Origin of the sequence: Specibacter sp. AOP5-B1-6 (assembly GCF_052376555.1) — a bacterium.
GTDB lineage: Bacteria > Actinomycetota > Actinomycetes > Actinomycetales > Micrococcaceae > Specibacter.
On sequence record NZ_JBQSVT010000001.1, the window covers coordinates 169,322 to 226,992 of the forward strand.

The following is a 57,671-nucleotide window of genomic DNA, read 5'->3' on the forward strand; positions in this document are numbered from 1 at the left end:
TCCGTCACCTTCGAGACGGCCGGCGGCCCCGTCACGATCTAGCTTTTTCGGCTGGGCCCACGAGCGCAGGGTTCCCTGGCCGAGGTACGAGGTTAGGGCGCGGCTGGGGAACGACGTCGGCACCCTCCCCCTGTGGGCGGGTGCCGTTTTCGTTGGCACCGTCCGGCAAGTCCGGGCATCGCACCGAGGTCCGTGAGATCCGGCTGCCACGTCCTTCAGCCTTCGCAGGGTTTGTCGTGCTGCCCAAGGACAAGGCCGCCACATAGGCTGCACGGCGACACTTCACAAAAGGGGCCCTCGAACAGGTGCCAGTTCTGGGAACATGGCGGTATGGAAGAGTTCATGCGGTCACTGGCAACCAGCATTCTCCGTGGCCTTGGTCCCGGGCGCCGGTTCGTGGCAGTCGACGGCATCGACGGCAGTGGAAAGACCACCTTTGCCACCAACCTGGCAGCCGGGATCCAGAGCCGGCCCGTGATCGTCATCCACGCCGACGACTATCTGAACCCCTCGCCCATCAGGCACTCCCGGGGGCGCAACTCAGCGGAAGGCTTCTGGCAGGACACCTATAATTATGCTGCCCTGCAGGACCTGGTGTTCGCACCACTGGCTCCGAACGGGGACGGCTGGTACTCACCGGCATCCTATGACCAGAAACTCGACGAAACGGTAAAAGCGGAATTCCTGCACGCCCCCTCAGATGCCCTTGTCCTTGTGGAAGGCATGTTCCTGCACCGTGATGAGCTCACCCCTTGCTGGGACGCCTCGCTGTTCCTGGACGTTCCCTTCGCCGAAACCGCGGCACGCATGGCTGTCCGCAACGGCAGCAATCCCGACCCGGAGCACCCCACGATGCGCCGCTACGTCGGAGGGCAGCGCCTCTACTTCGCGGCAGCCCGGCCCTGGGAACGTGCCACCATCGTCGTGGACAACACCGACTTCACTTCCCCACAGGTCATCCATCCCCACATGGCTGCAGCAGGCAGACAAGGGTTTGCCAAACGGACTCTGACAGCCACATGACTCTCCAGTCGAGACCGCCACTCACGTGAATTTCAGGTAGGAAATGCACGCTTTATTTATGTCCACCGTCAGCGTCGCGGCCAGCGCACAGCAGTTGTTGTCAGTCCCGAGCATTACGAACGGATGCTCGAAGCGCTGGAAGACGCCGAAGATGCCGCCGCGTTCGACGAGGCAATGGCAGATGAGGGACCCAACATCCCCTGGGCTCAAGTGAAGGTCGAACTGGGCTGGACATGAGCTGCCAGGTCGGGCTTCGTCCCGCAGCAGTGTCCACGACCGCTGAATACACATGCAGGGTCCCCTGACCGGGGCGCGAGGTGAAGGGGCACATTGGCAGCGTGGGATCAGCCGCCGAACCCCAGCGCCGGGCCGAGCGTGAACGCGGCGATGTCAACCAGTGCGTGCGCCACCACCAGCGGAGCCACCCGCCCGTATTTCTTGTACACCCAGCCAAACAGCAGCCCCATGGCGAAGTTGCCGAGGAACGGCCCGAAACCTTGGTACAGGTGGTAGCTGGCGCGCAGCAGGGCGCTGAGCAGGATGGCCGCCCACACGCCCAGCCCGATCTTTTCCAAGCGCCCCAGCAGGTAGCCGTTCAGGATGACTTCCTCCAGGACGCCGGCACGGATGGCCGACAGCACCAGCACGGGAACAGTCCACCAATACTGGTCCAGGGCGCTGGGAATGATCTCCGTGGTGACGCCCATCGCCCGCCCGGCGGCGTACAGGCCCAGCGACGGCACACCAATGACAACCAGCAGTCCCAGCGCCCCCAGTCCGTCGCGGAAGGGGTGCCGCCAGTCCAGGCCAATGCGCCGAAAGACGGATTTTCCGGGTTCGGCCAGCAGGTAAAACACCAGCATGACCGGGACCAGCGCGAAGAAGATGTCCAGAATTTGGTAGGTGAAGTCAAAGATTTCCCTGTTGTTGCGCACCGCGTTGAGCGTCGAGGTGCCCTCCGCAATCGGCGCCCGGCTCATCTTGTCCAGCAGCGACACCACCGAGTACACGGCCGACTGCCCCAGCGACACCCCCAGCACCAGGAGCACCTCAATGATGAGCCGCCGCCTGGATTTGGCGCCCCAGCCTTGATGTTCGACGCCGGACCCGGCACCCTTCGCCGCCGCCCACCCCTCGGCTTTCGCCGCCGGCGACCCGGCACCGTGGGCGGGCGGGGCCGGGACTTGGCTGCCGTCGTCGTGCGTGGAAGCGGCAGGCACTGATTCAGTCATATCGCAATCATGCCTGCCCCGGGCCCAAATGGCACAGAACGGCCGTCTGGGGGCCACTGCCCCGCGAGTGCCCGCGCCCGGCTTCCGAGCTGAGGGGAACGGGTGGGGATAGGCTCGGTAGCATGAGCGCCCCACGCCAGATCATCATGATCCGTCACGGACAGTCAGCCGCCAACGTTGACCAGACCATTTACAACCGGATTCCCGACTACCGGATCCCGCTGACCGAATTGGGCATCGCCCAGGCCAGGGAAGCCGGGGAGAAGGTCCGCCGGCAGCTGGACGGGCAGAAGGTGCGTGTTTACGTGTCGCCGTATTTGCGCGCGTACCAGACCCTTGAAGCCATGGATCTGGGCGATCTCGTGGAGACCACCATGGAGGAGCCGCGCCTGCGCGAGCAGGACTGGGCGAACTTCCAAAACCCTGCGGAGATCGCCGACCAAAAGGAACTCCGCAACGCTTACGGGCATTTCTTTTACAGGTTTCGTGAGGGCGAATCCGGTTCGGATGTGTATGACAGGGTGTCGTCCTTCATGGAAACCTTGTTCAGGCATTGGTCGGGGGACGATTCCGTGCCGAACATCCTGCTCGTCACGCACGGGCTGACGATGCGCTTGTTTTGCATGCGCTGGTTCCACTGGTCGGTGGAGTACTTTGAATCGCTGAACAACCCCGGAAACGCCGAAACCCGCACGCTTCTGCAGGACGGCAAAAAGTATTTCCTTGACACCGAGTTTGCGCAGTGGACCGAGGCGGAGCCAACCAAGACCGTGTTGGACTCCCCCGACCATGTTTGGTGAGCCTCAAATTTGGTGAGCCGGCGCCACGCATTTGCTCGCGCCCAGGAACTCGCGCCCAGAAACTCGTGCCCTCGATGAGGGACCCGCGCAGCTAGAACAGTCCGGCCCCGATGACCCTGAGGATCTTCCTGTCTGGCCATTCGTCCCGGATCGCTTGGGCCTCCAGCGGGCTCAGACTCTCATACAGACCTACTGAGCGTAGAAAAGCTTCGCGGTCTTCGTCCGAGACCGTCCCTGCCATGAGATCGGTGATTACTTCCGCCATCGCCCTGCTTCCTCTCCCGCTTACCGGAGGGTGCCGCCGCCGGCGGCAATCCTGCCCGGGATCCTGCCATGGACCATTGCCGTCATCCTACCGACACCACCAGCGTCGCAATAGGCAACACCGGTCTGGCCTAATTATTATTTTTGCCCCCGCAAAGGGTAACCTTTCCTAAGTACAGGGGCAGACCCCAGTTGAAACGTCAACGGAACACCGGAGTATTTGGGTGCTTGCAACATTGGTCATCGGCCTGCGGGAAGGCCTTGAGGCTGCCCTCATCGTGGGCATGATTGCGGCGTTCCTGCGCCGCAACGGCATCCCGCTCAAGCCCATGTGGCTCGGGGTTGCTGCGGCCGTCTTCCTGAGCGCGATCGTCGGCATCACCCTTGAAATCGTGTCTGCCGCGCTCCCCCAGCAACAGCAGGAAGCCATGGAAACCGTCATCGGTGCCGTGGCCGTGGTCATCGTGACGTTCATGATCCTGTGGATGAGCAAAAACTCCCGCTCCATGAAATCGACCCTGGAGGCCCACGCCGGATCCGCGCTCAAGGGCGGCTCAGTGTTTGCCTTGGCCGGAATGGCGTTCCTCGCCGTGTTGCGCGAGGGCGTTGAAACAGCCGTCTTCATGGTCGCCGCCTTCCAGTCCTCCCTCAGCCCGGTGTCCGCCGGAGCCGGGGCAGTGCTGGGCCTGGCCATCGCCTCCGGAGTTGGCGTCCTGCTCTTCCGCGGCGCCATCAAGCTCAATCTCGCCAAGTTCTTCAAGGCAACAGGCGTGTTCCTGGTGTTCGTCGCCGCGGGGCTCGTGATGAAATCGCTGCGCACAGCCCACGAAGCCGGCTGGCTCAACGTCGGCCAAGCGGCCACCGTCAACCTCAGCTGGCTGGCCCCCAACGGCAGCGCCCGCGCGGCCATCCTCACCGGCGTCCTCGGCATCCCCAACGACCCCCGCGTCGTCGAACTCCTCGGCTGGGCGCTCTACCTGGTCCCCATGCTCGCCTTCATCCTGTGGCCGCGCACCTGGCAGCCCTCGGCCGCTGCCCTTCCACGGGTGCAGTTCGCCGCCGCCGGAACCCTGGCCGCAGCCGCCCTTGCCCTGGTCCTGGCCGCACCGCTGGCCATACCGGCAGCCCCACTGGGTGAAAGTTCGACGCCGACCATCACCTCCTCCGGCACGGCGGGGGTCTCGCTGCGGGTCACCACCAGCGGCGCGGCCGGCGACAGCGGCGCCGGCACCGCCAACCCTCCAGCCGCAGCCAATGCCGCAGCAGCAGTCAACTCGGGGGCGGCCACATCAAAAACACTTGTGGCAACCACCGGCGACGGCACGGTGAGCAGCTACCCGCTGACCTCCCAGGGCACCGAGTCCCACGCGGGCCGCACAGCCGCCGTCTACACCGCCGCGGCAACACCGGATGCCCGCCAGGAACCGGCCACCATCACCGCCGCCGCCCTGACCGAGCTCAACGGCGGCCGGATGCCGGTGGGCATCAGCACCTCCAGCAACCCCGGCCCCTTCGCTGCGGCATGGAACCACAAGGGCGGGGTCACGGTGTGGCTTGTCAACGGTTCCATCATTGACGCCGAAAGCACCCAGTCCGCCACCTTGACACTCAGCGGCGGCGGCCTGGCCAGCCCCCGCACCATTGCCGTGGCCGGCGACGACGGCTGGCGGGTGCCCGAAGCGCACGTCACCGCCGCCGTCACCGAGCTGAGCAGCTTTGCCTCGGCCACCACCGAAAATGTGCTGTGGTCCCGCTACCTGCCAACCGTTTTCATCATCGCTGCGCTGGTGCTGTTTGTCGCCGGCCGCCGCAACCGGCGCCAGCTCCTCGTGACCGCACCCTCACCCTGATTCCCCGTACGGGCTTTCCGCTTCCGGCGGAGGCTGTTTTGCGCTCCCCTTTTCACGTGTTCACCCCTTTGTGCACACCCCAACCAAGGACACCCATGACTTCCCTTTCGCCCCGAACTTTCCGCTCCACAGCCCCGGCCCTGCTGGCCGGCGCCGCCGTGCTGTCCCTTTCGCTGGCTGCCTGCGGCGGTGCCGCACCACAGGAGAACGCGGCCGGAGCCCCGAAGGGCGATGCGGCTCCCGTCAGCAACGGTGCCGCCCAGATCGCCGTCAGCGTTGAAAAGGTCGACGGCGAAGACCAATGCGTGCCGGACTTCGCAGCAGCTCCGGCCGGCCCCGTCACGTTCACCATTTCCAACAAGGACGCCTCCGGTGTCAGCGAAGTTGAACTGCTCAGCGACAAGCGGATCCTGGGTGAGCGTGAAAACGTCATCCCCGGCTTGAAGTCCGTCAGCTTCACCGTCACCCTGGCCGGCGGCGAATACCAGCTGTACTGCCCCGGTGCAGGCACCGAAAACGTTCCGTTCGCCGTCACCGGCGCCGCTGCGTCGGCAGGCGCCAACGGTGTGGGTGCACTGTTGAAGGAAGGCACCGACGGCTATGCCAAATACGTTTCGGGCCAGGTGGACAGCCTCGTGCTGGCGGCGGCCGCCCTGCAGTCGGCCGTTGATGCCGGCGACCTGGCTGCCAGCCAGAAGGCCTACGCCGAGGCCCGCCCCTTCTTTGAGCGCATCGAACCCGTGGCGGAAAGCTTCCCCGACCTTGACCCCGCTCTTGACCTGCGCGTGGCCGACGTCGAACCCGGAACCGAGTGGACGGGTTTCCACCCGTTGGAGAAGGACCTGTTTGAGGCCAAGGCCATCACCGGTTCCTCCAAGGCCCTGGCCGCGGGCATCGTGAAGAACGTGGCCACCTTGAAGACGCTGACCGCCGAGCTGGAGACCAGCGCCGCCTACAAGCCCGAGGAATTGGCCAACGGTGCCAGCGGCCTGCTGGAAGAAGTCCAGTCCTCCAAGATCACCGGCGAGGAAGAGGCCTACTCCAAGCTTGACCTGGTGGACTTTGCCGCCAACATTGAGGGCTCCCAGCAGGCCTTTGAATACCTCAAACCAGCTCTGGAACAAATCGATGAGGCCCTGACCAAGCAAATTTCCACCCAGTTTGAAACAGTCAACACCGCGTTGGAGGACTACAAGGATCCCGCGTCGCTCGGTGGCTGGAAGTCCTACACGGAGGACTTGAAGAAGTCCGACGCCGCCAAGCTCACCGCCTTGATCCAGTCGCTGCAGGCGCCGCTGGCCAAGATTTCCGAGAAAGTCGCCACCGTTTAAATGTCCAAAGCAACCCCTGCTCCGGACAGCGTTTCGCGCCGCACGTTCTTCAACGGTTCGGCCGCCCTGGCCGGTGCCGGCGGCTTGGCCCTCGGCGCCGGCGGCGGCATGGCGCTCACCGCCGCCACCACGCCCGGGCCGGTGTCCGACGTCGAACTTGTCGCGGCACGGGAGGCCCTGACGTACCCGTTTTATGGGGAACACCAGGGCGGAATCGACACGCCCCCGCAGGACCATCTGGTGTTTACTGCTTTCGATGTGACGGCCGCAACTGCCGTCGAGCTGCAGCTGGTGCTGGCCAAATGGTCCGCGGCCATGGCCGAGATGACGGCGGGATCTCCGGTGGGCAAGGTGGAGCCCGCGCGTGAGCAGGCGGTGCCCGGTGACACCGGCGAAGCCACCGGCACGGGGCCGCAGGGCCTGACACTGACGTTGGGCTTTGGGCCGTCGTTGTTTGACGACAGGTTCGGGCTGGAAAAATTCAAGCCGGCCGACTTTGCCCAGCTGCCGGCCATGGCGGGCGAGTCGCTGGATCCGGCCATGACCGGCGGGGACTTGTGCATCCAGGCCTGCGCCAATGACCCCCAGGTCGCGTACCACGCGGTGCGGAACCTGGCGCGCATGGCCCGCACGGCAGTGAAAACGAAGTGGACGGTGCTGGGTTTTGGGCGGGCCTCCGCGGGACCAAACCAGCCAACACCGCGGAACCTGATGGGGTTCAAGGACGGCACCCGCAATGTCAGCGGCGCCGGAGATTTCGCTGACCATGTCTGGGTGGGCGGGGAAGCCAAGCAGCCGTGGATGGTTGGCGGCAGCTACCTGGTGGCCCGCAAAATCCACATGCTCATCGAGACCTGGGACGAAGACCCCATCGGTGACCAGCAAAGCATTTTTGGGCGGAGCAAGAACGAGGGCGCCCCCTTGTCCGGCACGAAGGAACACGACGTCCCCGACTTCCACGCCGTGCTTGCCGGCGCCCCAAGCGGGCAGCCGGCCATCGCACCCAATTCCCACATTGCCCTGGCCGCCCATGAAAACAACAACGGCACCAAGATCCTGCGCCGGGGCTACAACTTCACCGATGGGCTGGACGCCGTGGGCCGACTGGATGCAGGGTTGATGTTCCTGAGCTTCCAGAAGAACCCGGAACAGTTTGTGGAGCTGCAGCGGAAACTGGGCAGCTCGGACCGGCTCAACGAGTACATCCGCCATGTCGGCTCGGCAGTTTTTGCCGTCCCCGGCGGACTGCCCGCGGCGGGCAGCTACTACGGCAAGGAATTCTTCGCTTAAAGCTGCGGGGCCACAATCACCGTGGTGCCTGCTTCCTTGAATGCCTCCAGCTGTGCCGCGGTGATGCGTGAGTCGGTGATCAGGTTTTGGAAATCGTGTTCCTCCATGGTGGCGAAGGCACGCTTGCCGATCTTGGAGGCATCGGCCAGGATGTAGGCCTCCGAGGCCCGGCGTGCCATCTTGGAGTTCACTGACGCCTCGCCTTCGTCATTGGTGGTGGGCCCGGCACCCGGTTCAATCCCGTTGACACCAATGAAGGCGAAGTCGAGGGCCACGCGCTGCAAGATGGAGTCGGCGTAGGGGCCCACCAGTTCGTAGGAACGCGGGTTCACAATGCCGCCGGTGACCATGATCTTAAAATTGGGGCGGATGGCCAGCTGCGCGGCAATGTTGATGGCATTGGTGACAACTGTCAGCGTCGGCCGGTTGGACTGGACCATCAGGTCCTCGCGCGTGGACAGCACCTGGGCCAGTGCCGTGCTCGTCGTGCCTCCGCACAGGCCAATGACGGCACCCTTGGGGATCAAGGCGCTGGCGGCATGGGCAATCTGTTGCTTTTCCTCCGCATGGTCGTCCCGGTTGTAGCGCCCGGGCAGGTCATAGGAAACAGATCCGCTGGTGGCACCGCCGCGGGTGCGCGTCAGCAGCCGCTCATTGGCCAGGGAGTCGAGGTCGCGGCGTGCAGTTGCCGGGGAAACCCCCAGCTTGGCCACGACCTCGTCGACTTCAACCTGGCCGTCGGCAGCCAGAATGTCCAAAATCGCTGTGAGTCGTTCAGTTCTGTTCATGTGCCACTCCTGGGCGGTCAACCGCCGCGTTTAGTCGTCTGTGGGGGCGCCACCGGCGAACAACGCCAGCAACCGTGAAACTTCAGGAACCAGGGCCGCACGGCCGGCGCCCAGGTACTTGCGTGAATCCACGACGGCAGGGTTGGCATCCAGATACCCGCGCACCGCCCTGGTGAAGAAGCCGTTCAGGTGGGTGGAGACGTTGATCTTGGTCATGCCTGCTGCAATCGCTGCCACAATGTTCTCATCTGACACCCCCGATGAGCCGTGCAACACCAGCGGAACGCCCAAAACTGCCTTAAGCTCGGCGATCCGGGCCAGGTTCAAGGCGGCGCTGCGCTCGGTCATGGCGTGTGAGGAACCGACGGCGACTGCCAGTGCGTCGACACCCGTGGCCGCCACAAAGGCGGCGGCTTCGCCCGGATCCGTCAGCACACCGGGGGCGTGCGCCCCGTCCTTGCCGCCGACCTTGCCCAGTTCGGCCTCGACGTAGACTCCGCGTTCGTGCGCGTAGGCGGCAACCCGGGCCGTGACCTCAACGTTTTGTGCGTACTCAAAGTGGGCACCGTCGTACATGATGGAGCCAAAGCCCAGGTCGACCGCTTCCCGGGCCAGCGCCTCGTCCTCGGCATGGTCAAGGTGCACGGCCACCGGTACGGAGGCCTTGCGGGCTGCGGCCAGGGTGGCCAGGGCCACGGGTTCGAGTCCGCCGTGGAACTTCGCGCAGTTTTCCGAGATTTGCAGGATGACCGGGCGACCGGCTGCCTCGGCGCCGCCGATGAGCCCCTCCAGGGTCTCCAGGTGGATCACGTTGAACGCGCCCTGGCCGGTGCCGGCCGCGGCGGCCAGGTCCATGATGTCGCGGGTGTTTGTCAATGCCATGAAATATGCGTCCTCAGTGGTCTGTAATGATCAGTTGCTTGGCCAGCTCGGTGTGTTGCGGGGAAATCTCCCCGGCACCCGGCATGAGCACGGCGGCGGCGCTCCAGGCGGTGGCTTGGCGCAGGATCTCGCGCAGCTCCGTCTCGCCGTTGGCAAGTGCGACGGCGGCGGCACTCACCGCCGCGTCCCCCGCCCCGGTGGGGTTGCCGCTGAGCGGGGCCGGCAGCTTCGCTTGGAGGCATGTCCCGGGGGCATCGGCGCTGAACGCCAGCATGCCCTCCTCCCCCACGCTCACGAGCACGCGCCGGGCGCCCAGGTCCATCAGCTTGCGTGCCGCGCTGACAAGGTCGCGCTCGCCCACAGCCTCCATCAGCTCGTGGTTGTTCGGCTTGAGCAGGTCGGCCCCGGCCCGGGCCGCCGCCAAGATGCCGCTGCCCGAGGTGTCGATGATGGCAGGCACTCCTGCCGCGTGGGCCAGGGCGACAAGTGCGGGATAGAAATCGGCCGGCGCCTGGTCCGGGAGAGAGCCCGAGCCCACCAGCACGCCCGGCCTGCGCACGCCGTCGGGCGTCTGCACCCCGCCAAGATTGTCGACGACGGCGGCGGCCAGCGCCTGCCATTCAGCGGCCCCGAGCGCGGGGCCGGCCTCGTTGAAAATGCTGGTCGTGTTGTCGGCTGCCGTGTCAACGAGGGCGATGGTGCGCCTCGTCGCCGCGGCAACCGGCACCAGGTGATGCAAAATTCCGGAGGACTCCAAGTCCTGGCGGAACTGCTCGCCGGAGGGTCCGCCCACTGTTGCAATGGCGAGGGTCGGGTGGCCCAGCTGGTGCGCCACCCGCGACACGTTCAGTCCCTTGCCGCCGGCCCGGTACAGCGGGGTCGGCACGCGGTGCGAGGAACCCAGGCTGATGCCGGCGACTGTATAGGTGACGTCGACTGCCGGGTTCGGTGTGACGGTAAGAACCACGTTGCCGGCGCTCATGCCGGCGCCCCCTGTTCTGCGCCGTTCCGGCCTGCGCCCTGTTCTGCGCCGTTCCGGTCGACGAGGCTGCGTGCCTTCAACGCAGAGCCGATGAGGCCCGCGTTTTCGCCGAGGGCGGCGTGCACGTAGTCAGGGCGGCGGTGGAAGGTGAGCAGCTCGTCGACGCGTGCGGCCAGGGGTTCAAAGAGTGCCGGACCGGCCATGGACAGGCCGCCTCCGAGCACCACGGTTTCGGTGCCAAGGATGGACACGCACTGGGCGACGCTGAATGCCAGGGCATCAATGGCTTCGGACCAGACCGTCTTGGCGGCCGCATCATCGGAGGCAGTCAGTTCCAGCACCGCGCGGGCTCCGGCCACGGAGGATCCGGTGGCTTCGGTGTAGCGGCGCGCAATGGCCCCGGCCGAGCCCAGCGATTCCATGATCGCCATGCCGCCACCCGGTGCAGGAACCATGGCGTGGCCGATCTCGCCTGCGTAGCCGCCGCCGGCCACGCGTCGTCCGTCGCACAGCACGGCGCCGGCAATGCCCGTGCCAATGACCAGGATGAGCACGTCGGTCTTGCCCACGGCGGCGCCGAGCTGGAATTCCGCCTCACCGGCCATGCTGACGTCATGCCCAAATCCAACAGGAACCCCCAGCGCCTTGGTCAGCGTTGCCGTGAACGGGAAATCCTTCCAGCCCAGGTTGGCCGAGTAAATGCCGATGCCTGCATCCTCATCCACGATGCCCGGAACGGTGACGCCAACGGCGGAAATGTTTAGTTGCGGGTGGGCGCTGCGGTACCCGGCCGTCAGTTCCACGATCCGGTCGCAGACACTTTCACCGGTCCGGCCGGCCTCCAGGGGTGTGGGGTGGCGTTGCACGTCGACAACCTCCACGGCTTTGCCGGCCGGAGCGCCGCGCACGATGCCGACCTTCATGTCGGTGCCGCCGATGTCAAAGGCAAGGACGACGTCGTTGCCCCCTGGGGCGGCAGCGGCAGGCTGGGTGCCGGAATCACCGGCATGGTTCGTCACAGTGTTCATGAAGTTCGGGTTCTTTCGCAGGAAAAACGCACAGGCAGGACGGATGGGGAACAAACGCAAAAAGCAGCAGGCACCCCACCTTGAAAGAACAGTGGGGTGCCTGACACTTTAGCCGGTACCCGGTGGTGTCAGTCTGCCAGGATGACCGAGCGCGAGAGGTTGCGCGGCAGGTCCGGGTTCATGCCGCGGGCGCGGGCTCGTTCCAGCGTGACGCGGTGGACGCGGGCCAGTTCTGCCAGCGGGTGGGTCGTGGTGTTGATGTAGAGCGCACCGGTCTTCGCCACGTCGCGGTCCAGGCCCTCGGGCTGCTCACCAAACATCCAGGTGACGCGGTTGGGGGCGGCGATGGAGATGGGGCCGTGGCGGTATTCCTTGGCCGGGTAGGACTCGGTCCAGCCCTGCACCGCTTCACGCATCTTCAGGCCGGCCTCGTGGGCCAGGCCGACCGTCCATCCGGTGCCCAGGAAGGTGAACTGTTCGGCGTCGATCAGTTCCTGCTCGACAGGAGCGCTCACGGCGGCCTTGGCGTCTTCGACAGCGTCGCTGAGGTCCATGCCAACGCTTGTCAGCAGGTAGGTCAGGGCGGTGGTGGCGAAGCGGGTCTGCACCACGGACTGCTCGTCGGCGTAGGGAAGCTCGACGACGGCGTCGGCCAGCGCCATGATCGGCGAGCTGGTGTCGCCCACCAGGGCAACGGTGTGCACGGTGCCCTTGATCCGGGTCAGGATTTCCAGGACCTCGGTGGTGGTGCCCGAGCGGGTGATGGCAATGACGGCGTCGTAGCCGCGGTCGGCGCCAAGGAACGCTTCGGAGGCGGCAAATGCGTCGGTGACACCCTTGCCGGCGGCTTCACGGGCGGTGGCGTAGCTCTGGGCCATGAACCACGAGGTGCCGCAGCCAATCACTGCCACGCGCTGGCCGTCGGCGGGCAGCAGCTGCTCGCTCTTGGCCTGGGCAATTGCCTGCGCCCACACGTCCGGCTGGCTTGTGAGCTCGGCGTCCATGAAGGGGCCAAGTTGGGTGTTTTCGCTCATGCTGCACATTCTCCTTGTTTGAGGACCTGTCTTCCGCGTCACGACCACCAATTCCCGGCCGGATGGCGCGATTTCCTTAACCCCATGGTAACACGTTGTTGATTATAAGTTCACTGAAAACGTCAGCTTCAATCATCGGCCGACACGGCATCCGTCCGTCGAATGTCCGGCAATCGCAATCCGTAAAGATGACGAAAGGCTCGTCACATAGCCCGGGCCCTGCTACGGTGTTATGGATAACAGGTGACTTGCATCACGCGCAGGGGGTGTGTTTGCTGCAAGTGCCGCGAGCCCCTCAAGTGCGCAATATGCCGCTTGCCCCGCAACAAAGTTGTTCAAGGAGATCTTTGATGTCACTCACTCGACACCACCGCAAGTGGCTGGGGATGGGGATCGCCGGCGCCGTCATGGCCGGCACCATCATCCCGGTCGCCGCGGCCATGCCGGCCCTGGCCGCAGAGGGAACGGAGGTGATCGCCTCCGGAGAGTTGTCCGTTGAGGTCGCCACCGCATTCCCCCAGGCGTTGAAATACACGCTTGGTGACAAAACCATGACGGGCGCCACCGCTGTCGCCACCACGATGCGCATCAACGGCGAGGACCAGGCAGTTGACGTGGTCTCCGAGGTCAACGCCGACGGTGCCTCAATCAACTACGACATCACCGTTCCCGGCATGGACGGTGTAAGCATGAAGGCCACGCTCTCCGTGGAAAAGAACATCCTCAGCTTCAACATCACGGAAATCACGGAAACCGGCGAGGCCCGCGTCAACCGCATCCAGATCATGGACCAGGACCTGGTGACAGTGTCCTCAGCGGAGGCCGGCGCGAGCCTGGCCACCGCCGTGGTGTCCACCGACCGCGCCATCTCCGGCGACACCATCACCCCTGTCACGGCGGACACGGCCCTCGACGACGCGGCGAAGACCTCCATGGTGGCCATCGCCAACACCGACGAGCTGGCCGCGGGTTTTGAAAGCAACTCGCTTTACGACGGCGCCTACGGTGCCCCGGACAACGGGCTGGCCGCCAGCGAGCGCGGCCGGTTCTGGCGTCAGGTCAAGGACGACGGCGCCAACAAGAAAGTGGGCATTTCCTCCGGTGCCTGGCTGTACCGTGCCAAGGACTCCGACCAAACGGAGCCGCTCCCCGAGGCCAAGGTCATCATCACGGCGGACGCCAATGCCGATGGCACCGTGAACTGGCAGGACGGCGCCATCGCCTCCCGCGAGGTGCAGTACAAGCCCAAGGGCTGGGAAGACGTGAAGAACCGTGTGGTCCAGGACATCCCGTTCAACTTCGCCAGCCAGGCCACCAACCCGTTTCTGCGCACCCTGGACGACGTCAAGCACATCGCCCAGGCCACCGACGGGCTGGGCCAGTTCTCCCTCTTGAAGGGCTTCACTTCCGAGGGCCACGACTCGGCCAACACCGATTTCAGCGGCAACTGGAACGAACGCGCCGGCGGCATCAAGGACATGAACTCACTGTTGTCCCAGGCCAAGGATTACGGCGCCACCTTCAGCGTCCATATGAACAACACCGAGGCTTATCCGGAGTCCAAGGCATTCAGCGAGGAGTTCATCAAGCAGCCGCCCGGCAAGGGGTGGAACTGGCTGGAACAGTCCTACTACATCGACCAGCGCCGCGATGTGCTCTCCGGTGATCAAAACACCCGCATCAAGGGACTCGACGAGGCCGCTGACGACAATCTGACCACCAACTACATCGATGTGTATTACGAGTCCGGCTGGGTCGGCCAGCGCCTGCAGCGCAACATCATGGACAACGGATTCTCAGTTTCCTCAGAGTTCGCCAACTCCATGGTCCGCAACAACACCTGGTCCCACTGGGCCGTTGATGAGAATTACGGCGGCAGCACCCTCAAGGGCTGGAACTCGGAGATCCTGCGCTTCGCCCAGAACTCCCAGCGTGACATCTGGAATCCGGACCCCCGCCTCGGCACCGAACACATCATTGAATGGCAGGGCTGGACAGGCCAGAACGACTACAACAAGTTCCTGCAGAACGTGTGGGACAACAATGTTGCCGTGAAGTTCCTGCAGCAGCAGGAAATCCAGACCTGGACGCCCGAGGCCATCACGCTGGAAAACAACCTGCGCGTCACGGGCACCTCCCTGGAAGACCGCATCATCACCCAGGACGGCGTCAAGGTCCTGGAAGGCCACAACTACCTCCTGCCGTGGTCCAGCGCACCCGTTGAGTTTGGTGAAACGGCAGCAGACAACACGGACAAGCAAAGCAAGCTGTACAACTACAGCCTCACGGGCGGAGCCCAGACCTGGGCCCTCACCCCTGACTTCGCCAACCAGACGGCGTTGACGCTGTACGAGCTCACGGCCCAGGGCCGAAGCCTCGTCGGCGACGTGGCCGTCACGGACGGGCAGATCAACCTGGACCCCAAGGAAAACACAGCGTACGTGCTGGTGCCGACGGCACCGCTGGCCACCGACCCGCCGCTGTCGGCCGTTGACACTGTCATCGCCAACGCCGACACCGACTGGGGCGCCGGCACCGGCATCACGGATCCGGGCTTCAACTCCGGGAACCTTGACGCCTGGGCCCCGCAGGGCGACGTGACCCTGGCAACCTCCGCCAAGGGCCTCACCTCGGCCCGCCTGGGCGACGGCGCGTCCAGCATCTCCCAGACCTTGGGCGCCTTGACGAAGGGCACCTACTCCGTCAGCGCCTGGCTTGAAATCGATCCCGCCCTTGACAGCAAGGAGACCTATCCGCGCGGCAAGCGTGAAACCACCCTCAGCGCAACCGTGACCGGCTCCCCTGCCGCAAGCAACACGGTGGACTCCTCCGCGTTGTTCAACACCGTCGCCGCGGACCAGAAAAACCGCACCTTCACCCAGCGCGTCCGTGTCCTGGTCGACGTGCAGAACGACGGCGACGCACCCGTCCTGACCATCTCAACGGGAGACGGCACCACTGCCGTGCTCGTGGATGACATCCGGGTCGTCAAGACCGCAAAGGTGACAGCGGCCGACGTCGTCCCCGGCACCGAGCCGGACGGGGCGGTCCTGGCCGAGGACTTTGAAAACGTTGACCAGGGCTGGGGCCCGTTCGCCAAGGGCGACGCCGGCGGCAACACCGACCCGCGCACCCACCTGGCCCCGATCCACGCCCCGTTCACCCAAAAGGGCTGGAACGGCAAGGTCATGGACGATGTCCTGGACGGTGAATTCTCCTTGCACGCCCATGAGGAAAATGCCGGCCTGGTTTATCGGACCACCCCGGCAACCATGCCGTTCACGCAGGGCCATGACTACGAGGTCTCCTTCGACTACCAGTCGACCAAGGCCAATGAATACTCCTGGGTTGGCGGCTACGACGGCTCAAACGGTGCCGTGCAGACGCAGGCCACGCCGTTCCCGACAACACATGAAACCACCCGCTGGGTGCAGAACTTCACTGCCTCGGCCTGTGGCGACAGCTACGTGGGCTTGTTGCGCACAGGGTCCACGGCGGCAGATTTGTCCCTGGACAACCTGTTGATCCGTGACCTGGGCGCTTCCGAAAGCACCCCCGCCTGCGCGCAGCTGTCCCTGGCCCAAACCGGGCCCATCATTGAGCAGGATGCTGCCAATGAGTTCACCACCACGCTGGTCTCCAACGAACCGGCCGACGTCGTGGACGCGGAGGTCGCCCTGGAACTGCCCGAGGGCTGGACAGCCACCCCCACAACAGCTGCCACCGCCGCCACCATCGCGCCCGGCGGCAAGCTCACCACCACCTGGGAAGTGCACGCCCCCGCCTCGGCCGACGGCAGCTACAACGTCACAGCCAAGTCCACCTACAACACCACGGCTGAGCCCATCGGTGTCCGCACCGCGGAAACCTCCCTGGGTGTTTACACCATGCCCAACCCGCCCACGGTGGACACCTTCGCCTCGGACATGCAGTGGATCGGCACCCCCACCAACGGGTGGGGGCCAGCCGAAAAGGACCTGTCCAACGGTGAGCAGGGCGAGAAGGACGGCCCCGCCATCATGCTTGACGGCAAGGCCTATGCCAAGGGCCTTGGCGTGCACGCGGCGTCCAGCATCAAGTACTTTGTTGGGTCGCAATGCAGCGCCTTCACCTCCGTGATCGGCGTCGACGACAAGCAGGCCGCCAAGGGTTCGGTGATCTTCAAGATCCTCGGCGACGGGAAGGAAATCTACAACTCCGGCGTATTGACGGGAGCGTCACCGGCGCTGCCCATTGACGTTGATTTGCAGGGTGCCCGCTACGTCGAACTGGTGGTTGACACCACCGACGACGGCAACGGCAACGACTGGGCGGACTGGGCCGATGCCAAGTTCAGTTGCTCCGACGATGCCCCCGCCATTGTGTTGGCCCCCGTGGTCAATCCTGCCGGCCCGCTGGAGCAGGGCAAGACCTACAGTGTCACCGTTGGTGAGCTGGAGGCCGGTTCTGAAGCCACCTTCCTGCTAAACGATGCGGAGCTGGGCAAGGCTACGGCAGACGACGCAGGCGTTGCGAGCTTCAGCTACCCGGTTGCCGCCGACGCAGCCGTGGGCGATGCCACCATCAACGTCACCGGTACTGACAAGTTCGGCAAGGAAGCCTCCGGTTCGACGGCCGTCAGCATTGTTGGCGTCCCGCCGGCCGCCCCCACCGGGGACGTCTTCGCCAGCGACATGGAGTTCGTGGGCACGCCCGCCAATGAGTGGGGTCCCGTGGAACGTGACCAGAACAACGGTGAAAGCGCCGAAGGCGATGGTGCCCCGATCACGATCGACGGCACCGTGTACGACAAGGGTCTTGGCGTCCATGCCGACTCCAGCATCCGCCTCCACCTGGGTCAACAGTGCACCAACTTCAGCGCCATTGTGGGCATTGACGACGCGAAGCTGCCCAAGGCACACCGCGGAACCGTTGTCTTCACCGTTGAGGGAGACGGCAAGACCCTTGCCACCTCCCCGCAGCTGACTGTGGACGACGACGGCTTTGCATTCAATGTTGATGTCACGGGGGTCCGCTTCATCGACCTGAACGCAGCAAAGATCAAGGTTGCCGGACTGAACGGTGACGAATGGGCCGACTGGGCCGATGCCAAGTTCAGCTGCTCCGACGAGGCCCCGGCCTTGACGCTGGCTCCCGTGGTTGAGGGCGGCAACGCCGTCGAACAGGGTTCCACACACGAAGTCACTGTCGCCGACTTGAAGGCCGGCTCCACAGCGACCTTGAGGCTGGCTGCCGGCGTCGCTGCCCTGGCTGCCGACGATGCGGGCGACGGGCTCGCTGAGGGTGACGACCTCACCGCCGTAGCCAACGACGACGGCGTTGCCACCTTCAGCTGGGTGGTTCCGGCAGACGCGGCGGTGGGTGCCGCGGCGCTGACTGTGACGGGAACGGACAAGAACGGCAAGGCTGCCACCGGCACCACAAATGTCACGGTCACTGCCTTGGTGGTCGATCCGACGGATCCGCCCACCACCGAGCCCACAGCTGAGCCGACAGGGGAACCCACCACGGAGCCGACTGCGGAACCGACGGCTGAGCCGACAGTGGCGCCCACCACGGATCCCACGGCACAACCGACAGCTGAGCCATCAGCCGAACCCACTGCGGATCCGGTGCCATCAACGATTCCGACCACGCCGGGCACGTCGCTTGCTCCCACAACACCGGGTGCAACAACACCGGTTGGCACCGCTCCGGACGTAACAACACCGGCCGCCACCACACCCGGTGCCGCGGCTGGCAGCGACACCGGCAGCAGCACAGGCAGCAATGAACTGTCCAACACAGGAGCCGCCGGGGTCCTGCCGATCCTGGGGATCGCCCTCCTGGCCCTGTTGGGCGGTGCGGCCATCATGTTGGTCCGCCGACGCCGCCGCCACGGCTAGGCAGCCACCTCCCGCAAGGTAGTTGCATGAAGGCAGGGGCGTTGGGCTTGAAGAAATTCAAGCCCAACGCCCCTGCTTTTGTCGCCTGCCTGCTGCCCCTGCCTTCTGTGCGGCCCAGCTTTTCAGTGCGGCCCACCGCCGGGGCGTGCTACACCTCGCGCACGCCCGCCCGCCACACTGCCGCCGTCAGCGGGATGCCGGGCCGGTACGCCAGATGCGTGGCCGACGGCGCTTTGAGCATGTGCAGATCGGCCCGGTGCCCCACGGCGATGGTGCCAACAGCCCGCTTGCCGTCTTCATCCAATCCGGACTCGCGGCCCAGCGCCAGCGCTCCGCCAAACGTCGCGGCCCGCACCGCCTGGTCAACGCTGAGCCCCATCTGCAGCACAGCCGTCGTCACACAAAACGCCATCGAGGACGTGTACGACGTACCTGGATTGCAGTTGGAGGCAATCGCGATCTGCACCCCTGCCTCGAGAAGCTGCTTCGCCGGCGCCAACTGCACACGGGTCGACAGGTCACAGGCGGGAAGCACCGTGGCGACCGTCCCGCGCACGCCGGTCCCACGCCCCGCATTGGCAGCCCCATCCCAAGCCGACCATGACTGCGCCAGCCGGGACACGTCGTCGTCCGTCAGGAAATTCACGTGGTCAACACTGGCCGCGGCAAACTCAACTGCCAGCTTCACGCCGCCGCCCGTCCCCAGCTGGTTCCCGTGGACGCGCAGGCCCAGCCCGGCGTCGCGGCAGGCGGTGAGCACCTTGCGGGACTGCTCCGCGGTGAAGGCGCCGCGCTCGCAAAAGACGTCGGCCCACTTCACGTAGGGGCGGACGGCGTCGAGCATCTCCGTGCAGACCAGCTCGGTGTATTCGTCGGCGTCCATGCCGGCCGGGACCAGATGTGCCCCCAGATACGTGACCTCATCCGCGACCGTGGAGGCGATGCGGGCGCTGCGGGCCTCGTTGTCCACGTCGAGGCCGTACCCGGTCTTGGTCTCCAGGTAGGTGGTCCCCTGCGACACGGCCTCCGCCACGCGCCCCAGGCCCAGGCGCGTGAGCTCGTAGTCGCCGGCCGAACGGGTTGCCTCAACCGACACGGCAATGCCGCCCGCACTGTAGCTTTCCCCCGCCATGCGCGCCTCAAACTCGGCGGTGCGGTCCCCGGCAAAGATCAGGTGCGTGTGCGAATCCACCCAGCCCGGCAGCACCGCCCGGCCCTGCGCGTCGGTGCGGGTGTCGGCGGCCGGGGCATCGGCGCTGGGGCCAATCCATGCGATCCGCTCCCCCTCGAGCACCACGGCCGCATCACGCAAGGTGCCGTGGTCGCCGTCCTGGGTCATCAATTCGCCAATGTTGCTGATCAGTTCACTCATGCCTTTAGCGTACGACGCCGGACCGCCGGCTTGGGTGCCGCAGCACCGGCCCGCGTCTGGCATGGCAGACACGGGACGGTTCGCGCCGGCCGCAGCGGCTGGCCTGAATGGTGCCACCGTGAGTTGTGCAGGTGCCCCACAATGCGTGGAGTCTGGCATGACGGACATCATGTGGTCTCCCGTGTTGCACAGGCACTTCCCAGACCGGACAATTGAGCCCATGACCTTTGTTTCCCTTGTGGGCTTTGCCGGGCTGTGCCTGATGCTGGCACTGATCCCCGGCCCCGACACGTTCCTGGTTCTGCGGATCTCCATGAACAAGGTGACGGCAGGCATCGCCGCTGCCGCCGGCAGCGCCACCGGCGCAGTGATGTGGGGTGCCCTGGTGGGCTTTGGGCTGGCAGCCGTTTTGGAGCAGTCGGCCGAAGTGTTCAGGTGGCTGAAAATTGCCGGCGGCCTGTACCTGATGTATCTGGGTGTCTCAGCACTGCTCAAGGCCCGGAAAGCCCGCAAGGCCGGGGTCGTTGCAGGCGCCGCCAAGCAAACGCCCATCACCCACAGCCACCGCGCCGCCTATGGTGCCGGGACTGTCTCGACCCTGCTCAACCCCAAGGTCGGCTTGTTTTACCTGGCCGTGGTGCCGCAGTTCATCCCGCATGGCGGAAACACCCTCGGCACGGCGCTGATCCTCGGGCTGACGCTGGCCATCATCGGCTTCCTGTACCTGTTCACGATTGCGCTGGTTGCCTACAAGACCATGAAATGGCTCAAGAAGCCCAAGGTCAACACCATCATCGAACGCATCAGCAGCTCCATCTTGGCAGTCCTGGGTGCCGGCGTCATCGCCTCAGGCGCCACAAGCTGAGCTAGCCGGCAACCTGTCCGGCCGGCACTTCGCCCGCCTGCTGGAGCCCGGCCCGCTGCGGGCTGAGTTCCGCGGCCAGTCCGGCGTCCTCCGCCGGCAACTCCCCCACAATCATCCCGGCGGCAAGAGTTCCGAGTGCAGCCGACGTTTGGATTCCATAGCCGCCCTGTCCGGCCAGCCAAAAGAAGTTCGGCACCTCCTCGTCAAAGCCCACCACGGGCAGCCCGTCCGCCGTCTGTGTGCGCAGGCCCGTCCAGGACCGTTCGACGCCGGACACCCCCAGTGTTGTCACCGCATCAATGCGGCGGATGACGGTGGCGATTTCAGCGTCCACCACCTGCGCATCGCCCGCTTCGGCAGGAACCGATTCGCATGCGGATACGAGGAGGTGCCCGCCGTCGGGCCGGTAATAAAACGACTCGTCAACCGGTTCCACCATGGGCCCGGCGGGGTCGGTCGGAATCTTGGTGGACACGATCGCGACGCTGCGCCGGTGCGGCACCAGCCCCCGGCAGCGCACACCAAAGATGCCCGCGACGCCGTCGGCCCAAGCGCCGGCGGCATTCACAACGGTGCCCGCCGTGATCCGGTGCTCCCCCACCACGACTTCATACCCGCCGTCGGGGTGGGCTGTGGCCGAATCCACCGCCGAGCCGGTCAGCACCACGGCACCGGCAGCGACAGCTTGGCTGCGGTAGTACTCCACCAGGGCAGGGACATTGACCTCCATGGCCGTGTCATCAAGGGCGGCAGCCTCGAACACCCCGGGCCACAGGTCAGGGCTGCGGCGCATCGTTTCGGCGTGGTCCAGCGGCACAAGGTTTGCGTTTGCCGCCACCAACTGCGCCACCTCGGCTTTTGTCCCCAGGGTGAGCATGGGGCGCGGCTGCAGAATCGGGGCGCCCAGGGCCGACGCTATCCCAGCCACGGCGGAGATGCTGCGCCGCGTCAATTCCTGAATCGGCCCGGGACCGTAGTTGGGCTGCATCTGCCGGGCCGACCGCGAGGAGGAATGGTAGGCCAACGACTCCTCTGCCTCGACAACCACCACCGGCAGGGACGGTGCCAGCCGCCAGGCCAACGAGAGTCCTGCGATCCCGCCACCAATGATCAATACGCGCTCTTCCATTGCGCCATGGTGACACAAAAACAGCTTCCCGCGCCAACGCCGTGCTAAATCCAAGACACCGGAGCGGCCATTCGGCTGCGTGGAACCGCAGTGAGTGGAACTGCGTGGTGTGGAACTGCATAGACTGGTGGGAATCCGCCGTCCCCGTTTCAAAGTGAGCCCATGTCCAGTTGTTGCAGTCCCAGCGGCCGATCCGACCACGGCGCACATGCCCACGCAGCCCCGCAGGCTTTCACGCTGAGCGTCCCTCCCCGCGCTGCCGCTTTCCCGGACACCGCCGGGCACGGGCAGCAGGCGCTGATCCCGGCCGGGGCTTTTTCCATGGGCGACCCCTTTGACGAAGGCTACCCGGGCGACGGCGAAACTCCCGTCCACCAGGTGGCCCTGTCGGCGTTCAGCATCGACACAACGGCCGTGGGCAACGCCGCCTTTGCCGCGTTCATCGACGCCACCGGCTACCGCACCGAATCGGAGGTGTATGGCACCTCGGCCGTGTTTCACCTGGCCGTGCAGGCAGATGCGCCGGATATTCTGGGCACGGCCGCCGGCACGCCGTGGTGGTTGAACGTGCGCGGCGCCGACTGGGCCCACCCTGCCGGGCCGCTCTCCCACTGGCAGGACATCCCCGACCATCCCGTGACCCAGGTTTCCCACAGCGATGCCCTGGCGTATTGTGCGTGGGCCGGCCGCGCACTGCCCACCGAAGCCCAGTGGGAGTACGCCGCCCGCGGAGGCCTGCACCAATCCCGTTATCCGTGGGGCAACGAACTTCACGGCGTCGGGGAAACTGGCGACCCCGTGCACCGCTGCAACATTTGGCAAGGCACCTTCCCCACGGACAACACTGTCGACGACGGCTTCCTCACCACCGCACCCGTCGACAGCTTCGAACCCAACGGCTACGGCCTGCACCAAACCAGCGGCAACGTCTGGGAATGGTGTGCCGACTGGTTCCTGCCCAAGTACTACAAAAGCTGCCTCGCCCAGGGAACGGTTGCCGATCCGCCCGGCCCCACCATCGGCCGCGGCAGGGTCATGCGCGGCGGCTCGTACCTGTGCCACGATTCCTATTGCAACCGCTACCGGCTGGCCGCCCGCAGCTCCAACTCACCCGAGTCGGCCAGCGGCAACCTCGGCTTCAGGACCGTCGCCTTGTCTGCCTGACCATAAAGTCTGTCTCCCGGCGGAAAACGAGGGAACAAGAGGTTCAGTTGGCCAGCCGCTCCTGCAACCACGAGATCAGGACGTCGGCCTGCTTCCGTTGGAATGCGCGCAGCGTGGGGATGCCGGGCGGTGCCGGGCGCCGGGACATGTCCAGGAAGTACCCGGCCCAGCCGGCCAGAACCGCCGACACCGCCTCCGGTGCGGCCCCGGCAAACACGGGGTGCCCGGCCAGCCACTGGTCCACATTGGCTGCCGGGTCCAGCGTTTTCACGTTCAACAGCACGCTGAGGGCATCAACCCAAGGCGCACCCCTCGCCGCCCACGGCCAGTCAAGAAAAACCGTCCCGTCCGCCGTCAGCAGGATGTTGTCGGTGCGCAGGTCTCCGTGCACCAGCGCGTCTCCGGCCAACGCAGCAACCCCTGCCCTGGCCAGCGTCGCCAGTTCCCCGAGGTGTTCACCCGCCCACGCGGGCATGTCCGCAAGCGGCCGGGCCGCCAGTTTTTCCCACCCAAGGAACGCGCCCGTGAGCGACTCCTCATAGGGCGGCACGTCCAGATCTGCGGGCAGCAGCACCTGTCCCACATCCACCAGCGCATCCAGGACCTGCGTCAGCTCGGCATCTACCCACGGTTCCTGCGGATGCCGGCCGTCCACATCGGCGAGGACCAGCGCAACCCAGGTGCCGTCGTCGTACTTCCCCAGAAATTCGGGCGCGGAAACACCGGCTGGCAGGGCTGCCGCAACAGCAGCCTCCCGGCGGTGGAGCTCCACGGACGACGTGTTGACCCCGGCGCTGACGGCCTTCACAAATGCGCGGCGGCCCGAGCTCAGTACGACACGGTCGGCGGATCCCGGCGAAAAACCGCCCGCCTGGGACTGCGCCGATGCCACCACCTCGCCCAGAATGTCCTCAACGCCGGCGCGGACCTCAGACGGCAGCTGGTCCCAGCGGATGCGCGCGTTCATGGCGACTGCGTTGTTGGTGCCGGGGCCAGGGTGAGGATCGTGGCGTCGTCGGCCACCTCCCCGATCTCCGTCTGCTTCAGCCGCAATTCGTGCAGCAGCCCCAAAGCGTCCACGGTGGTGGCCGTGCGGGCCAGGAATTCCTCCGGTCCGCTGACAAGGCCAAGGTCGACGGCGCGCCAGGCCCCGTCGCTTGCCATCACCATGAGCTCGGGCAGGCCAAGCTGCAGGACATGGGCGTGGTCGGCGGCTTCGGGTTCGCGGCGGGCAACCCACAGCCGGCCCGGGGTGTTGCGCATTTCGCGGTCCCGCCTGAGCTGCGTCAACCGCTCGGCAGGGTCCACGGCGGCAACCCTTGCGTCGGCGTCGCCTGCGCGCACGAGGTGGGTTGCGCCGTCGTCCGTCCTGACAACGACTGTGCAGTCCGCCAGGCTGCCAATTTCCACACCCTCGGCATTGAGCTGTGCCACGGAGATGGCGGCGCTGGGGAACCTGACGCGTTCGGCACCCGCCAGGGGCACGGCGGCGGCGTCGACGGCGGCCAGCGCCCCGGCCAGCACTGCCCCGACCCCGTCGCGTCCCGGATCGGCGGGGGCTTGGGCCAGGAACATGTTGAGCTGCTGGGCCAGCCACTGCGGGTCGGAGGCGGCGGGCAGGCCCAGGGGTTCCAGCAAAGGCGTGGCCCCGTCGATGATCCAGGCGTTGGGCCCGTTGAAGCCGCAGCTGTCCTCCTGGACGTGGGCATCGCCCTCGAATTGCACGCGCGCTCGGATGTCCCAGGAAAAAGTCATGCATTCATCCTGCCACGCGCTGGCTGACGAGGGACGTTGACCCAGGCCTCGGAGCGAGGATGGATTTTGCTCGGGAGGAACGAGCGGCAAAATCTTACTGCTCGCGAGAAGCTTGGGCCAACATCCCTTCCAATGCCTATGCGGCGCGTGCTGCCACGAACGCGCGGACGCACGCCTCGACGTCGTCCGTGCTGTGGGCGGCGGAGAGCTGGACCCGGATGCGGGCGGCGCCGCGCGGGACGACGGGGAAGCTGAATGCCGTGACGAACACGCCGTGGGCCAGCATGGAATCGGCCACCCGGGCAGCTTCGACGGCGTCGCCGAACATGACCGGGACAATGGCGTGCTCGCCGGGGAGCAGTTCAAAGCCCTCCTCACCCATGCGGCGGCGGAACAAGGCGGCATTCTCAAACAGGCGGGTGCGCAGTTCGGCCGAACCCGCAACGAGCTCGAGTGCCTTGAGCGTGGCGGCCACGATGGCGGGGGCCAGCGAGTTGGAGAACAGGTACGGGCGGGCTTTCTGGCGCAGCATCGCCACGATTTCACCGCGCCCGGACACGTAGCCGCCCGATGCGCCGCCCAGTGCCTTCCCGAACGTGCCCGTGTAAATATCAACCCGTGCCGAGACGCCGGCGTGCTCCGGTGTTCCGGCACCGGTGGCACCCATAAAGCCGACGGCGTGGGAATCATCCACCATGACCAGGGCGCCGTACTTGTCCGCCAAATCGCAGATGGCCTCGAGCGGGGCAAGGAAGCCGTCCATGGAGAACACGCCGTCGGTGACAATGATGGTCCGCCGGGCGCCCGCTCCGTCGCGCAGAGCGGCGGCGGCCTGCAGCTGGGTTTCCAAATCCGCCATGTCCTGGTTGGCGTAGCGGAAGCGCGCGGCCTTGGACAGGCGGATGCCGTCGATGATGGAGGCGTGGTTCAGCGAGTCGGAGATGATGGCGTCGTCCGCGCCGAACAGCGATTCAAACACCCCTCCGTTGGCGTCAAAGCAGGACGAGAACAAGATGGTGTCCTCCGTGCCAAGGAAGGTCGACACGGCCGCTTCCAGTTCCAGGTGCAGGTCCTGGGTGCCGCAGATGAAGCGGACGCTGGCCATGCCGAAGCCGCGCTCATCCATGGCGGTCTTCGCGGAGCCGATGATGTCCGGGTGGTCGGCGAGGCCCAGGTAGTTGTTGGCGCAGAAGTTCAGCACGGGGGCGGTGGCGCCGTCCAGCGGTCCGGCGCTCACGTGGCTGGACTGGGCGGAGGTGATCCGCCGTTCGGTCTTGAACAGGCCGTCGGCGCGGATGTCGGCGAGTTCGGCGGTGAGCTGGTCCTTCAAGGTGGTGTACACGGGTGGTTCCTTTGCTGAAGCGGGGCTTGGGTGGGTGAAGCGTGGGGATGGTCGACGGCGGCACCCGGGTGCCGCCGTCGTGCTGGGGAAAGCAGGTACTTGGGAAGCAAGTGGCTGGCTAAGCGAAAACACTCCAGTCAAGGACCACTTTGCCGCCCCGGCCGGAGCGGGCGAGTTCGAAGGCCTGCTCCCATTCCGTGGCGGGCAGGGTGTCGGTGACCACGGAGGCGACGGCGGCGCGCAGGACCGGGTTGGAGGAGAGCATGGCGGACATGGCGTACCAGGTTTCAAACATTTCGCGGCCGTAGATGCCCTTGAGCGTGAGCATGTGGGTGACGACCTTGCCCCAGTTGATGTCGATGCCTTCGCTGGGCAGCCCGAGCATGGCGATGCGGCCGCCGTGGTTCATGTTGTCGATCATTTCCGGCAGGGCGGTGGGGTGGCCGGACATTTCCAGGCCGATGTCGAAGCCCTCGCACAGGCCCAATTGCAGTTGCGCGTCGCGCAGGCGGGTGGTGGCGACGTTGACGGCGAGGTCGGCGCCCATCGCGGCGGCCATGGCCAGGCGCGGTTCGGAAACGTCGGTGATGGCGATCTTGCGGGCACCGGCATGGCGGGCGACGGCCACAGCCATCAGGCCGATGGGCCCGGCGCCGGTGACCAGCACGTCCTCCCCCACCAGCCCGAAGCTCAGTGCCGTGTGGACGGCGTTGCCCAGCGGGTCAAAGATGGCGCCGAGTTCCGGGGTGATGGACGGGTCCTTGTGCACCCAGACGTTGGACTCCGGGATGACGACGTATTCGGCAAACGCGCCGTCGCGCTGGACGCCCACGGAGATGGTGTTGATGCACATGTGGCGACGTCCCGCGCGGCAGTTGCGGCACATGCCGCAGACGATGTGTCCCTCGCCGGAGACCTTGTCGCCCACCTTGACGTCGTGGGCGTCGGCACCGACCTCCACCACCTCGCCGTAAAATTCGTGCCCGGCGATGAGCGGGGCGTTGATGGTTTCGGCAGCCCACGCGTCCCAGGCCTGGATGTGCAGGTCGGTGCCACACAGGCCGGTGGTGTGTACCTTGATTTTCACGTCCCGCGCACCCGTTGCGGGTTCGGGGCGGTCGACGAGTTCGAACCCCGCGTGCGGACCGGATTTGTACAGTGCTTTCATGGTTCCCATGGGCAGCGTTCCTCATCGTTGTGGTGTGCTTTGTCCATTACAGCCGCCCAAACCGTTTAGCACAATCGACATTTACTCCATCATCAATTTAGCAAATACTAAATGGTAGGCTGGCTGCGTGGAACTTCATCAACTTCAGATGCTGCGCGAGCTCGGCGAGCTCGGCAGTGTCAAGGCTGTCGCGGACACGCTCTCCGTCACCCCGTCGGCCGTCTCCCAGCAAATCTCGCTGCTGCAGCGCCAGGTGGACACGCCGTTGACGCGCAAGGATGGCCGGAACCTGGTCCTGACGGAGGCCGGGAAGGTGCTGGCCGACGCCGGCGCCGAGGTCATCAATGCCATGGCCGCGGCGAAGGCAGCCATCGGCGCCTACCAGCACGACGTCGGCGGGACCGTCACGATCAGCGGCTTCCACAGCGCCGGGCAGGCCTTGTTTGCCCCGCTGGTGCGTCGGCTGGCTCTCCTGCGTGCCGACGCCGGCGTGCGGTGTGCCGCGGCGGCTGGGTCCGCCCCCGAAGACGGTGCAGCGGCCGCGTTGGCAGTGCCGCGGGTCAGGTTCTCGGACGAGGACGTGGCCCAGCACGATTTCCCGGCCCTGACAGCCCGGTACGATCTTGTGCTGGCGCACCGCATGGACCACAGCCCGGCCTGGCCGGACACCCGGGTACGCGTCATCCCGCTGGCCCACGAGCCGCTGGACATCGCCGTGGCCGCCGACCATCCGCTGGCAGCCCTGGCCGAATTATCGCCGGAGGATGTGGTGGCCCATCCGTGGGTGGCAAGCCGCAGCGGCTACTCCCCCGCCGACGTGTTGACGGCCATTGGCGCCGTGGCCAGCCGCCCCGTGGAGGTGGTGCACCGCATCAACGATTACTCCGCTGCGGCGGCCCTTGTCTCCACCGGCGAGGTCATCGGCCTGCTGCCGCGCTACACCTCAAGCCCGGCGCTAAACCACGGGGCGGCGCTGAATCCCGGCGTGGTGTTGCGGCCTCTAACCGGCATCAGCACGCGGCGCCGGATCGATTTGCTGGCCCGTCCGGAGAACCTGAAACGTGCATCGGTCATGCTCGTGGCACAGGCCCTCCAAGATGTCATGACGGAGCTGACCGGAGAGTAAACGCCGCCCGGCCCTAGACGCTCGCTCATTAGTGGGGCACTCTTTGCCAACGCTCGCTCGCTTTGTCGAGCGAGCGTTGGGGAAAAGTGCCCCGGAGCTGCAGGAGCGTTGCGTCAGCGGGTTGGCTGGCCGGCGTTGAAGTATTCCACCCATTCCGGGGGCAGCGCTGGAATGTCCAGCGCCCCGCCGCCCGTGCGCAGCGACTGCGCGGCCACAACTCCTGCGGCCACGGCCTCCCGCGCCGCAATCGGGGAGGTGTCCGTGGCGCCACCGTCACGGGCGAAGCGCAGGAACTCAGCAATCAGCAGCGGATCGGCGCCGCCGTGGCCGCCCTCGCCGTCGCGAATTTCAATGTCCTCATCCGGTTTCACAAACCCGTTCTGGGAGCGGCTGGTCCACACCTTGATGGAATCTCCCGGATTGTCACCAAAATTCTCCAGCCGTCCCTTGGTGCCGATGACGGTGTAATTGCGCCAGTAGTCGGGGGTGAAATGGCATTGCTGGTAGGAAGCCAGGGCTCCGTTGTCCAGCACCATCTGCATCATTGAAATGTCCTCAACGTCAATGACCGGGTTGAGGTCCGTCTGCTCCGCAGGCGGCCAATTGTCCAGGGAAAACCAGTCCCCCATGCGGCGGTCCGAATTGTCGCGGCGGCTGGCAACGTCACCATAAACTGCCAGGTCGCCGATGGCCGAGACCCTTGTGGTGTACCCGCCTGCCAACCAGTGGATCACGTCGATGTCGTGGGCGCCCTTTTGCAGCAGCAGGCTCGTGGTGTTGGCCCGCTCTGCATGCCAGTCCTTGAAGTAATAGTCGCCGCCATTGCCCACAAAATGCCGGCACCAAACAGCCTTGACCTCGCCAATCCGCCCCGACTCGATAATCTCGCGCATCTGCACCACCACCGGCATGTGGCGCATGTTGTGGCCAACATAAAGCCGCGTCCCCGTTTCAAAGGCGGCCGCCAGAATCGCATCGGCCGCCTCCACCGTCACATCCAGGGGTTTCTCACAAAACGTTGGAATTCCTGCCCGCAGTGTCTGCACGGCAATCTCTGCATGCCTGTTGTCCGGGGTCAGCACCAAAACGGCATCCAGGCCCGCGCCCAACAGTTCATCGAGGCTGGAGGTGACAACCGCCGTCGGAATTTTCGCTGCCGCATCGGCCCGGCCACGCTCGGAGGTATCGCACACCATGACCACCTCGGAGCCTTGCCCGGGTTTGTGCACATGCCGCCACAACGAGGCCCGCAGGCCAAAGCCAACCAGTCCAACTCTTGCGTCCTTGACCGCCCCGGGGTATTCCGGGATTGCCTCTCTCAAATCTGTCACAATGCTTCTTTTCTGTGGGTTGTTGAATCGGAAAAATGGTTAGGTGCTGCCGGCGCGGAATCGCGCACGAAAAGCTGCCAGGGAAACTCCAGCACCCGGTGCGGCAGGGAGTCATCCCTTGCCCGATCAACCAGGAAGCCGGCCAGGCGGTTAAAGAAGTCCACGGGTCCGATGCTGCTCAATGAGGGCATCATCGACTCCCCCTGGAGCGTGTTGCCCACACCCATCACTGCCACGTCGTCGGGAACTGTCATCCGCAACCGCTGTGCGGCGTTGACCGCGGCTATGGCCACGAAGTCGGAGGTGGCAAAGATGGCCGAGGGCGGGTCGGGCTGCTGCAGCAGGTTGACCGCGGCTTGATAGGCGTTCACTTCATCGCCGTCAAACGTGGCCACATAGCTGTCCCGAAATTCAAGGCCCGCCCGCCTGAGCCCGTTCAGGTACGCACCGTACCTGACCGGGTTCGGGGACCGCAGGCTGCCTCGGGATGTCAGGCAGGCCACCCGTGAGTGCGTGGCGGTCAAATGGTCCATGGCGGCAGCCATGGTGGTGCCGGCCACGGAGCGGATCACATCAAAACCGTTGGGTTCAAGTGTTTCGCTGAACACCACGAGGTTGTTGTTGCGGGCCAGTTCAGCCAGCAGTTCAGCATCCCCGTCCTGATCCGCGGCGTCGATGAAGATGACGTCGGCGCCCTGGCGCTTGATCGCCGTGCGCCAATCGGTGTCGGCGAGGATCATGGGGGTGATCCCGGCCGTGGCAACGGCGGCCCCCACGGCTTTGCTGACCGACAGCGACCACGGGTCCGAAAGCATTGTCAGCGACAGCATCATCAAGTTCGATTTGCCGGTGCGAATGGTCCTGGCCGCTTGATTGGGCCGGTAGCCGACCTTCGTGGCTGCGGCGTGGACGCGTTCGGCGGTCGCGGGCGAAATTCCGGAACCGTTGCCCCTGGTGCGTCCGGCCAGGACATAGGAAACAGTTGCCGTGGAAACTCCCGCCTCAGCTGCCACGGTCTTTATGGTGGGCCGAATCATGCTGCTGCGCTCCTGGTCTGGTGACATCTGCTGCCGACTTTTTTGTTGTTGCTTCTAACTTATTGCCACCGTTGCGGCAGAAGGCAGTGGTTGCCGGCACGTTACGACGGCGTGTCGGCAACCACGGGCACGGCTGCCGACTATTTGGCAGCCTTCTGGAGCTTGAACACCGGCGCGTCGGGGTTCAAGTCGGCCTGGTATTCCTCGCGAATTTTGTCGCCACCTTCGGACTTCCAGCGCTTGAGAGCGTCGGCGAAATCCGAGACCTTGGCACGACCGGTAATGATGTCCACCACCTTGTCAGTCATGGGCTTGGCGATCTTCGGACCCACTTTGGCGTTGGTGTCGGAGTAGGAGCCGTTGGTGGGATTGCGCCAGGCAAATTCCAGCAGCTTTTTCTCGGTCTCGTACACATAGTTCGTTACCTGCGGATAGCCCGGGTTGAAGTTCACCCGCTCCGGCGCCGTCATGATGTTCAGGGCGCTGACCACGCCGGGCAGATTCTTCAATCCGTCCGCGTTCAGGATCGGGTTGCCGTCAGCATCGAGGTCAAAGTCCTTGCCCTCGACACCATAGTTCTTGAGCAGGTACTCCTCGGTGCCGAACGGCGCTGAGAGCCAGTTGACCAGAGCGAGTTGTTCCTTGATGCGCTTCTCGTCGGCCTTCTTGAAGGCCGTGTAGCCCACGGTGCCGTAGCCCATGTTGTAGGTGGGCTTGATGGTCCCGTCAAAGCTGAAGGGAACAAGAATTTCCATGTCCGCGTTGGGGTCCAGGGCACGGAAGGTGCCCACGTCTCGGGGCCCGGAAACCACCATGGCACCCAGGGAGCCGTTGACAATCCGGGTCTTGGTGCTGGTCATATTGACGTCCGGGTAGAACGCGCCGGCGGCAAAAAGCTTGGCGACAAATTCCAGTCCGGCCACGTATGCGTCGGTTTCGTACTGGTGCGTCAAGCTCCGGTCCGCATTGACGGCCCAGCCGTTCGGCGCGCCGAGACACTGGTTGACGATGTTCAGGACGTTGGCGTATGCAGGCTCCAGCGCATATTGCTGTTTGGCGGGGTTGCTGAGCTCCGTGACCTTGTCGAAGAACTCATCGGCATCCTTGGCGTTCAGCCCGCCCACCTTGGCCCAGATTTTCTTGCTCCCGAGCATGACCTGGCCAAAGGGGGTGCTGGGGATGGGTGCACCCCAGATCTTGCCATTGACGACGGCGGTGCGCCAGGAATCGGGTTTAAGTGCGGCAAGGTTGGGGTACTCAAGCACGGCGTCACCAGCGAGGTACGGGGTCAGGTCTTGAAACTTTGCCTCAAGCATGGGACCAACGTTGGGCAGGCCCTGGTTTGGCGGAATCCACATCAAGTCCGGAAGCGTGTCACCGGCCAGGATGGTGGCGAACTTGGCCGGGTAACCATCGCCTGTATCCTCAACGATCTGCATGTTGAACTCGCCACCTAGTGCTGAGTTCAACCGCTGCCAGAAGGGATTGTCAGGCATGGCAGGAGCCATTAGCTCAAACGTTTCGGAGAGCACACTGACCGGTCCGGTTAGGGGTTTACCTTGGGTGGAGGCCACCGGTTTGGGCATGTTGAGGAAGCCAGCCTCCAGACCCTCGGCGTTTCCGGGAAGGTCGGCAACAACGTCGGTAAATTCCTTGTATGTGGGCAAGGTGACCGATTTGGACGCCTGTGCACCGCCGTCGTTCGCGCCAGCACCGCCACCACAGGCGGAAAGGGTTCCGCTCAAAGCCACGGCGGCGACTGAAATGCCGGCAAGCCCTAGGAAATTACGTCGTGAAACCCCGGCAGTATCGATAGAACGCTTCATGCTATTCCTCTTTCTCTTTCTTTGCGGTGCAAAATTTGTGGAGTAAATCATTTGATCCAACTAGCCTTTGATGGCCCCGGTAATGACACCCTTCGTGAAGTGTTTTTGCAGGAACGGGTAAACGATCAGGATGGGCAGCAGTGCCACCACCACAACGGCCATCTGCATTGACTGCGGCGGCGGTGTGGACGTCACCCCGATGGCGTCGGCCATGGATCCGCCTTGGACAACGTAATTGCGCAAAATGAGCTGGACCGGATACAGGGTTTGATCGTTGATGTAGAGCATGGCGTTGAAGAACGCGTTCCAGAATCCCACGGCATAGAACAGGCCCACCACGGCAATGACGGCCTTGGACAGAGGAAGAACCACCTTGCGCAGGATCATGAAGTCGCTGGCCCCGTCGATCCGGGCAGCCTCAATCAGTTCAGCAGGAATGTTCATGAAGAATGAGCGCATCACCACAAAGTTGAAGGCGGCAAAGGTGCCCGGCAGGATCAACGACCAGACGGTGTTCAGCAGGCCCAGTTGCTTGACCATCAGGAACATGGGGATCAGGCCGGGCGCGAACAGCAGGGTGAACAAGACCAGCAGCAGCACGGGGCGGCCAAACAGCACCGGCCGGCTGGTGGCGTACGCCATGGTGATGGTGATGAACAACGCCAGGAAGGTGCCCACGGCTGTGATGAAAGCGCTGACACCGAGCGCCCGGAACATGAACTCGCCGCTGAAGATGGCCTCATAGGCAGCGAAGGTGGGGTGGGTTGGCCACAGCACGAACCCGCCGGCGGCTATCAGCTGCTTGTCATCGGCCAATGAGGTGGAGACCACCAGGAGCAGCGGAATGACGATCGAGAGGCTGATGCCGCCGATGACCACGCCCTTGATGGCGTTGTAGATCGGCGACGCCGGTTCCTTCCAGGCAGGACGTCCCGGGTTGAAGGTCAGCTGCTTGTTGATGCTTTTGGTGGCGCGCCGACCGGGCAGTGTTGCAGTCATGCTTGTCTCCTTCTGTGGTGTCGTCCTCGTCTGGGTGCTCATGAGCCCGCCTTCTTCTGGAAGATGCCGGGTTCACCCAAGCGGTGAGCCACCTTGTTGGCCGCGTAGATCAGCAGGGCACCCACCACACCTTTGGCGAGGCCGGCGGCGGCACCAATGCTCCAACCACCACCGACAACCCCGGCAAAGTAGGTGAAGGTGTCCAAAACCTCGGACGCCCCGGCACCAACGGCGTCGTGTTGGAGCAGGAATTGCTCAAAGCCGACACTGAGAATGTCGCCGATGCGCAGGATCAGCAGCAGGACAATGATGGAGCGCAGCCCTGGCAGAGTGATGTGCCACATGCGGCGCCAACGGCCTGCCCCGTCTGCGGCGGCAGCCTCGTACAGCGACCCGTCGATGCTGGCCAGCGATGCCAGAAAGATGATCATGGCCCAGCCGGCGTCCTTCCAGACAAGCTGGACGGTGGCGAGCAGCGGAAAGGTGTCCGGGTTCGTCATGAAAGGCACGGTGTCCAGGCCCAGGTCCCGCAAGGTGTTGTTGACCAGTCCGGCGCCTCCGAGAACTTGCTGGAACAAGGCGATGACCAAGACCCAGGACAGGAAGTGCGGCAGGTACACCAGCGACTGGAACCAGCGGCGAAGATTGTTGCTGATCAACGAGTCCACAATCAAGGCCAGCCCCAGCGGAACGGGGAAGAACAACACCAGCTGCCAGACGGCCAGGACGATCGTGTTGCGCAGTGCCACCCAAAAGTCGGGGTTGAAGTACAGATCGACAAAGTTTTGCAGACCCACCCAGTCGCTGCCTGAGACGCCCAGGAACGGCTGGTAGTCCTGAAAGGCAATGACGTTGCCAAGGATCGGAATGTAAAAGAACAAGGCCAGGAATGCGACACCCGGAATCATCATCAGGAGCATCTGCCGGTCCCTGCGCAACCGGGTCCGCCACGGTACCTTGCGCAGCGGAACGCCGTCGTGCGGCTGCCGGCCCCTGGCCGGCGTCTTTCCCTGCTTGCCCTTGGGTTCAGGGGCGGCCCCGGGAAGTTCAACGGAGGCGGCAAGTTCCTCCGCCGACTCCTGCTGCATCTGGCTCATAGCTACTCCTGATCGTCATTGGACGGCGCATTCCCGAGCTCGAGCACCGTTTTGGTGGTTTCGGCGGGAATTGGTTAACCGATTAACAACGATAAGTGCGTTGGATCACATATGCAAGAAGCTGGGTAATATTCTTTTCAACGCGTCATAAACGATCACCGCGCGTCACGCCTACGGGCACGACGATTCGCGGTCACCAGGGTGCTGTGGCTGTGGATTCGCTTGGTGGTGTCACTGGATGCGGCTTCTGGTCACCGTCGACAGGGCCGACTGTCACCATCACGAAGACCGGGGCGCTCCTGGGCAGTCAGGCCCAGAGCACGACGAATCGTGGCCGGGGCAGAGCGCTGCGGGACCGTTTTAGGTCTGCCGGTTTACCTGTCGCCAGGCCTGTCGCGATTTGCCTTGTGACCGTCGGCGAAGTCCACCTGCTGCTTGCGCTGGTGTGGCAGCGTCAACATCATCAGCACTTCGTCCCGATCGCCGCCGGCGAATCGGAGGGCTCCGGGCCGGCGCCCGATTTCCTGCCAGCCACATGACTGGTAGAAGCCGGTCAGGCCCATGCCCGAACGCAGCTCAAGGTGCAGCTGTTCGAGGCTGAGATCGTCAGCAGCAGCCCGGGCCACCTCATTCATGAGGGCGCGGCCCACCCCGCTGTTGCGGTACTCCAGTGCCGTCTGGACGCGGGACACCCGCGCCCAATGAGCCGTGAGCTCACTGGAATTGCCGGCGAGGTAAAGCCAGCCGGCGAGTTCAGCATTCACAACGGCCAGCAGTATCCGGTTGACTCCCTGGCCCAATGAGTCAACCATGGCGTCGATTGCGGACTCGACCTGCTCCTCAGACACTGGTGTGAAGGGGAATCCCACGGCACCCCCTGCGTTGGCCACTTCCTGCCAGCAGCCAAGAAGTTGCTGCCGCATTTGCGGTCCAACCAGCGCAGGATCCAGCAGCCACCGCAGCTGAAGTTTTTCACTCACTTTCGCAGCCTCCCGGAGGACTCCGACACCAAGCGGACCGTTCCGGCTGCCGGGGCCGCCGGGCCCATTCGGAGCAGCCGGGCCAACGTCAAGGCTTGGGGCACTCGATCTTGGCCGTTGGGTCGACGTTGTTTTCCAACCAGTCCCCGCCGGAGTTGAGTTCCTTCATGGCTTTGCACATGGCAGCCTCGTCCGCCTTCATGGTGCGGTACACGGCATAAATGGAGTTGCCGAAGCTGTTGTCAGTTGACGGGTTGCGGAAGTTGTCGCAGGAAAGGTCCGTGCGCAGGTATTCCGCGTCGGGATACTTGTCCAGCGCCGCCTGGATGTCGGCGATGTTGTTGGGCGGATCAAAGAAGGTCTGCAGCACGAGCACGCCCGTGCCGTCGCAGGATGGGAAGGAAATGGGTTTGGACAGGCCCAAGTCCCCCGGCAGCTTCAGCTCCGGGGCGTCGGGGGTCCACCATGAAAGCATTTTCTGTTCGGCAATCACGGTGCCGCCTTCACTGACGCGGAAGGAATCGGCGTCCAGCGAATAGGTGAAATTGTCCTTGGCGGCCTGAACCGAGTTGCCGCTGATGACAGCCGGCAACCTTGTTGTCAGGCCGGTCTTCTTGTCCATGCCCAGATACGTGGCCTGGCCGTTGATGTCGCAAATGGCTGCCCTGAACTGCTCGGATGCTGCCACATAGCGCACTGTCCCGGACCATTTGCAATAAGCCTTGTCGGCGTTGGAATAGTTATTGGGATTTGCGTCGTTGGCCGGCACCCCGAAGGTTGGCGTTGATTTGGCAGACGCCGAGGGCGTGGCCGACGTGGTTGGCTCGGCCGGCTCGGTTGTCCGGTCTGTCCGAGGCGGGCGTGTGGCCGGGTTTTTCGCTGATGACGGGGTTGGACCGGCAGTGCCGGTTTCGGGAACCGGATTGCCTGCGACGGGTTCCTTGCCAGACTGAAGCTCGTGGCTGCCGGCTTCGGATGAGCCACCCCACAGCACGTTGCCCATCATGGAATTGGCGACGATCAAGCCGCCCGCCAGCAGCGCGCACACCAAGACGGTGCCGGCCACTGACCAGGCCACGACTTTGCGGCGGCCGGCGGATTTTGGGTTCTCCGCCAGCGCGGCTGATGGTGCCGCAGCTGGTGGTGGTGGCGTCGGCAGTGGCGCGCTGGGCATGGGAGTTGCCGGCGCGCTGGTCGCTGGTGCCGGCGGCGTCGACCGCCCAGACGCCTCAGACGCCTCAGACGGCGGCGGCGGTGGGCCGGGAATGTTTTCGTCCGGTCCCGGCCATGGCTGTGGTCCACTCATTGATTGGCCCCCTCAAGTCAATAAAAGATCCCGAGCAGGACCAACTCACAGATTACACCCGCGGGCAGACACTCTTGGACTGCCGTGCGCATTGTGACCGTCCGTCGGAGACGCCAAGAGCCGTGTCCCGGACGGGGAACACGGCTCTTGGCGTTCGGAGTGGGCGGCTGCCGGGCTCCTGGCAGCGGAGCGCTAGCCTTCGACGCCGAGGGTCTTGAGGATCAGTTCGCGCACGCGGCCGGCGTCGGCCTGTCCGCGGGTGACCTTCATGACGCCGCCAACAATGGCACCCACGGCCTGCACCTTGCCGCCGCGGATCTTCTCGGCAACGTCGGGCTGGGCCGCCAATGCCTCGTCGATCGCGGTCTGGAGGGCGCCGTCGTCGGACACCACGGCAAGGCCGCGCTTGGCCACAACCTCGGCGGGCGTCCCCTCGCCCTCGAGGACGCCGTCGAGCACCTTGCGGGCCAGCTTGTCATTGATGGCGCCGGAGGCGATGAGCTTTTCAATCTCCACCACGACGGCGGGGCTGACGCCCAGCGCGGCGGGGTCGACGTCGGCCAGCTTGGCGCGGCGTGCGATCTCGCCCATCCACCACTTGCGGGCGGCGGAAGCGGAAGCACCGGCCGTGACGGTTTCCTCGATTTCATCCATGAGGCCGGCGTTGACAACGTCACGGAATTCCAGGTCCGAATAACCCCAGTCGGCCTGCAGGCGCTTGCGGCGCTCGGCCGGCGGCTCGGGCAGCCGGGTGCGCAGTTCCTCAACCCACTCGGCGGAGGTGACGATGGGGACAAGGTCGGGTTCCGGGAAGTACCTGTAGTCGTCGGCGTCGGACTTGGGCCGGCCCGACGTCGTTGACTTCGTGTCCTCGTGCCAGTGACGGGTTTCCTGCGTGATCAACACGCCAGAATCCAAAACGGCTGCGTGGCGCTGGATTTCAAACTTCACGGCATTTTCGACGGCGCGCAGCGAGTTCACGTTCTTGGTCTCGGTGCGCGTGCCGAACTTTTCCTGGCCGTAGGGGCGCAGGGAAACGTTGGCGTCGCAACGGACGTTGCCGCGTTCCATCTTGGCGTCGGACACGCCAAGGTTCTTCACGATTTCGCGGATGGCCGCAACATAGGCCTTGGCCAGTTCGGGGGCACGGGAGCCGACATTTTCGATCGGCTTGGTGACAATTTCAACCAACGGAACACCCGAGCGGTTGTAGTCCACAAGGGAGAAGTCGGCGCCCTGGATGCGGCCGGTGGCGCCACCCATGTGGGTCAGCTTTCCGGCGTCTTCCTCCATGTGGGCGCGCTCGATCTCCACATGGAAAACCGTGCCGTCTTCGAGCTCAATGTCGATCCAGCCGTCGTAGCAGATGGGGTCTTCGTACTGGGACGTCTGGAAGTTCTTGGGTGTGTCCGGGTAGAAGTACTGCTTCCGGGCAAAGGTGCAGTGCTCGGCGATCTTGCAGTTCAGCGCCAGGCCGATCAGGATCGAGGACTCCACGGCCTTCTTGTTCACGACCGGCAGCACGCCGGGCAGGCCCAGGCACACCTCATTGACGTTGGAGTTGGGCTCGTCGCCAAAGATGTTCGGGGCCGAGGAGAACATCTTGGTCTTGGTGTTCAGCTCAACATGGACCTCGAAGCCGAGCACCGGATCGTACTTTTCCATGGCTTCGTCGAAGCTGAGAATGGTGTCAACGCTCATTAGTTGGCCTCCTTGGCTGCGATTGCTGTGTTGGCGAGTTCCGGGGCCTGATTCAGCATGGGGCCGCCCCACTTGGCCTCCAGCAGGCTCTCCAGCACGGCACCCACTCGGTAGACGCGGGCGTCCTCGCGCGCCGGGGCCAACAGCTGAATGCCAACGGGCAGGCCGTCTTCATCAGCGAGGCCGCCAGGCAGTGTCAGGCCGGGGATGCCGGCCAGGTTTGCCGGGATCGTCGCAACGTCCTGCAGGTACATCGACAGCGGATCATCCAGCTTCTCGCCCAGCTTGAACGCAGTGGTGGGCGTTGTTGGGGAAATCAGCACGTCGACCTGGGCAAATGCTGCCTCGAAGTCGCGCTGCACCAGGGTGCGCACCTTCTGGGCGGAGCCGTAATAAGCGTCGTAGTAGCCGGCGCTCAGGGCGTAGGTGCCCAGGATGATGCGGCGCTTGACCTCGGGGCCAAAGCCGGCCGAGCGGGTGGCAGCCATGACGCGCTCAATGGTGAGCGGGCCGTCGGTGGGCAAAGTGCGCAAACCAAACCTGACGCCGTCGAACTTGGCAAGGTTGGAGGAAGCCTCGCTGGGCATGATCAAGTAGTAGGCACCCAGGGCGTAGCCAAAGTTGGGGCAGGAGACCTCAACGATCTCAGCCCCTGCTTCGCGCAACAGTTCCAAGGATTCGTTGAAACGGTTTTCAACGCCGGCCTGGAATCCCTCGCCGTGCAATTCCTTGATGACGCCGATCTTCATGCCCTTGACGTTGCCCGTGCGGGCAGCGGCAACCAGGCCGGGCGAAGGGTCCGTCAGGGAGGTGGAGTCCTGGGGGTCGTGGCCGCCGATGACTTCCTGGAGCAGTGCGGAGTCAAGGACCGTGCGTGAGACCGGGCCAATCTGATCCAGCGAGGATGCCATGGCGATGGCGCCGTAGCGGGACACGGCACCATAGGTGGGCTTGACGCCAACGGTGCCCGTGACGGAACCGGGCTGGCGGATGGAACCACCAGTGTCGGTGCCCAGGGCCAGCGGCGCTTCGAAGGAGGCGACGGCGGCAGCCGAGCCGCCGCCTGAACCGCCGGGGATCCGGTCAAGATCCCAGGGGTTGCGGGTGGGGCCGTAGGCGGAGTGCTCGGTGGAGGATCCCATGGCAAACTCGTCAAGGTTCGTCTTGCCCAGCATCGGCATGCGGGCTGCACGGATCTTCTTGATGACGGTTGCGTCGTAGGGGCTCATCCAGCCCTCGAGGATCTTGGAGGCTGCCGTGGTGGGCTGGCCCTTCGTGACGATGAGGTCCTTGACGGCGATCGGCACACCGGCCAGCTCGTGCAGTTCTTCGCCGGCAGCACGGCGGGCGTCGACGTCGGCAGCGACTGCGAGCGCTTCCTCGGCGTTGACATGCAGGAACGCGTTAATGCCCCGGTCGCCGCCGTCGATCTCGGCAATGCGGTCAAGGTGGGCCTGGACCAGCGCAACGGAGGTAATTTCCCCGGACGCCAGCTTGGCAGCCATTGCGGACGCGCTGGATCGAATCAGTTCATGTGCACTCATGGATTAGCTCTCCTCCAGAATTGCTGGAACCTTGAAGCGTCCATCAGCAGAATCGGGCGCCCCGGACAGGGCTTCCTCGACGGTCAGTACGTGGCCAACCACGTCTTCGCGCATGACATTTGTCAGTGGAATGGGATGCGAGGTGGCGGGAACTTCGTCCCCTGCAGCCTCGCTGACGCTCTTCACTGAATCCACAATCACAGCCAATTCCTTGGCCATGCGGTCCAGTTCGTCGTCGCTCATCTCGATGTGAGCCAGTTGCGCCAAGTGCGCCACGTCGTCACGGTTGATCGCAGCCATGGATCTCCCTACAAAAAAGAAAAAGTTATCCCCACCAGCTTATCGCTCCCACACAGGATGATTTCCCCTGTGCTGTGAGATGCCTGTCTCCGTCCCGGCCATGCGTCCGCATGGGTGCCTGTTTTGTCCGCTAGTTGGTGTCCGCACCTGCGACCGGGTCCGTGCCTGCCCCTGCCTGCTGGCCTGCTTGTGCGGCTGCTGCCTCTTGCCGCGTCCCTGTCTGGTTTCGCGAACCTGCACGCTTCCGCGCCCTGGGCCGCCGAGCCCAGAGCCGGGAGCTGCGTGCGGAGAGGGCCAACAGCACCAGGATGTCCAGGGGCAGACCGAACAGGTTGGTGCCGAGGGTGATGTGCTCCCCACCAAGAATGGAAACGGCGGAAACCACCACCAACAGCCCGCTGTAGGCCATCGAAGCAATTCTGGCCCAATTGCTGCCCCTGAAGACCAGGACGGCCAGGACCAGGTAGAGGGCAATGCCGAGTGCCGCAAGGATGACAACCACGAGCACGAAAACGTCCAGCATCTGTGCTTCCTCGGCGCTCATGCCGGCAACGGCGGTCCTTGAGACCTCCTGCCACTCCCCCAGCATGAGCGCCACTGTCACTGCCCCCACCACAACCCGGACCACCATCAACAGCACTCCGAGGGCGGTGGACACCGGTCGCCGCCGTGCCCGGATTTCCCGGCGCGCATCGAGCCCCAGTCCCAAGTCGTTGCCGTCCACGGGGACGGCGACCGGCCGGACGTCGACCACCGGCAGGTCACCGTCCGTCTGGATGGTGTCGCCGCCACCGTTGCGGGAGTGATAGCCGGTGGCGAAGTCTTCGATGACCCGCACCTGGATCTCCGCCCCGCTTTCCACCAGCGTCGAGACGATGTGGTCGCGCTCGATGTCGGTGTCGGCGTCGATCTTGTGTGTGACTTGCAGTGTGAACAGGGAAAAGCCGACGGCCCGGTCGAAGGTGCCGGCGGCCAGCCAGTCGGCCCTGTGTCCGCCAGGCAGCAGCCAGCCATCCGGGCAGCGCCAGAACCGCACATGGTGCCGCTTCGCTGGATTGCCTTGCACTTCCTGCTGGTACGCAAGGTCCTGCTGGTGGCCAAACAGCAGCAGCGGGCTCACGGGGGCCTCGTCGTAACTGCGTTTGAGAACGGTGGAGGTGATGATGCGACGACTGGAAGCCAACGTGATTTCGTCAGCCCTGATCCAGCCGGCACGGCTCATGGCTTCGTGGAGCTGGGCCTCGCTGCCCATGACGGCAAGGTTGATCGGGTCCCCCAGCAGCCCATCGCTGGTGCGGGCGCGGCCAATGAAATAGTCGGGGACGTAAATGGCGGTCAGGATGCTGTGCAGTCGCGGCAGCACCAGGTAGGCCAGAACCAGCCAGAACAGGACGAAGAATGGTGCCAGATACCAGCCCCAGGCGAACCCCTGCGAGAGCACCAGCCAGGCCAGCCACAGTGCGGCAAGGCCACTGAAGGCGAACACAAAATTGTCCACCATGGCGTTGATGGACCGCCTCCGCGCACGCCAGCGGCTTCGCCGTGGACTCATCAGCCCCGCGGGGACCTGCTGTGGAGTGGGACACATGTGGCCATCATAGTCCGGCCTCGTTTCCGGGGTCGGAGCTCCGGCGCGCTGCCGGAGTCCCGGCGCGCTGCCCAGACCCCGGCGAGGCGCTCAGCGCGGCGTCAAAGCTCCAGTCGGTACACGCGCAGCATCTTGCCGTTCTCCGGAATGGGCCAATCACGTTCGGGCACCCGAACGAACCCCAGCGACAGGTAGAGGGCATGCGCCGCGTGCCAGTCATCACCGGTGGTGAGGCTGACGGCATGAATGCTGTGGTCGGCACGCGCCCGGTCCAGAATCCAGTTCACCATCGTTTTTCCGGCTCCACTGCGCTGCACCGCCGGATCCACCACCAGCAGCCGGAACTCCAACTCGTGCGGCAGGGCAATGTCTGCCCACACATCGCCGTGCACCGCCAGGGTGGCCGAGCCGACCACCGCCCCGTCACGTTCGGCAACGATGACCGGCGCCGCCGCAGCCCGCTCTCCCACGCGCATGATCTTTTGCATATATGGATATTCGACGCTGTCAAAGTACCCCGCACCAAGGTAGGCATCCGCCGTGATGCGGGCGACGGCGTCGTAATCGGCTGCGGTGATGGGCCGAACTAGTACTGTCATGTGCGTGGGTTTCCCTTGGCTGGTGAAGGTTTTCAACTGAAGTCCGACGACGGAACTTGCCTTCCCATTCTTCCGCACCCGGGTGCGGGGGAAGAAATCCGCCGGTGGCGTTCTCAGTGTTCTCGGATGGCCGGGCCGCCCTGCATCGAAACAGCAGCTGATGCGGTGATATCGCCTGGCTCGCCGCATCAGCTGCTGTTTGGAATCCACACCGGCGGAGCCGAGCCGTATCCTTGCGCCTGCACGTTCGTTTCAGCAACAAGGCCGGAAATCTGACCTGCCGGCGGCAGCCGCAGCCCCGGTCCCCAAAGGGTTGATTCGGGCACCAGCATGGCAGGGTCAAGCGCAGGAAGCAGCGTGCCCAGATCGGACGGCCCTGTCCGCAGCAACTCCACGGCAGTTCGGGCCAGGGACAGCCGGGCATTCCGAACAGTTCCATGCAAGCGTTCGCACCACGCCTCGATCGCGGTGGCAGCACACAGGTACCCCGTGGCGTGATCCAGCGCCTGGACCGGCAGCGGATGCGGCCGGTCCGAACCGAAATGAGCCATCCCGGCATGGGCGATCCCGCAGCTCATTTGCACCAGCGAATCAAAGCCGCGCCGGTTGGCCCACGGCCCGCTCCAGCCGTAGGCGTCGAGCGCCACGACAACAAGGGTGGGATGGGCCTGGGCCAGAAAGTAGTCCGACAAACCCAACCGGTCCAGCGCATCGGGGCGGTAGCCGTGGATAAAAATGTCCGCGCCGGCCAGCAATTCCTGCAGCGCGGCCAAACCCTCCGGCGTTTTTATATCCAGCCGCGCGCAGTGCTTGCCAACGGTCATTTCCGGCTCCAATGCCGGCTCCTCCCAATCCGGCGGGTCGATCCGCAGCACCTCCGCCCCGTACATGGCCAGAAAACGCGTTGCGACGGGACCGGCAATGACCCGGGTCAAATCCAGCACGCGCACACCCTCCAGCGGACGCCGCGCATTGGTGGGCCGGGAGCGCGGGAGGGTACCGCCGTCGTTCGCGAAGCGCCGGGAACCCCACTGAACCAGCGGCTCCGCAGACACGGCACGGCCCTGCGGATGCGCCAGCCACTGGGCCTGCGAGCGCATGACTGCCGCACATCCATTCGCGGCGACAATGGCGGATTCCAGCTCCTCCCCGTTCCAATGGTCGACGGCGGAGGCAACAGTTTCGCGGTCGGCACCGGCTCCCAGCCCGAGCACCTTGAGCGCCGCCGCACGGTGGTGTGGGGCGTTGGTATGCAGACGGATCCAGCCGCCGGAGCAGGGGTAATCCCCGGCAATGGCGTCCCAGACGGGCGGCAGCTCCCAGCCAACGGGATTGAACGAGAGTCCAAACCACAGGGACGCCAGGTCCCTGTCGATCGAGATTTTAGGCGGGGCGGCACCCTGGTGCACGGCCAGCCGGGCGACGGCCGCGGCGGCCCGGGCCATGGCGGATACGGCCAGACCCGTCACGTCAAAGGCCGCGGGCAGTGTCCCCGACCCGCTGATTTTCACGCCAGTAGGCGGCATGAATTTGCCGCTGTTCACGTCCATGGCACCACAGTACGCCTGCAGCCCGGCACAACCCATGGCCATGTCAGCCAGGTTGGCGTCATCGGCCTGAGCCATGGCCGGCACTACAACCAGCCCTTGTCCCTCGCGAGAGTAAGTGCCTCGGTCCGGTTGCGGCTGCCGGTCTTGCCGATGGCACTGGAGAGGTAATTGCGCACCGTACTTGTTGAAAGCTGCAGGGAATTGGCGATGTCGGCAATGGTGGCGCCGCCCTCGCCGGCGGAAAGCGCGTCCCGTTCCCGCTCGGTCAGGGGGTTGGGGCCGGCACGCAACGACTGGGCGGCAAGGACCGGATTGACGACAGTTTCCCCGGCCAGCACGAGCCTGATGGCGGCGGCCAGTTCCTCCACGGGATCATCCTTGACAAGGAATCCGCGGGCCCCTGCATCGAGGGCACGGCGCAAATGGCCCGGCCGGCCAAACGTCGTCACCATCAAAACGGCGATCCCGGGCATGGCCGTCAGCAGCGCGGGGATGACGTCAAGGCCGCTGCCGCCGGGCATCTCAATGTCGAGCACGGCAACGTCCGCCCGCGAGGCAACGGCGGCCGCAACGACTTCATCGCCGCGCCCCACCTCGGCCACAACGTCCAAATCCGATTCGAGTCCCAGCAGCGCCGCGAGGGCCGAGCGCATCATGAGCTGGTCCTCGGCAATCATGACCCTCGTTGCCGCCACGGCGTTCACTCCCCCAGGGTCCGTACTGGTGCAGTCCGAGCAGGCGCAGTCCGTACTGGTGCAGTCCGGACGGGCGCAGACCGACCAGGCACGGATCGCTCTGCCTCCGGGTGTGCCGCCTCCGGGTGTGCTGCCACGGGAATTGTTGCGCTGAGCCTGAAGCCCGACGCCGTTGCTCCCGCCACCAGGTCTCCACCCACACCTGCGACCCGCTCCCGCAATCCGCGCAGGCCGCTGCCGTCCGCCGCCGGACCAGGACCCGCAGAACCGGTACTGGCAGCACGGGTACTGCGCGAAACGGTACTGCGCGAAGTACCGGCAGCTTTCCCGGCGAGCCCGTCATCGACCACGTCCACCCGCACGCTGTCCCCGGTGCGGAACAAGCTGATCCGGCATCGTCCGGCCTTGGCGTGCCGGAGCACATTGGTTGTGCCTTCCCGCACCACCCACGCAAGGACGGCTTCACCGGCGTCGTCCAGGTCCTGCGGCACCGTGCCATCGGAAACGCTCACGCTAACGTCGGCGGCATCCAGCGCTGCCTGCGCATTCTCCAGCTCCGCGGCGAGGCCCTGGCTGCGGTATCCCGCCACCGCCTCGCGCACCTGGGCCAGCGCCTGCCGCCCAATGGCCTGCACGTCTCCGGCATGCCGGGCGGCCGCCTCGGCGTCCACCGGGGCCAGGCGCCTGATCAGCTCGCCCTTGACCACGATGACCGACAGGGTGTGGCCCAGGAGGTCGTGCATGTCCCGGGAGAAACGACGGCGCTCGTCCGCGACCGCCGTCTCGGCCAGCCGCTCGCGGGTGGCCATGAGGTCACGGACCAGGGCCAGCAGGTATTGGGCCATCCAGGTGATCAGTCCGGCCAGCAGGCATGCGGCTGCAGTGCACAGCCCCGCGGTCCAGGAACCGGCCCACGCACCAACCAGGACGGCCCCGTTCACCGCAATCGTGATGACGGCGGCGGGGCCCCAGCGGCGGCCAAGCGCTGCCACGGATCCCACGCACACCAACGCAAGTGCCAGGTCCGTGACGACCACGCTGGCAGCGCCCGCCCCGGCCCCGGCCGGGCTGGCGTGGCCAGCTCCCGCCCACAGGACAGCCAGCATGAGCGCCGCCGCCGCCGCGAAAAACACCGGGCCCAGCCACCGCGGGGTGCGATGCGAGGCCAGCCACACCAGCACAGGCGTGAATTCATTGCACTCGGCGCCGGAGTGTTTGCTGGTGCCGACTGGCAATCTGTGCGTGTTCATGATGTGCGTGTTCATGACAGGTCCTCGTCGGGGTTTCCCCCAGAATACGCCGGAGCACCCGGGCGCCGTAAGGGCAGGCCCAGCATGAGGATGGTTCCCACGAACACGTGCATCAGCGCCAAAACCGTGAGTGTTCCCGCCGCAGCGCCCATTCCCAGCGGTCCCAGCAGGGACACCGCAAGGAACGTCCAGCCGATGATCCGCCAAAATTTCAAGGCCTTCTCGGTGCGCCGTTCCAGCATCGCCAGCAAGCCCCACGCCGCAGCACCGGCCAGCAGCGGCACCGCAATGACCGACGCCAATGTGACCTGCTGGGTCTGGGCTCCCGCGCCCACCACCAGGTCAAGTCCGAGGATCGGAACGGCCACAAGCCAAAGCACGACGGCGGCCAGCACCCCCGCCGCTACTGCCGCGCTGCGGCGTGTGGCCGGCCCCGGATAATCGGCCGGGCCGGAGGGGCCCGATGCGTCCGTCCGGGCTGTTGGGGAATTTGCATTTGTCTTTGACATGGCTGTTTCCTTTGGCTCAAGGCGATGGTGTTTCCATCTCCTTTGAGCTTAGGAATCCTGCACTCCCGGCGGCAGGACCGTGGGTACGGTCTTTACCGGGACAAATGTCCTGCCGGAGGTTCCGCGCCCTTGATCCGGGGTGTGCCGCCGAGGGTGCACACCAGCTGCCACAGGTAGCCGTCGGGGTCAGTGACCGAGCCAATGTACTGCCGGCGTCCGCTGGAATGTTCAATCGTGCGCGTACCGGTGTCCGGGCTCCCCGCCGCACGAGCCGACGCCACCAGCTGGTCAACCCTCGCCGTCGTCCTAATGGCGCAGCTGATGACCCCGTCGCTGCGGCCGGGACCGGACACAACCTGGTTCTGCCCGGTGTTGCGGGCAAAGACGTCAGCCTCAGCCAGGAACAAGGTCATACCAACCAGCTGGATGTGCACGATCCCGTCCGTGGCGGACGCCCCGGACATGCCCAGCCCGTCGCGGTAAAACGCCAGAGACCGGCCAACATCGGCCACAACCCTCGAAAGGACCACACCTTCGGTTTCCATATTCGTCACCTTACCTTGGTCTGGACGGGCCTCAGCGGAGCCTACTCTTTCGGGGCGAAGCCGCCTTCGAGCCCCGGCACACTGGCGCCGGTCCAGACGGCAAGGACTTCCTCGCGGGTTGGCAGCCCGTTGACGGCGGGGCTCAAGACGGGCCGGTGCACCCAGGCACCGGCTTCCTCGGCGATCAGCCCGCCGGCCGCAAAGTCGTGCTCAAACAAGCCGTATTCCAGGTAGGCGTCAACGGAGCCTTCGGCCACCGCACACAGTTCCAGTGAGGCGGAACCCAACCGGCGGAAGTCCCCGAAGTTGTCCATGCGCCCGTCCAGTTCCGAGACGAGGCGGCGCCGGATGGCCGGCTCATACGTCAGAGCGGTGGAAAGCAGCGTCCCGCCGCGGGCCTCGGTGGGGCCGTTCAGCCGGCGCACCGACTGGACGCCGTCGGCCCTGACTTCATCCAGCCAGGCGCCGCCGCCGCGGGAGCCGAAGTACACCCTGCGCAGGGCAGGTGCATTGACGACGCCGGCCAGCCAGTCGCCGTCGGGCCCCATCACGGCCACCGAGGTGCCGTAGTAGGCGATGTTGCGGATGTAGTTCATGGTGCCGTCGAGCGGGTCGATGCTCCACCTGTACCCGGACGGTTCCGCAGGCAGGGCGGGTGCAAGCTCCTCCCCCGTGATGACATCATGCGGGCGGGCCTCGGTGATGACGGCGCGCACGGCCCGTTCGGCGGCCAGATCAAAGGCCGTGACCCAGTCGGCGTCGGAGGACTTTTCGGTGGCGCCAAAACCGTCCGGGTCGCGGACGGCAAGCACTGCGGCACCGGCAGCAGCGGCACGCAGGGCCACTTCGAGCAATTCATCAACTGGTACGGCGTGCGGGGTCATGGTGATCCTTTACTTGTTGGTTGGATAATCTGCTGCTACCCGGCGTCTGGTGCCGGCCCGCCGGTGCTTTCCGGATCGGCGGCCGCCGCATCGGTGGCCGCCGCATCGGTGGCCGCCGGCCCGTTGGCCAGCAATGCCTTGAAGGCGTCTTCGTCCAGCACTGGAATCCCCAGCGCCTCGGCCTTGTCCAGTTTGGTTCCGGCAGCTTCACCGGCAACCACATAGGAGGTGTTCTTGGAGACCGACCCGGCCGCCTTGCCGCCGCGAACAATGATGGCTTCCTTGGCCTCGTCGCGGCTGAGGGTGGGCAGCGTGCCTGTCACCACGATCGTCAGCCCTTCGAGCGTTCGCGGCGCCGACTCGTCCACAGCATCGGCCATGAGCACGCCCGCCGCAGCCCAAGCCTCGATGATCTCCTGGTGCCAGTCGACGGCAAACCATTCGATCAATGCCTCGGCAATGATGGCCCCGACACCGTCCACGTCGGCCAGCTTTTCGCGGGCATCGGGGGCCAGCAGCGCTTCCCGGATGGCTGCCATGGTGCCGTAGCGGGTGGCCATGGCGCGCGATGCCGTGGGACCGACATGCCTGATGGACAATGCCACCAACACCCGCCACAACGGCTTCGACTTGGCCTTTTCCAGCTCCTCGTACAGCTTCTCGGTGGTCTTGGTCGGCACCGACGGCTTTTTGGCCGTCGCCTTGGTGTAGAAGTACGGCACCTGCTGGAAGCGGCCGGTCCCTTCGCCCTTGGACCGGATTTCGCGCCAAACCACGACGTCGGACAGGTCCAGTTCCGCAATGGAGAACACTTGCGCTTCGCTCACCAGGGGGCCGGGGCCGGCCGGGACAATCTCCCCGTCATGTTCGGCCGGATCGGGGCCGGGCCCGGTGGTCAGCGCCATGGCTGCCTCATAGCCCAGCGCCTCAATGTCGAAACCGCCGCGGCCGGCCAGGTGTGCCACCCGCTCGGTCAGCTGGATGGGGCACGATTGCGTGTTGGGGCAGCGGATGTCGATGTCGCCGTCCTTGGCGGGTGCCAGTTCGGTGCCGCACGACGGGCAGTGTGTGGGCATGATGAATTCACGCACCGGCGGATCCTGCTGCTCACGCAGGGCCATGACCGGTCCCACGATTTCCGGAATGACATCCCCGGCCTTGCGCAGCACCACAATGTCGCCGATCATGACGCCCTTGGCCTTGACCACGTCCTGGTTGTGCAGGGTCGCCCGTTCAACCGTGGAGCCGGCCACCTTCACGGGCTCCATGATGCCAAACGGCGTCACGCGGCCGGTGCGGCCCACCTGCACCTGAATGTCAAGGAGTTTTGTGTTGACTTCTTCCGGCGGGTACTTATACGCCACCGACCATCGCGGCACCCGCGAGGTATGGCCCAGTTCCCGCTGCGTGGCGAGGTCGTCAACCTTGACCACGATGCCGTCAATCTCATGAATCAAGTCGTGGCGGTGCTCACCGTAGTAGGAGATGAACTCCATGACCTCGGGCAGGCTCGACACCACCTTGTAGTACGGGCTGATGGGCATGCCCCACGACTTCAGCAGCTCATACGTTTCCGACTGCGTGGCGGTGCTCAGCCCCTCGCGGGCACCGATGCCGTGCACAAACATGCTCAGCGGCCGCTTGGCGGTCTCCGCCGGGTTCTTCTGCCGCAGCGAACCGGCCGCCGAGTTCCGCGGGTTGGCGAACGGGGCTTTTCCGGCCGCCACCATCTGCTCATTGAGCACGGCGAAATCCTTGGAGGCGATGAACACCTCGCCACGAATCTCCACCTCGACGGGAAAGTTGCTGCCGTGAAGCTTCTGCGGGATGTCCTTGATGGTGGCCACATTGTGGGTGATGTCCTCGCCCGTGGTGCCGTCGCCGCGTGTGGCCGCCCGCACCAGCACGCCGTCGCGGTACAGAAGGTTCACCGCCAGGCCGTCAATCTTCAGCTCAGTCAGCCACTGCGGCGCTTGTCCGCGGCGCTTTTCAACCGACGCGGCGGCCTTGACCAGCCAGGCCTCGAGCTCTTCCAGGGAGAACACGTCTTCCAGCGAATACATTCTGGCCAGATGTTCGACGGCGGCGAAGGCCTCCGAGACCTCCCCGCCTACCAGCTGGGTTGGGGAATCATTTGTGACCATTTCCGGATGCAGCGCCTCAAGCGTTTCCAGTTCGCTGTACAGCACGTCGAACTCGGCATCGGAGACGATGGGCGCGTCTTCGTTGTAATACGCGGCACGGTACTTTTGGACCAGGTCCACCAGGACGCCGTAGCGTTCCCTGTCTGCATCCGGGGGAATGACTTCCACGCCGGCCGGCTCGTTCTCAGGCGCTTTCCCGCGCACTGCGTCCACCGGGTTCTTCTGGGCGGGAATTTGCTGGGGGTCTGTTGGCTCGCTGCTCACGCTACTATCTTGCCCCACCAAGCCCCGCCGGCGCACCATCTGGCGGGCGTTCCTCAAACCAATGCCGCGTTAAACAAAAATCGCCGGCCCCGCCCGAAGGCAGAGACCGGCAATTCTGTGAGCGCTGCGCCCACTCACCCACACACATCTGGCCCGCACTTGTGGCTGTAATATCAACTCAATACGGTTGAATATACAGCCACAAGTGCGGGCCAGTTCGTATGTGGAGGCTACTTGGAGGCGGCTTCCTGCTGCTGCTTCTGCTTGTTCACAATGACCTTGACGTCGCCGAGGTCGCTGATGACGCGGGCCAGCGACTTCTTGGACGTCGGCCACTGGGTGCCCTTGAAGCGTGTGGCGTCGGGACCTTCCCAGCGAACCGACTGGGCCTTGCCATCCAAGGTCGTCATGACCTGGGTGATCTGGTCAATCGCCGTGCCGAGCTTTGAGACCAAATCGGCCATGTCCTGGGGATCGTTACCGAGCATACCGGCCATGATGCACATCCTTATGTTGAAGAAGATGCCCTGCTGGCTTGTCCGGCCGGGCGACTAATAGAAATCTAACAAGCTATCCAAACATCGTCGATGGGGACAACTCCCCGTCGGCAACCACTCCGCCGCTACTGCGCGAGCGTTGCCCAAAAACTGGCCATTGCTGCGAGAGCGTTTGGGCGGGGGCAGGAGCGCTCCCCGCGGGCTAGCGTTCGTGGTCCATGGTGCTTGCCACCTGCAGCTTGAACGCCTTGCCGCGGCCAACAACATAGCCTCGGCCCGGGATGAATTTGTTGTTTGAGAGCCGGCCAAGCGCCGTGTTCATCAACGTGTCCCCTTCGACGTCGCCGGGGTTCAGGAGCAGGCCGCGGCGGCCGGCCTTGAACAGGCCGGCCAGGCTCCACGCCCCGGACCAGGTGGACGTTTCAGCCTCGCCCACGACAAAGCAGTTCGCCTTGACGGCGGACTTGATCAACGTGACAAGGTCCATTTCGGCCTCGGAATCGGCAAACTCCGTGACCCCTTCAATGAAGAACGCCACAGGCTCGATCTCACCCTCCACCAGGTCGATGAAGCGCTGCAGTTCGGGCTCCAGCGCCCCGGCCGTCACGATGGATTCGTCCCACACCGGCAGGTTGGCGATGGCCGAGCGGCGCGAGCCGAAGTACACGCGCCGGGTGCCCGGCGTCGACCGTTTCAAGGCCTCCGCCAGGGTGACCAGGGCGGTGGTGCGGCCCGACGACGGCGGGCCGGTGAGCATGAGCGCACCGGTGGCCTGCAGCCCGGCCGGTTCCAGGTTGAAGTCGTCCACACCGATCAGGACGTTGCCCGGGGTGGCTGCCGGCAGCACGTCAAGGTCAACCATTTCCGGCAGCGACTCCACGCGCGGGGCCTGCTTGACCCCCTGGCGCCGCAGGGTTTCGGCCAGGCTGGCAACCTGCCGCGCCTGCAGGGCCAGGTTTGAGGTGCCGCCGAAGATGGCCACCTGGATTTCGCCGCCGTCGATCATGCCGCGGCCGGGAGGCGACGCCGGGGTCAGCACATCGCGGGGCAGGCCCAGGTTGGAATAGTCGTCCGCGGTGGCCAGCCGGAACACCAGCAGCCGCTGCACCGATGACGCCAACGACGCCGGCAGCGACTTCGGGCTGTCACCGGCCATGACAATGTGGACGCCCATGGGACGGCCGTCGGTGGCAATCTGCTGCAGGGTTTCAAATTGGTTCATGCCCGCCCGGAACTCGTACAGTTCACGGAACGTTGCCAGCCCGTCGACCATGACGATGATGCGCGGCTCGTCCGGCTTGTTGGCCAGGCGGCGGTACTCGGCAATGCTGCCGGCCTTGACCTGGGCGAAGCTTTCGGCCCGCTTTTCGATGATGCCGCGGACGTATCGCAGCAGGCGCCCCACGCGTTCGTTGTCCTCGGCATTGATGATGCCGCCGACGTGCGGGAGCACCTCAAGCATTTGCAGGCCGTTGGAGGCCGCGTCGATGCCGTAGACCTGCACGGGGCCTCCGCGCGGGGTGATGGCCGCGGCAATGGCGATGGTACGCAGCGCGGCCGACTTGCCCGAACCGCTGGCGCCCAGGATGGCCATGTTGCCGTCCTTGTCAGGCTCAAAGAACACTGTTGGCTGGGCCTGGTGTTCGGGGTCGTCCATGACACCGAGCAACAACTGCTCGTCGGTGCGCGGCGTTGGCAGCTTCGAGAAGTCATAAATTTCGGGCAGTTCGCCCAGCCACGGCTTGCGGGGCGGCTTCACGCCCAGTTCCACGGCGGCCAGGGAAATGTTGGCCACCACCTTGGAGATGTCGTTGGGGCCCGCCGACTCCTCGACGGGTGCGGCGGTCATTTCCTGCTCCCACGGGGCCCCGGCACCAAAGTCCATCTCCACGATGTCGATGCGCGGACGCTGCGGGGTGCGGCTTGTCCAGCCGCCGGCGTAGCCGGTTTGGAAGCCCTGGATGCGTCCCGGGCCCGTCTTGGCCGCGCCGCGGCCCGGGATCGACGGGCTGAAGTACGCTGCCGTGGACTCGCCCAGAATGTCCTGGGAATCGTCGACGTCGGCCATGCGCAGGGCGATGCGCATGTTGGTGTTGGCGCGCAGGCTGTCCTTGATGACGCCGGAGGGGCGCTGCGTGGCCAGGATCAGGTGCAGCCCCAGGGAGCGTCCGCGGGCGGCAACATCGACCACGCCGTCAACAAACTCGGGAACTTCCTTGGCGAGGGCGGCAAACTCATCCACCACAATGATCAACGACGGCGGCGCCTCGGGATCGGCTTCGCGCTCCATGGCGAGCAGGTCCTTGGCTTTCTTGCGGTTGAGCAGGTGCTCCCGGTAGTGCAGTTCGGCGCGCAGCGAGGTCAGGGCCCGGCGCACGAGGTGCGGGGAAAGGTCTGTCACAAGCCCCACCGTGTGCGGCAGCTGCACACAGTCGGCAAAGGCGGCCCCGCCCTTGTAGTCGACAAAGAGGAAGGAGAGCCTGTCGGGGCTGTAGGCGGCTGCCATGCCCAACACCCAGGCCTGCAGGAACTCGGATTTTCCGGCACCCGTGGTGCCGCCCACCAGTGCGTGGGGGCCCTCGGTCTTCAGGTCGAGGTACATGGGCTCGACACCCTTGGAACCAACCAGTGCGCGCAGCGAGCCCTGGTGTTTGCGGTTCTTGACGGCCCGTGAGGCGACCGAGTTGTTTTCCAGCCACCTGTCGGCGATCCCCGAGGTGCCTTCCACCAGGTCGTGCCCGGCAAGTGCCACATAGGAAACGTTGCGGGGAAGGTCGGAGTCGTCATCGACCGGCGTGCCGGCGTCAACAACGGGTGCCAGCATGCGGGCCAGCTGGGCTGCCAGCTCGGAGCTGACGCTTTCACAGCTGACCGGGTAGGTGAGCTGGCCCAGTCGGACCTGGCCGGTGGTGGCGGTTTCGGCAACATGGATGAAGTCGCGGCAGGACGCGGGCAGCGCCTCAATGGAGCTGGCCACCCACAGGATGTGCACGCCCACATCGGCACCGTATTCGGTCAACCGCGTCAGCCTGGCCCGGTCAACCTTGACGTCGTCCTCGATGATGACCAGCAGCGCGGGCGTGGCGGGCGGGGGAACCTCAATCTTGGCCGGGTCAAGGGCGCCCCTGTGGGCCGCCCCGTTGGCTGCCATGTTCATGCCGCGGGTCACCAACAGGTCTTCCAGGGCGGCCAGCAGCACGCTGGCGGCGCCATGGCCGGACGCCAGATGCTCGCCCGCAAGCGGGGAATGCACCGAGCCCACATGCGGGAGCCACTGCAGCCACTCCCACCGTTCCTTCGACTCCGCTGACGTCATGGCGGCCACGGCCAGCTCGGCCGGGGAATGCAGTCCGACAGCCTGGAGCACCAGGGCGCGCGCCACGTCGTCAACGACGCCGCGCGGGCCGGCCACTCCCAACGCCCCGCTCGTGCGGAACTGGGCCACGACGGGCACGGCGTCAATGTCGGTGAACTCGGCCTTGATGTCCTCGATCTCGGCCATGTACTCCGGCAGGGTGTTGTTGTCGCTGGACGACTTCACGGGCGTGCGCGAGGGCTGGCGGCCAACGCCCATGCGCAGCGACAGGAACGCCTTGTGTTCGGGCCGGTGCGTCCACATCAACGGGCCCAGCTTGTAGATGGCGTCAACGGTTTCAGCCGTGGACGGGCTTTCCGCCAGGCGCACGGCCCGTTCCACCTGCTGGCGCTGGGTCATTTGCCGGCGGAACTCGGCGATGGCGCCCCGGAATTGGACGATCGCTTCCTTCAGGTCCCGCTTGGCGTTGGCCTTTTGGTCCATCCAGCTGCCGATCATCATCAACGGCATCATCGCCATGAAGATGACACTGAAAAGGCTCTTCGTCACGCCGAACATGACGGCGCCCATGAGGATGGGGGCCACCAGCATGACGACCGGGAAGCGTTCCCGGCGGGGCCTTTGGGGGCCGGCAGGGAGGGTTTGCTCCTCGATCTTGAACTGCGGCACAACACGCGGGGACCGGTTGAATTCAACCAGGGGGCTGGTGGGGCCCGACTGGGCACCGCGGCCAAGGTTCACCACGGAGATGGTTGTTTCGCCCAGGGTCACCTCGTCGTAGGAGCCCAGAACTGCCCGGGACACCTGAGTGCCTTCCATCATCAAACCGTTGGCGGAGCCGGTGTCGGCGATTTCAATGGTTTCCCCGATGGTGATGCGGGCGTGCCGTTTTGAGGTCATGGGGTCGCTGAGCCTGACATCGGCGTCATAGGCGCGGCCCACATAGCTGGTGCCTGACGGCAGCGAGAATTCCGTGCCGGCGTCGGGCCCGGAAACCACCCGCAGGGTCGCAGCGGCCGGTCCCCGGTCCTGCTGGGGAACGGCAAAGGTGTCGCTGACCTGGGTCAGCGACACCGTGGCGCCGGGGCGCAGCCCCGATTCCAGCAGGTTGCTGTCCGGCGGCAGCGTTCGTCCCCGAACCCCGCCCACAATGGATTCCTCGACCAGCAGCGACAGGTTTTGCGGGGCCTGCGCCCCCTTGCGGGTCGGATCGGCCAAGTACAGTTCGGTGGCAATGTCTCCCACAGACGCCAGGCCGTCGACCGTAACTGCAAGGTTTTTGTCTTCCTGCGGTTCACGCTTAAGCGTCAGCCTGATCCTCATTCAGCTTCCGTCCCGCGCTGGGAATCCAACAGTGCCAGGTCGTCCGAGGTGACGAGGTGGGAGGTGACGGAATGTTCCACCAGCCTGGTCCGCCGGTTGGTGGCCAGCTTTCCGCCGCCGCCACGCAGGCCGACAACCCCCACCCGGTCAAGCTTGTCGCACACATTGTCGAGCTTCCGGTTGAAGCGTGTCAGCGCCCAGCCCAGCCGCTTGGCGGCCTGTGCCGAGGAGGGAATGGAGCTGAATCCGGTTCCGCCGCGCCGCAGCATGGGCTCGGCCAGGGCAACGATCAACGCCTTTTGCGAATCCGTGAACACGACCGGGCCAATCGTGGTTGACCCGGCAGAGTCTTCCTCGCGGCTTTGCGACATGAACGACGGCGCCGCTATGTGGACGGAGAATTCGTATGTGGTGGGGCCGGCCGTGAAAATGACGTTTGTCTGGCTGAACACCAGCGGAATGCGTGCGCCGGGCGCCATCCACGCCTGCATGCCGCCGGCCGCGTCGGCAATCGTTGCCGAGAGCATGGTGCCGGCATTGGTCAGCCACCAAATGCCGTCGTACTTGCTGACTTCCAGGAACTTCCTGTGCAGGTACGGGTTGTCGTCAACCTCAATGTCACCCTCACGGCCAATGCTGAAAATGGCTTCCGGTGACGGCTCGTACCATTCGCCGCAGAAATCGATGGTTAGTTCAGCCATGACGGCAGCCCCCTTGGTTGCTTGGAAATCGTTTGTCTGCGGATTGTTTGCCCGCGCGTGGTGTCGGTGGTCAGGAACACTGTTTGGTCTCCGGCGAGGTTTGGCCGTTCTTGCGGACCAGTTTCACGGAAATACAGGACTCGTCATTGGAACCGTTGACGACAAACGCCCTGGCCTCCGCAATCGGCTTGAACTCGCCGGAATCAACGGCGCTGACCGAGGCCCACAGGTATTTGTCACCCTCCTGCGGCTCGGGGTTGGTCCACGTCCACTCGGAGCCGCCATTCTTGGGTGTGGCGGTCAGCTCCGTGACGGCCGGAACATCGGCGCCGACGACAAGTGCTGTGGGCGGTGTCGAGGGCTGCCCGGCCAGCGGGTCGTCTTGTTCCGGGGCCCCGACATTGATGAAAATGACAATGCCAACCACGACGGCGGCCAGCAGAACCAGCCCCGAACCCAGTCCCAGCCACAAGCGTTTTTTACCCGCCGGTGCCGCTGGCGCTTGCGCCGGCTCCGGCCCTTGGTGTCCGGGCGCGAGCAGTTCGCTGCGCTGGACGGTGGAGTCGAGCGCATAACCGGTGTCCTGGACAAAGTTGGAGGCATTCGCGGACTGGCCCAGGTAGGGAACGGAATCGTTCCATTCGGTGGGCGAGGCCATGTTGGAGAAGCCCCTGCGAAAAGTCGGACCGTCCACGGTGTCGGATCCCGGCGACCCGACCGACGGCTGCTCCCCGCCTGCGGTCCGGCCCGCTCCCGTACCGGCACCTGCGACCGGGCCGCCTGGCGATCCCGGGTTTGGGGAAAATTCTGTCCGCTGCGACGGCATCGTTTGGCCGTTGCGGGTCAACCCCGTGGTGGATCCTGTGTGCGAACCGGTGTTGCCGTTGTTGCCGGGCTGGTTCCGGGCCGGGTTGCCTGCACCAGCGGCGCCCGTTCCCTGGCCCCTGCCTGTGGCACCGGTCCCTTGGCCCGTGCCAGGGCGTGTGGGGAAGGTGGGATTGGGCGTGTCCGCCTCCGGATCGATGGAGACGATGCTGCGGACCCTGGTCGCTTCCGCCTGGTCCACCGGGCGTGCATCGTGGGCTGCGGCTTCCTCCTGCACTTCAAACGGGGTGACTGACAAGTTCAGGTCCGCCTGCACGCGCATCAGGGCGCGGGCAAAATCCTTGGCTGTGCCGTACCGCGAGCCGGGCGATTTGGCCATGGCAGTGGCCAGCACCAACTCGAGCGCTTCGGGAATGTCGGCCCGGCCCAAACGGGGCAGGGGTGCGGAATCGATGCGGTCCATCAACTGGCGCTGGGAATTGTCGGCACCTGGGATGACAAAGGGCGAGTGGCCGGCCAACAGCGTGTAAATGGTGGCTCCAAGTGCCCA

Annotated in this window: 45 protein-coding genes and 1 pseudogene (2 of these 46 running past the window's edge); 10 read left to right on the plus strand and 36 right to left on the minus strand. The window is 65.2% G+C overall.

What is annotated here, in order from left to right:
* Both ACT3TS_RS00820 and ACT3TS_RS00825 read left to right on the plus strand, forming a co-directional pair.
* Window positions 1-42, plus strand: partial view of a VOC family protein gene (locus ACT3TS_RS00820; RefSeq protein ID WP_444529586.1) — the 3' end only. The gene continues 597 nt to the left of window position 1, outside the view; the window shows 42 of its 639 coding nt (coding positions 598-639); the start codon falls outside the window, past its left edge; the stop codon is at window positions 40-42.
* A 300-nt stretch (window positions 43-342) separates the two neighbouring features.
* The gene (locus tag ACT3TS_RS00825) at window positions 343-1,023 is read left to right on the plus strand and encodes a uridine kinase (protein ID WP_444529587.1); all 681 of its coding nucleotides are present in this window, start codon (window positions 343-345) and stop codon (window positions 1,021-1,023) included.
* A 344-nt stretch (window positions 1,024-1,367) separates the two neighbouring features.
* Here the strand turns inward: ACT3TS_RS00825 and ACT3TS_RS00830 are convergent, their stop codons facing one another.
* Window positions 1,368-2,255, minus strand: a complete 888-nt coding sequence (locus tag ACT3TS_RS00830) for a CPBP family intramembrane glutamic endopeptidase (RefSeq protein ID WP_444529588.1) — start codon at window positions 2,253-2,255, stop codon at window positions 1,368-1,370.
* Window positions 2,256-2,377: 122 nt separating this feature from the next.
* On the opposite strand from ACT3TS_RS00830, the gene ACT3TS_RS00835 reads away from it, so the two are divergent.
* The 4 genes from ACT3TS_RS00835 to efeB all read left to right on the plus strand — a co-directional run bounded on the left by ACT3TS_RS00835 (window position 2,378) and on the right by efeB (window position 7,790).
* Window positions 2,378-3,055: a histidine phosphatase family protein gene (locus ACT3TS_RS00835; protein WP_444529589.1), complete on the plus strand. Its 678-nt coding sequence runs from the start codon at window positions 2,378-2,380 to the stop codon at window positions 3,053-3,055.
* Window positions 3,056-3,543: 488 nt separating this feature from the next.
* On the plus strand, window positions 3,544-5,169 hold the full coding sequence (gene efeU / locus ACT3TS_RS00840; RefSeq protein ID WP_444529590.1) for an iron uptake transporter permease EfeU: 1,626 nt from the start codon (window positions 3,544-3,546) through the stop codon (window positions 5,167-5,169).
* 95 nt (window positions 5,170-5,264) lie between these two features.
* A complete protein-coding gene (efeO, locus tag ACT3TS_RS00845) occupies window positions 5,265-6,500 on the plus strand; it encodes an iron uptake system protein EfeO (RefSeq protein ID WP_444529591.1) in 1,236 nt (411 codons plus the stop codon).
* Window positions 6,501-7,790: an iron uptake transporter deferrochelatase/peroxidase subunit gene (efeB, locus tag ACT3TS_RS00850; protein WP_444529592.1), complete on the plus strand. Its 1,290-nt coding sequence runs from the start codon at window positions 6,501-6,503 to the stop codon at window positions 7,788-7,790.
* Here the strand turns inward: efeB and ACT3TS_RS00855 are convergent.
* From ACT3TS_RS00855 to ACT3TS_RS00875, 5 genes are all read right to left on the minus strand, one after another.
* On the minus strand, window positions 7,787-8,578 hold the full coding sequence (locus tag ACT3TS_RS00855; protein WP_444529593.1) for a DeoR/GlpR family DNA-binding transcription regulator: 792 nt from the start codon (window positions 8,576-8,578) through the stop codon (window positions 7,787-7,789). The genes efeB and ACT3TS_RS00855 overlap by 4 nt on opposite strands.
* 30 nt (window positions 8,579-8,608) lie before the next feature.
* Window positions 8,609-9,460 carry a class II fructose-bisphosphate aldolase gene (locus ACT3TS_RS00860; protein WP_444529594.1) on the minus strand — a complete coding sequence of 284 codons (852 nt, stop codon included), beginning with the start codon at window positions 9,458-9,460 and terminating at the stop codon, window positions 8,609-8,611.
* A gap of 13 nt (window positions 9,461-9,473) precedes the next feature.
* The gene (locus ACT3TS_RS00865; RefSeq protein ID WP_444529595.1) at window positions 9,474-10,442 is read right to left on the minus strand and encodes a 1-phosphofructokinase family hexose kinase; all 969 of its coding nucleotides are present in this window, start codon (window positions 10,440-10,442) and stop codon (window positions 9,474-9,476) included.
* Complete coding sequence (locus ACT3TS_RS00870) at window positions 10,439-11,470, minus strand: ROK family protein (protein WP_444529596.1); 1,032 nt, start codon at window positions 11,468-11,470, stop codon at window positions 10,439-10,441. The genes ACT3TS_RS00865 and ACT3TS_RS00870 overlap by 4 nt, the downstream gene beginning before the upstream one ends.
* 128 nt (window positions 11,471-11,598) lie before the next feature.
* Window positions 11,599-12,504 (minus strand): SIS domain-containing protein, encoded by a 906-nt coding sequence (locus ACT3TS_RS00875; protein WP_444529597.1) that lies wholly within the window; start codon window positions 12,502-12,504, stop codon window positions 11,599-11,601.
* Between the two features lie 350 nt (window positions 12,505-12,854).
* Here ACT3TS_RS00875 and ACT3TS_RS00880 point away from each other — a divergent pair, with 350 nt between their 5' ends.
* Complete coding sequence (locus ACT3TS_RS00880; protein WP_444529598.1) at window positions 12,855-18,389, plus strand: endo-alpha-N-acetylgalactosaminidase family protein; 5,535 nt, start codon at window positions 12,855-12,857, stop codon at window positions 18,387-18,389.
* Window positions 18,390-18,537: 148 nt separating this feature from the next.
* On the opposite strand, the gene hutI is transcribed toward ACT3TS_RS00880, so the two are convergent.
* A complete protein-coding gene (gene hutI, locus ACT3TS_RS00885; protein WP_444529599.1) occupies window positions 18,538-19,761 on the minus strand; it encodes an imidazolonepropionase in 1,224 nt (407 codons plus the stop codon).
* Window positions 19,762-19,981: 220 nt separating this feature from the next.
* On the opposite strand from hutI, the gene ACT3TS_RS00890 reads away from it, so the two are divergent.
* Entirely contained in the window at window positions 19,982-20,626 is a 645-nt protein-coding gene (locus ACT3TS_RS00890) for a LysE family translocator (protein WP_444529600.1), read from the plus strand.
* A 1-nt stretch (window position 20,627) separates the two neighbouring features.
* Here ACT3TS_RS00890 and ACT3TS_RS00895 read toward each other — a convergent pair whose 3' ends face one another.
* Complete coding sequence (locus ACT3TS_RS00895) at window positions 20,628-21,755, minus strand: NAD(P)/FAD-dependent oxidoreductase (protein ID WP_444529601.1); 1,128 nt, start codon at window positions 21,753-21,755, stop codon at window positions 20,628-20,630.
* A 162-nt stretch (window positions 21,756-21,917) separates the two neighbouring features.
* Here ACT3TS_RS00895 and ACT3TS_RS00900 point away from each other — a divergent pair, with 162 nt between their 5' ends.
* Entirely contained in the window at window positions 21,918-22,919 is a 1,002-nt protein-coding gene (locus tag ACT3TS_RS00900) for a formylglycine-generating enzyme family protein (protein ID WP_444529602.1), read from the plus strand.
* Between the two features lie 43 nt (window positions 22,920-22,962).
* Here the strand turns inward: ACT3TS_RS00900 and ACT3TS_RS00905 are convergent, their stop codons facing one another.
* The 4 genes from ACT3TS_RS00905 to tdh all read right to left on the minus strand — a co-directional run bounded on the left by ACT3TS_RS00905 (window position 22,963) and on the right by tdh (window position 27,184).
* A complete protein-coding gene (locus ACT3TS_RS00905; RefSeq protein WP_444529603.1) occupies window positions 22,963-23,886 on the minus strand; it encodes a phosphotransferase in 924 nt (307 codons plus the stop codon).
* Window positions 23,883-24,674, minus strand: coding sequence for a hypothetical protein (locus tag ACT3TS_RS00910; RefSeq protein ID WP_444529604.1), 792 nt, complete (start codon window positions 24,672-24,674; stop codon window positions 23,883-23,885). The genes ACT3TS_RS00905 and ACT3TS_RS00910 overlap by 4 nt, the downstream gene beginning before the upstream one ends.
* A gap of 136 nt (window positions 24,675-24,810) precedes the next feature.
* Window positions 24,811-26,016, minus strand: coding sequence for a glycine C-acetyltransferase (locus ACT3TS_RS00915; RefSeq protein ID WP_444529605.1), 1,206 nt, complete (start codon window positions 26,014-26,016; stop codon window positions 24,811-24,813).
* 118 nt (window positions 26,017-26,134) lie between these two features.
* A complete protein-coding gene (gene tdh, locus ACT3TS_RS00920; protein WP_444529639.1) occupies window positions 26,135-27,184 on the minus strand; it encodes an L-threonine 3-dehydrogenase in 1,050 nt (349 codons plus the stop codon).
* 127 nt (window positions 27,185-27,311) lie between these two features.
* On the opposite strand from tdh, the gene ACT3TS_RS00925 reads away from it, so the two are divergent.
* Window positions 27,312-28,310, plus strand: coding sequence for a LysR family transcriptional regulator (locus ACT3TS_RS00925; RefSeq protein WP_444529606.1), 999 nt, complete (start codon window positions 27,312-27,314; stop codon window positions 28,308-28,310).
* 113 nt (window positions 28,311-28,423) lie between these two features.
* Here ACT3TS_RS00925 and ACT3TS_RS00930 read toward each other — a convergent pair whose 3' ends face one another.
* From ACT3TS_RS00930 to ACT3TS_RS01045, 24 genes and pseudogenes are all read right to left on the minus strand, one after another.
* The gene (locus ACT3TS_RS00930; RefSeq protein WP_444529607.1) at window positions 28,424-29,641 is read right to left on the minus strand and encodes a Gfo/Idh/MocA family protein; all 1,218 of its coding nucleotides are present in this window, start codon (window positions 29,639-29,641) and stop codon (window positions 28,424-28,426) included.
* The gene (locus tag ACT3TS_RS00935; protein WP_444529608.1) at window positions 29,638-30,705 is read right to left on the minus strand and encodes a LacI family DNA-binding transcriptional regulator; all 1,068 of its coding nucleotides are present in this window, start codon (window positions 30,703-30,705) and stop codon (window positions 29,638-29,640) included. Before ACT3TS_RS00935 ends, ACT3TS_RS00930 begins: the two co-directional genes overlap by 4 nt.
* 113 nt (window positions 30,706-30,818) lie before the next feature.
* Window positions 30,819-32,504 carry a sugar ABC transporter substrate-binding protein gene (locus ACT3TS_RS00940; RefSeq protein ID WP_444529609.1) on the minus strand — a complete coding sequence of 562 codons (1,686 nt, stop codon included), beginning with the start codon at window positions 32,502-32,504 and terminating at the stop codon, window positions 30,819-30,821.
* Between the two features lie 60 nt (window positions 32,505-32,564).
* On the minus strand, window positions 32,565-33,503 hold the full coding sequence (locus tag ACT3TS_RS00945) for a carbohydrate ABC transporter permease (RefSeq protein ID WP_444529610.1): 939 nt from the start codon (window positions 33,501-33,503) through the stop codon (window positions 32,565-32,567).
* Between the two features lie 38 nt (window positions 33,504-33,541).
* A complete protein-coding gene (locus ACT3TS_RS00950) occupies window positions 33,542-34,591 on the minus strand; it encodes an ABC transporter permease (protein WP_444529640.1) in 1,050 nt (349 codons plus the stop codon).
* Between the two features lie 383 nt (window positions 34,592-34,974).
* Window positions 34,975-35,580, minus strand: a complete 606-nt coding sequence (locus ACT3TS_RS00955) for a GNAT family N-acetyltransferase (RefSeq protein WP_444529611.1) — start codon at window positions 35,578-35,580, stop codon at window positions 34,975-34,977.
* 88 nt (window positions 35,581-35,668) lie between these two features.
* Window positions 35,669-36,754, minus strand: a complete 1,086-nt coding sequence (locus ACT3TS_RS00960; protein WP_444529612.1) for a hypothetical protein — start codon at window positions 36,752-36,754, stop codon at window positions 35,669-35,671.
* A gap of 324 nt (window positions 36,755-37,078) precedes the next feature.
* Window positions 37,079-38,587 (minus strand): Asp-tRNA(Asn)/Glu-tRNA(Gln) amidotransferase subunit GatB, encoded by a 1,509-nt coding sequence (gene gatB, locus ACT3TS_RS00965; RefSeq protein ID WP_444529613.1) that lies wholly within the window; start codon window positions 38,585-38,587, stop codon window positions 37,079-37,081.
* Entirely contained in the window at window positions 38,587-40,131 is a 1,545-nt protein-coding gene (gene gatA, locus ACT3TS_RS00970) for an Asp-tRNA(Asn)/Glu-tRNA(Gln) amidotransferase subunit GatA (protein WP_444529614.1), read from the minus strand. Before gatA ends, gatB begins: the two co-directional genes overlap by 1 nt.
* 3 nt (window positions 40,132-40,134) lie before the next feature.
* Window positions 40,135-40,431 (minus strand): Asp-tRNA(Asn)/Glu-tRNA(Gln) amidotransferase subunit GatC, encoded by a 297-nt coding sequence (gene gatC / locus ACT3TS_RS00975; RefSeq protein ID WP_444529615.1) that lies wholly within the window; start codon window positions 40,429-40,431, stop codon window positions 40,135-40,137.
* Between the two features lie 130 nt (window positions 40,432-40,561).
* Entirely contained in the window at window positions 40,562-42,019 is a 1,458-nt protein-coding gene (locus tag ACT3TS_RS00980) for an LssY C-terminal domain-containing protein (protein ID WP_444529616.1), read from the minus strand.
* Between the two features lie 101 nt (window positions 42,020-42,120).
* On the minus strand, window positions 42,121-42,618 hold the full coding sequence (locus ACT3TS_RS00985) for a GNAT family N-acetyltransferase (protein ID WP_444529617.1): 498 nt from the start codon (window positions 42,616-42,618) through the stop codon (window positions 42,121-42,123).
* Window positions 42,619-42,806: 188 nt separating this feature from the next.
* Window positions 42,807-44,243 (minus strand): CoA transferase, encoded by a 1,437-nt coding sequence (locus ACT3TS_RS00990; protein WP_444529618.1) that lies wholly within the window; start codon window positions 44,241-44,243, stop codon window positions 42,807-42,809.
* 8 nt (window positions 44,244-44,251) lie between these two features.
* Window positions 44,252-44,845, minus strand: a complete 594-nt coding sequence (locus tag ACT3TS_RS00995; protein ID WP_444529641.1) for a response regulator — start codon at window positions 44,843-44,845, stop codon at window positions 44,252-44,254.
* A gap of 23 nt (window positions 44,846-44,868) precedes the next feature.
* Complete coding sequence (locus ACT3TS_RS01000; protein ID WP_444529619.1) at window positions 44,869-46,128, minus strand: sensor histidine kinase; 1,260 nt, start codon at window positions 46,126-46,128, stop codon at window positions 44,869-44,871.
* A complete protein-coding gene (locus tag ACT3TS_RS01005; protein ID WP_444529620.1) occupies window positions 46,125-46,622 on the minus strand; it encodes a DUF6069 family protein in 498 nt (165 codons plus the stop codon). Before ACT3TS_RS01005 ends, ACT3TS_RS01000 begins: the two co-directional genes overlap by 4 nt.
* Window positions 46,623-46,714: 92 nt before the next feature.
* Window positions 46,715-47,167, minus strand: coding sequence for a VOC family protein (locus ACT3TS_RS01010; RefSeq protein WP_444529621.1), 453 nt, complete (start codon window positions 47,165-47,167; stop codon window positions 46,715-46,717).
* 41 nt (window positions 47,168-47,208) lie between these two features.
* Window positions 47,209-48,051 (minus strand): inositol monophosphatase family protein, encoded by an 843-nt coding sequence (locus tag ACT3TS_RS01015; protein WP_444529622.1) that lies wholly within the window; start codon window positions 48,049-48,051, stop codon window positions 47,209-47,211.
* Between the two features lie 35 nt (window positions 48,052-48,086).
* Window positions 48,087-50,363 carry an NAD-dependent DNA ligase LigA gene (gene ligA, locus ACT3TS_RS01020; protein WP_444529642.1) on the minus strand — a complete coding sequence of 759 codons (2,277 nt, stop codon included), beginning with the start codon at window positions 50,361-50,363 and terminating at the stop codon, window positions 48,087-48,089.
* Window positions 50,364-50,689: 326 nt separating this feature from the next.
* Complete coding sequence (locus ACT3TS_RS01025) at window positions 50,690-50,956, minus strand: hypothetical protein (RefSeq protein WP_444529623.1); 267 nt, start codon at window positions 50,954-50,956, stop codon at window positions 50,690-50,692.
* Window positions 50,957-51,158: 202 nt separating this feature from the next.
* Window positions 51,159-54,863: an FtsK/SpoIIIE domain-containing protein gene (locus ACT3TS_RS01030; protein ID WP_444529643.1), complete on the minus strand. Its 3,705-nt coding sequence runs from the start codon at window positions 54,861-54,863 to the stop codon at window positions 51,159-51,161.
* A 162-nt stretch (window positions 54,864-55,025) separates the two neighbouring features.
* Window positions 55,026-55,595, minus strand: a pseudogene (locus ACT3TS_RS01035) (FHA domain-containing protein); the annotation flags it as partial.
* Window positions 55,592-56,296, minus strand: a complete 705-nt coding sequence (locus ACT3TS_RS01040; protein ID WP_444529624.1) for a hypothetical protein — start codon at window positions 56,294-56,296, stop codon at window positions 55,592-55,594. The gene ACT3TS_RS01040 and the pseudogene ACT3TS_RS01035, both read right to left, overlap by 4 nt.
* Window positions 56,297-56,366: 70 nt before the next feature.
* Window positions 56,367-57,671, minus strand: partial view of a serine/threonine-protein kinase gene (locus tag ACT3TS_RS01045; protein WP_444529625.1) — the 3' portion only. Its footprint extends 588 nt past the window's final position; the window shows 1,305 of its 1,893 coding nt (coding positions 589-1,893); its start codon lies beyond the right edge, outside the window; its stop codon occupies window positions 56,367-56,369.

What these genes read in the sequence shown, in the direction of transcription:
- ACT3TS_RS00825 (WP_444529587.1), top strand. Translation starts at nt 343, where the DNA reads ATGCGGTCACTGGCAACCAGCATTCTCCGTGGCCTTGGTCCCGGGCGC.
- ACT3TS_RS00830 (WP_444529588.1), bottom strand. Translation starts at nt 2,255, where the DNA reads ATGACTGAATCAGTGCCTGCCGCTTCCACGCACGACGACGGCAGCCAA.
- ACT3TS_RS00835 (WP_444529589.1), top strand. Translation starts at nt 2,378, where the DNA reads ATGAGCGCCCCACGCCAGATCATCATGATCCGTCACGGACAGTCAGCC.
- efeO (WP_444529591.1), top strand. Translation starts at nt 5,265, where the DNA reads ATGACTTCCCTTTCGCCCCGAACTTTCCGCTCCACAGCCCCGGCCCTG.
- efeB (WP_444529592.1), top strand. Translation starts at nt 6,501, where the DNA reads ATGTCCAAAGCAACCCCTGCTCCGGACAGCGTTTCGCGCCGCACGTTC.
- ACT3TS_RS00855 (WP_444529593.1), bottom strand. Translation starts at nt 8,578, where the DNA reads ATGAACAGAACTGAACGACTCACAGCGATTTTGGACATTCTGGCTGCC.
- ACT3TS_RS00860 (WP_444529594.1), bottom strand. Translation starts at nt 9,460, where the DNA reads ATGGCATTGACAAACACCCGCGACATCATGGACCTGGCCGCCGCGGCC.
- ACT3TS_RS00865 (WP_444529595.1), bottom strand. Translation starts at nt 10,442, where the DNA reads ATGAGCGCCGGCAACGTGGTTCTTACCGTCACACCGAACCCGGCAGTC.
- ACT3TS_RS00870 (WP_444529596.1), bottom strand. Translation starts at nt 11,470, where the DNA reads ATGAACACTGTGACGAACCATGCCGGTGATTCCGGCACCCAGCCTGCC.
- ACT3TS_RS00875 (WP_444529597.1), bottom strand. Translation starts at nt 12,504, where the DNA reads ATGAGCGAAAACACCCAACTTGGCCCCTTCATGGACGCCGAGCTCACA.
- ACT3TS_RS00880 (WP_444529598.1), top strand. Translation starts at nt 12,855, where the DNA reads ATGTCACTCACTCGACACCACCGCAAGTGGCTGGGGATGGGGATCGCC.
- hutI (WP_444529599.1), bottom strand. Translation starts at nt 19,761, where the DNA reads ATGAGTGAACTGATCAGCAACATTGGCGAATTGATGACCCAGGACGGC.
- ACT3TS_RS00890 (WP_444529600.1), top strand. Translation starts at nt 19,982, where the DNA reads ATGACCTTTGTTTCCCTTGTGGGCTTTGCCGGGCTGTGCCTGATGCTG.
- ACT3TS_RS00895 (WP_444529601.1), bottom strand. Translation starts at nt 21,755, where the DNA reads ATGGAAGAGCGCGTATTGATCATTGGTGGCGGGATCGCAGGACTCTCG.
- ACT3TS_RS00900 (WP_444529602.1), top strand. Translation starts at nt 21,918, where the DNA reads ATGTCCAGTTGTTGCAGTCCCAGCGGCCGATCCGACCACGGCGCACAT.
- ACT3TS_RS00905 (WP_444529603.1), bottom strand. Translation starts at nt 23,886, where the DNA reads ATGAACGCGCGCATCCGCTGGGACCAGCTGCCGTCTGAGGTCCGCGCC.
- ACT3TS_RS00910 (WP_444529604.1), bottom strand. Translation starts at nt 24,674, where the DNA reads ATGACTTTTTCCTGGGACATCCGAGCGCGCGTGCAATTCGAGGGCGAT.
- tdh (WP_444529639.1), bottom strand. Translation starts at nt 27,184, where the DNA reads ATGAAAGCACTGTACAAATCCGGTCCGCACGCGGGGTTCGAACTCGTC.
- ACT3TS_RS00935 (WP_444529608.1), bottom strand. Translation starts at nt 30,705, where the DNA reads ATGTCACCAGACCAGGAGCGCAGCAGCATGATTCGGCCCACCATAAAG.
- ACT3TS_RS00940 (WP_444529609.1), bottom strand. Translation starts at nt 32,504, where the DNA reads ATGAAGCGTTCTATCGATACTGCCGGGGTTTCACGACGTAATTTCCTA.
- ACT3TS_RS00945 (WP_444529610.1), bottom strand. Translation starts at nt 33,503, where the DNA reads ATGACTGCAACACTGCCCGGTCGGCGCGCCACCAAAAGCATCAACAAG.
- ACT3TS_RS00950 (WP_444529640.1), bottom strand. Translation starts at nt 34,591, where the DNA reads ATGCAGCAGGAGTCGGCGGAGGAACTTGCCGCCTCCGTTGAACTTCCC.
- ACT3TS_RS00960 (WP_444529612.1), bottom strand. Translation starts at nt 36,754, where the DNA reads ATGCCCAGCGCGCCACTGCCGACGCCACCACCACCAGCTGCGGCACCA.
- gatB (WP_444529613.1), bottom strand. Translation starts at nt 38,587, where the DNA reads ATGAGCGTTGACACCATTCTCAGCTTCGACGAAGCCATGGAAAAGTAC.
- gatA (WP_444529614.1), bottom strand. Translation starts at nt 40,131, where the DNA reads ATGAGTGCACATGAACTGATTCGATCCAGCGCGTCCGCAATGGCTGCC.
- gatC (WP_444529615.1), bottom strand. Translation starts at nt 40,431, where the DNA reads ATGGCTGCGATCAACCGTGACGACGTGGCGCACTTGGCGCAACTGGCT.
- ACT3TS_RS00980 (WP_444529616.1), bottom strand. Translation starts at nt 42,019, where the DNA reads ATGTGTCCCACTCCACAGCAGGTCCCCGCGGGGCTGATGAGTCCACGG.
- ACT3TS_RS00985 (WP_444529617.1), bottom strand. Translation starts at nt 42,618, where the DNA reads ATGACAGTACTAGTTCGGCCCATCACCGCAGCCGATTACGACGCCGTC.
- ACT3TS_RS00990 (WP_444529618.1), bottom strand. Translation starts at nt 44,243, where the DNA reads ATGGCTCAGGCCGATGACGCCAACCTGGCTGACATGGCCATGGGTTGT.
- ACT3TS_RS00995 (WP_444529641.1), bottom strand. Translation starts at nt 44,845, where the DNA reads ATGATTGCCGAGGACCAGCTCATGATGCGCTCGGCCCTCGCGGCGCTG.
- ACT3TS_RS01000 (WP_444529619.1), bottom strand. Translation starts at nt 46,128, where the DNA reads ATGAACACGCACATCATGAACACGCACAGATTGCCAGTCGGCACCAGC.
- ACT3TS_RS01005 (WP_444529620.1), bottom strand. Translation starts at nt 46,622, where the DNA reads ATGTCAAAGACAAATGCAAATTCCCCAACAGCCCGGACGGACGCATCG.
- ACT3TS_RS01010 (WP_444529621.1), bottom strand. Translation starts at nt 47,167, where the DNA reads ATGGAAACCGAAGGTGTGGTCCTTTCGAGGGTTGTGGCCGATGTTGGC.
- ACT3TS_RS01015 (WP_444529622.1), bottom strand. Translation starts at nt 48,051, where the DNA reads ATGACCCCGCACGCCGTACCAGTTGATGAATTGCTCGAAGTGGCCCTG.
- ACT3TS_RS01025 (WP_444529623.1), bottom strand. Translation starts at nt 50,956, where the DNA reads ATGGCCGGTATGCTCGGTAACGATCCCCAGGACATGGCCGATTTGGTC.
- ACT3TS_RS01030 (WP_444529643.1), bottom strand. Translation starts at nt 54,863, where the DNA reads ATGCTGGTGGCCCCCATCCTCATGGGCGCCGTCATGTTCGGCGTGACG.
- ACT3TS_RS01040 (WP_444529624.1), bottom strand. Translation starts at nt 56,296, where the DNA reads ATGGCTGAACTAACCATCGATTTCTGCGGCGAATGGTACGAGCCGTCA.